Annotated in this window: 50 protein-coding genes, 6 tRNA genes, 3 pseudogenes and 1 riboswitch (2 of these 60 cut by a window edge); of the genes and pseudogenes, 24 read left to right on the forward strand and 35 right to left on the reverse strand. The window is 37.0% G+C overall.

Annotated features, from left to right (window positions below; translation table 11 throughout):
* Positions 1-398, forward strand: partial view of a DUF2786 domain-containing protein gene (locus AAFX60_008300; protein ID XDF76773.1) — the 3' portion only. Its footprint begins 292 nt before the window's first position; only the last 398 of its 690 coding nucleotides appear in the window; its start codon lies beyond the left edge, outside the window; its stop codon occupies positions 396-398.
* A gap of 113 nt (positions 399-511) precedes the next feature.
* Complete coding sequence (locus AAFX60_008305; protein ID XDF76774.1) at positions 512-694, forward strand: hypothetical protein; 183 nt, start codon at positions 512-514, stop codon at positions 692-694.
* On the opposite strand, the gene AAFX60_008310 is transcribed toward AAFX60_008305, so the two are convergent.
* Both AAFX60_008310 and AAFX60_008315 read right to left on the reverse strand, forming a co-directional pair.
* Positions 678-1,373 (reverse strand): GntR family transcriptional regulator, encoded by a 696-nt coding sequence (locus AAFX60_008310; GenBank protein XDF76775.1) that lies wholly within the window; start codon positions 1,371-1,373, stop codon positions 678-680. The genes AAFX60_008305 and AAFX60_008310 overlap by 17 nt on opposite strands.
* Before the next feature lie 8 nt (positions 1,374-1,381).
* Positions 1,382-2,323, reverse strand: a complete 942-nt coding sequence (locus AAFX60_008315; GenBank protein XDF76776.1) for an NAD(P)-dependent oxidoreductase — start codon at positions 2,321-2,323, stop codon at positions 1,382-1,384.
* A 389-nt stretch (positions 2,324-2,712) separates the two neighbouring features.
* Here AAFX60_008315 and AAFX60_008320 point away from each other — a divergent pair, with 389 nt between their 5' ends.
* The 5 genes from AAFX60_008320 to AAFX60_008340 all read left to right on the forward strand — a co-directional run bounded on the left by AAFX60_008320 (position 2,713) and on the right by AAFX60_008340 (position 7,756).
* A complete protein-coding gene (locus tag AAFX60_008320; GenBank protein XDF76777.1) occupies positions 2,713-3,741 on the forward strand; it encodes an amino acid ABC transporter substrate-binding protein in 1,029 nt (342 codons plus the stop codon).
* Between the two features lie 90 nt (positions 3,742-3,831).
* Positions 3,832-4,998 (forward strand): amino acid ABC transporter permease, encoded by a 1,167-nt coding sequence (locus AAFX60_008325; GenBank protein ID XDF76778.1) that lies wholly within the window; start codon positions 3,832-3,834, stop codon positions 4,996-4,998.
* Positions 4,999-5,000: 2 nt separating this feature from the next.
* Positions 5,001-6,098 (forward strand): amino acid ABC transporter permease, encoded by a 1,098-nt coding sequence (locus AAFX60_008330; GenBank protein XDF76779.1) that lies wholly within the window; start codon positions 5,001-5,003, stop codon positions 6,096-6,098.
* 27 nt (positions 6,099-6,125) lie between these two features.
* Positions 6,126-6,875, forward strand: a complete 750-nt coding sequence (locus AAFX60_008335) for an amino acid ABC transporter ATP-binding protein (GenBank protein XDF76780.1) — start codon at positions 6,126-6,128, stop codon at positions 6,873-6,875.
* A 218-nt stretch (positions 6,876-7,093) separates the two neighbouring features.
* Positions 7,094-7,756 (forward strand): Bax inhibitor-1/YccA family protein, encoded by a 663-nt coding sequence (locus AAFX60_008340; GenBank protein ID XDF76781.1) that lies wholly within the window; start codon positions 7,094-7,096, stop codon positions 7,754-7,756.
* A gap of 92 nt (positions 7,757-7,848) precedes the next feature.
* Here the strand turns inward: AAFX60_008340 and AAFX60_008345 are convergent, their stop codons facing one another.
* Positions 7,849-8,874 carry a tetratricopeptide repeat protein gene (locus AAFX60_008345; protein XDF76782.1) on the reverse strand — a complete coding sequence of 342 codons (1,026 nt, stop codon included), beginning with the start codon at positions 8,872-8,874 and terminating at the stop codon, positions 7,849-7,851.
* Between the two features lie 238 nt (positions 8,875-9,112).
* On the opposite strand from AAFX60_008345, the gene AAFX60_008350 reads away from it, so the two are divergent.
* The 3 genes from AAFX60_008350 to AAFX60_008360 all read left to right on the forward strand — a co-directional run bounded on the left by AAFX60_008350 (position 9,113) and on the right by AAFX60_008360 (position 13,178).
* The gene (locus AAFX60_008350; protein XDF76783.1) at positions 9,113-11,467 is read left to right on the forward strand and encodes an ATP-binding protein; all 2,355 of its coding nucleotides are present in this window, start codon (positions 9,113-9,115) and stop codon (positions 11,465-11,467) included.
* Position 11,468: 1 nt separating this feature from the next.
* Positions 11,469-12,344: a mechanosensitive ion channel domain-containing protein gene (locus AAFX60_008355; protein ID XDF76784.1), complete on the forward strand. Its 876-nt coding sequence runs from the start codon at positions 11,469-11,471 to the stop codon at positions 12,342-12,344.
* 138 nt (positions 12,345-12,482) lie between these two features.
* Positions 12,483-13,178 carry a tetratricopeptide repeat protein gene (locus AAFX60_008360; GenBank protein ID XDF76785.1) on the forward strand — a complete coding sequence of 232 codons (696 nt, stop codon included), beginning with the start codon at positions 12,483-12,485 and terminating at the stop codon, positions 13,176-13,178.
* Between the two features lie 66 nt (positions 13,179-13,244).
* Here the strand turns inward: AAFX60_008360 and AAFX60_008365 are convergent, their stop codons facing one another.
* From AAFX60_008365 to AAFX60_008375, 3 genes are all read right to left on the reverse strand, one after another.
* A complete protein-coding gene (locus AAFX60_008365) occupies positions 13,245-14,717 on the reverse strand; it encodes a phosphatase PAP2 family protein (protein ID XDF76786.1) in 1,473 nt (490 codons plus the stop codon).
* 7 nt (positions 14,718-14,724) lie between these two features.
* Positions 14,725-15,201, reverse strand: coding sequence for a GNAT family N-acetyltransferase (locus AAFX60_008370; GenBank protein XDF76787.1), 477 nt, complete (start codon positions 15,199-15,201; stop codon positions 14,725-14,727).
* A 115-nt stretch (positions 15,202-15,316) separates the two neighbouring features.
* Entirely contained in the window at positions 15,317-16,642 is a 1,326-nt protein-coding gene (locus tag AAFX60_008375; protein XDF76788.1) for an outer membrane protein transport protein, read from the reverse strand.
* 400 nt (positions 16,643-17,042) lie between these two features.
* Here AAFX60_008375 and AAFX60_008380 point away from each other — a divergent pair.
* A pseudogene (locus tag AAFX60_008380) lies at positions 17,043-17,716 on the forward strand (phosphatase PAP2 family protein).
* On the opposite strand, the gene AAFX60_008385 reads toward AAFX60_008380, so the two are convergent.
* Entirely contained in the window at positions 17,713-18,594 is an 882-nt protein-coding gene (locus AAFX60_008385) for a LysR substrate-binding domain-containing protein (GenBank protein XDF76789.1), read from the reverse strand. The pseudogene AAFX60_008380 and the gene AAFX60_008385 overlap by 4 nt on opposite strands.
* A 304-nt stretch (positions 18,595-18,898) precedes the next feature.
* Here AAFX60_008385 and AAFX60_008390 point away from each other — a divergent pair, with 304 nt between their 5' ends.
* Complete coding sequence (locus AAFX60_008390; GenBank protein XDF76790.1) at positions 18,899-19,609, forward strand: amino acid racemase; 711 nt, start codon at positions 18,899-18,901, stop codon at positions 19,607-19,609.
* On the opposite strand, the gene nrfF is transcribed toward AAFX60_008390, so the two are convergent.
* The 6 genes from nrfF to nrfB all read right to left on the reverse strand — a co-directional run bounded on the left by nrfF (position 19,606) and on the right by nrfB (position 24,779).
* On the reverse strand, positions 19,606-20,055 hold the full coding sequence (nrfF, locus tag AAFX60_008395; protein ID XDF76791.1) for a heme lyase NrfEFG subunit NrfF: 450 nt from the start codon (positions 20,053-20,055) through the stop codon (positions 19,606-19,608). The two genes, AAFX60_008390 and nrfF, sit on opposite strands and share 4 nt — an antisense overlap.
* A complete protein-coding gene (locus AAFX60_008400; GenBank protein XDF76792.1) occupies positions 20,055-20,582 on the reverse strand; it encodes a DsbE family thiol:disulfide interchange protein in 528 nt (175 codons plus the stop codon). The genes nrfF and AAFX60_008400 overlap by 1 nt, the downstream gene beginning before the upstream one ends.
* On the reverse strand, positions 20,579-22,465 hold the full coding sequence (locus tag AAFX60_008405) for a heme lyase CcmF/NrfE family subunit (protein XDF76793.1): 1,887 nt from the start codon (positions 22,463-22,465) through the stop codon (positions 20,579-20,581). The genes AAFX60_008400 and AAFX60_008405 overlap by 4 nt, the downstream gene beginning before the upstream one ends.
* Positions 22,466-22,539: 74 nt before the next feature.
* Positions 22,540-23,496, reverse strand: coding sequence for a cytochrome c nitrite reductase subunit NrfD (gene nrfD / locus AAFX60_008410; protein XDF76794.1), 957 nt, complete (start codon positions 23,494-23,496; stop codon positions 22,540-22,542).
* Between the two features lies 1 nt (position 23,497).
* Positions 23,498-24,184, reverse strand: a complete 687-nt coding sequence (gene nrfC, locus AAFX60_008415) for a cytochrome c nitrite reductase Fe-S protein (protein XDF76795.1) — start codon at positions 24,182-24,184, stop codon at positions 23,498-23,500.
* 1 nt (position 24,185) lies between these two features.
* Positions 24,186-24,779, reverse strand: coding sequence for a cytochrome c nitrite reductase pentaheme subunit (nrfB, locus tag AAFX60_008420; protein ID XDF76796.1), 594 nt, complete (start codon positions 24,777-24,779; stop codon positions 24,186-24,188).
* A 469-nt stretch (positions 24,780-25,248) separates the two neighbouring features.
* On the opposite strand from nrfB, the gene nrfA reads away from it, so the two are divergent.
* Positions 25,249-26,685, forward strand: coding sequence for an ammonia-forming nitrite reductase cytochrome c552 subunit (nrfA, locus tag AAFX60_008425; GenBank protein ID XDF76797.1), 1,437 nt, complete (start codon positions 25,249-25,251; stop codon positions 26,683-26,685).
* Between the two features lie 94 nt (positions 26,686-26,779).
* Here nrfA and AAFX60_008430 read toward each other — a convergent pair whose 3' ends face one another.
* From AAFX60_008430 to AAFX60_008440, 3 genes are all read right to left on the reverse strand, one after another.
* Complete coding sequence (locus AAFX60_008430; GenBank protein ID XDF76798.1) at positions 26,780-27,427, reverse strand: heme lyase; 648 nt, start codon at positions 27,425-27,427, stop codon at positions 26,780-26,782.
* A 149-nt stretch (positions 27,428-27,576) separates the two neighbouring features.
* Positions 27,577-28,350 carry a phospholipase A gene (locus AAFX60_008435; GenBank protein ID XDF76799.1) on the reverse strand — a complete coding sequence of 258 codons (774 nt, stop codon included), beginning with the start codon at positions 28,348-28,350 and terminating at the stop codon, positions 27,577-27,579.
* 95 nt (positions 28,351-28,445) lie between these two features.
* Positions 28,446-30,788, reverse strand: a complete 2,343-nt coding sequence (locus AAFX60_008440; GenBank protein XDF76800.1) for a helicase-related protein — start codon at positions 30,786-30,788, stop codon at positions 28,446-28,448.
* 154 nt (positions 30,789-30,942) lie between these two features.
* On the opposite strand from AAFX60_008440, the gene AAFX60_008445 reads away from it, so the two are divergent.
* From AAFX60_008445 to AAFX60_008455, 3 genes are all read left to right on the forward strand, one after another.
* Positions 30,943-32,631 carry an NAD-dependent malic enzyme gene (locus AAFX60_008445; protein XDF76801.1) on the forward strand — a complete coding sequence of 563 codons (1,689 nt, stop codon included), beginning with the start codon at positions 30,943-30,945 and terminating at the stop codon, positions 32,629-32,631.
* Positions 32,632-32,741: 110 nt separating this feature from the next.
* Positions 32,742-33,074: a DUF3392 domain-containing protein gene (locus AAFX60_008450; protein ID XDF76802.1), complete on the forward strand. Its 333-nt coding sequence runs from the start codon at positions 32,742-32,744 to the stop codon at positions 33,072-33,074.
* A 26-nt stretch (positions 33,075-33,100) separates the two neighbouring features.
* Positions 33,101-33,778 carry an ElyC/SanA/YdcF family protein gene (locus tag AAFX60_008455; protein ID XDF76803.1) on the forward strand — a complete coding sequence of 226 codons (678 nt, stop codon included), beginning with the start codon at positions 33,101-33,103 and terminating at the stop codon, positions 33,776-33,778.
* 56 nt (positions 33,779-33,834) lie between these two features.
* Here the strand turns inward: AAFX60_008455 and AAFX60_008460 are convergent.
* Positions 33,835-35,165: pseudogene (locus AAFX60_008460) on the reverse strand (GGDEF domain-containing protein).
* Between the two features lie 299 nt (positions 35,166-35,464).
* Complete coding sequence (locus AAFX60_008465; GenBank protein XDF78907.1) at positions 35,465-36,745, reverse strand: MipA/OmpV family protein; 1,281 nt, start codon at positions 36,743-36,745, stop codon at positions 35,465-35,467.
* A 199-nt stretch (positions 36,746-36,944) separates the two neighbouring features.
* Between AAFX60_008465 and AAFX60_008470 the strand changes: the two genes are divergently transcribed.
* Positions 36,945-37,082 carry a hypothetical protein gene (locus AAFX60_008470; protein ID XDF76804.1) on the forward strand — a complete coding sequence of 46 codons (138 nt, stop codon included), beginning with the start codon at positions 36,945-36,947 and terminating at the stop codon, positions 37,080-37,082.
* A 260-nt stretch (positions 37,083-37,342) separates the two neighbouring features.
* Here the strand turns inward: AAFX60_008470 and AAFX60_008475 are convergent, their stop codons facing one another.
* The 12 genes from AAFX60_008475 to torR all read right to left on the reverse strand — a co-directional run bounded on the left by AAFX60_008475 (position 37,343) and on the right by torR (position 44,968).
* Positions 37,343-38,185, reverse strand: a complete 843-nt coding sequence (locus AAFX60_008475; GenBank protein ID XDF76805.1) for an energy-coupling factor transporter transmembrane component T — start codon at positions 38,183-38,185, stop codon at positions 37,343-37,345.
* Positions 38,175-39,884: an ABC transporter ATP-binding protein gene (locus tag AAFX60_008480; GenBank protein ID XDF76806.1), complete on the reverse strand. Its 1,710-nt coding sequence runs from the start codon at positions 39,882-39,884 to the stop codon at positions 38,175-38,177. The genes AAFX60_008475 and AAFX60_008480 overlap by 11 nt, the downstream gene beginning before the upstream one ends.
* Before the next feature lie 3 nt (positions 39,885-39,887).
* Positions 39,888-40,439 (reverse strand): ECF-type riboflavin transporter substrate-binding protein, encoded by a 552-nt coding sequence (locus AAFX60_008485; protein XDF76807.1) that lies wholly within the window; start codon positions 40,437-40,439, stop codon positions 39,888-39,890.
* A 324-nt stretch (positions 40,440-40,763) separates the two neighbouring features.
* A tRNA-Leu gene (locus tag AAFX60_008490) sits at positions 40,764-40,850 on the reverse strand.
* 77 nt (positions 40,851-40,927) lie between these two features.
* A tRNA-Gly gene (locus AAFX60_008495) sits at positions 40,928-41,003 on the reverse strand.
* 14 nt (positions 41,004-41,017) lie between these two features.
* Positions 41,018-41,091: transfer RNA gene (locus AAFX60_008500), tRNA-Cys, on the reverse strand.
* 40 nt (positions 41,092-41,131) lie between these two features.
* Positions 41,132-41,218, reverse strand: a tRNA-Leu gene (locus tag AAFX60_008505).
* 77 nt (positions 41,219-41,295) lie between these two features.
* Positions 41,296-41,371 (reverse strand) — tRNA-Gly (locus AAFX60_008510).
* Positions 41,372-41,385: 14 nt separating this feature from the next.
* A tRNA-Cys gene (locus AAFX60_008515) sits at positions 41,386-41,459 on the reverse strand.
* A 127-nt stretch (positions 41,460-41,586) separates the two neighbouring features.
* Complete coding sequence (gene rluF, locus AAFX60_008520) at positions 41,587-42,531, reverse strand: 23S rRNA pseudouridine(2604) synthase RluF (GenBank protein XDF76808.1); 945 nt, start codon at positions 42,529-42,531, stop codon at positions 41,587-41,589.
* A 112-nt stretch (positions 42,532-42,643) separates the two neighbouring features.
* Complete coding sequence (locus AAFX60_008525) at positions 42,644-44,089, reverse strand: hypothetical protein (protein XDF76809.1); 1,446 nt, start codon at positions 44,087-44,089, stop codon at positions 42,644-42,646.
* A 180-nt stretch (positions 44,090-44,269) separates the two neighbouring features.
* Complete coding sequence (gene torR, locus AAFX60_008530) at positions 44,270-44,968, reverse strand: two-component system response regulator TorR (protein XDF76810.1); 699 nt, start codon at positions 44,966-44,968, stop codon at positions 44,270-44,272.
* 237 nt (positions 44,969-45,205) lie between these two features.
* Between torR and torD the strand changes: the two genes are divergently transcribed.
* From torD to tfoY, 3 genes are all read left to right on the forward strand, one after another.
* Positions 45,206-45,853, forward strand: coding sequence for a molecular chaperone TorD (gene torD / locus AAFX60_008535; GenBank protein ID XDF76811.1), 648 nt, complete (start codon positions 45,206-45,208; stop codon positions 45,851-45,853).
* A 280-nt stretch (positions 45,854-46,133) separates the two neighbouring features.
* Positions 46,134-47,147: an HTH-type transcriptional repressor PurR gene (gene purR, locus AAFX60_008540; GenBank protein XDF76812.1), complete on the forward strand. Its 1,014-nt coding sequence runs from the start codon at positions 46,134-46,136 to the stop codon at positions 47,145-47,147.
* A 279-nt stretch (positions 47,148-47,426) separates the two neighbouring features.
* A riboswitch (cyclic di-GMP riboswitch) is annotated at positions 47,427-47,509 on the forward strand.
* Positions 47,510-47,636: 127 nt separating this feature from the next.
* Positions 47,637-48,224 (forward strand): DNA transformation protein TfoY, encoded by a 588-nt coding sequence (gene tfoY / locus AAFX60_008545; GenBank protein XDF76813.1) that lies wholly within the window; start codon positions 47,637-47,639, stop codon positions 48,222-48,224.
* A gap of 78 nt (positions 48,225-48,302) precedes the next feature.
* Here the strand turns inward: tfoY and AAFX60_008550 are convergent, their stop codons facing one another.
* Positions 48,303-49,040 (reverse strand): hypothetical protein, encoded by a 738-nt coding sequence (locus tag AAFX60_008550; protein XDF76814.1) that lies wholly within the window; start codon positions 49,038-49,040, stop codon positions 48,303-48,305.
* Between the two features lie 107 nt (positions 49,041-49,147).
* On the opposite strand from AAFX60_008550, the pseudogene AAFX60_008555 reads away from it, so the two are divergent.
* A pseudogene (locus AAFX60_008555) lies at positions 49,148-49,448 on the forward strand (MGMT family protein).
* A 69-nt stretch (positions 49,449-49,517) separates the two neighbouring features.
* Here AAFX60_008555 and AAFX60_008560 read toward each other — a convergent pair.
* Positions 49,518-50,021, reverse strand: coding sequence for a YbaY family lipoprotein (locus AAFX60_008560; GenBank protein XDF76815.1), 504 nt, complete (start codon positions 50,019-50,021; stop codon positions 49,518-49,520).
* Positions 50,022-50,253: 232 nt separating this feature from the next.
* Between AAFX60_008560 and tesB the strand changes: the two genes are divergently transcribed.
* Complete coding sequence (gene tesB / locus AAFX60_008565) at positions 50,254-51,117, forward strand: acyl-CoA thioesterase II (GenBank protein XDF76816.1); 864 nt, start codon at positions 50,254-50,256, stop codon at positions 51,115-51,117.
* Positions 51,118-51,179: 62 nt separating this feature from the next.
* On the opposite strand, the gene AAFX60_008570 is transcribed toward tesB, so the two are convergent.
* Entirely contained in the window at positions 51,180-51,647 is a 468-nt protein-coding gene (locus AAFX60_008570; GenBank protein XDF76817.1) for an Lrp/AsnC family transcriptional regulator, read from the reverse strand.
* A 119-nt stretch (positions 51,648-51,766) separates the two neighbouring features.
* Here AAFX60_008570 and AAFX60_008575 point away from each other — a divergent pair, with 119 nt between their 5' ends.
* Positions 51,767-52,831: a PLP-dependent cysteine synthase family protein gene (locus AAFX60_008575; GenBank protein ID XDF76818.1), complete on the forward strand. Its 1,065-nt coding sequence runs from the start codon at positions 51,767-51,769 to the stop codon at positions 52,829-52,831.
* A gap of 129 nt (positions 52,832-52,960) precedes the next feature.
* On the forward strand, positions 52,961-53,644 hold the full coding sequence (gene queC, locus AAFX60_008580; protein ID XDF76819.1) for a 7-cyano-7-deazaguanine synthase QueC: 684 nt from the start codon (positions 52,961-52,963) through the stop codon (positions 53,642-53,644).
* A 79-nt stretch (positions 53,645-53,723) separates the two neighbouring features.
* Here the strand turns inward: queC and vexH are convergent, their stop codons facing one another.
* Positions 53,724-56,834, reverse strand: a complete 3,111-nt coding sequence (vexH, locus tag AAFX60_008585) for a vibriobactin export RND transporter permease subunit VexH (GenBank protein ID XDF76820.1) — start codon at positions 56,832-56,834, stop codon at positions 53,724-53,726.
* Positions 56,835-56,836: 2 nt separating this feature from the next.
* A protein-coding gene (locus AAFX60_008590; protein XDF76821.1) for an efflux RND transporter periplasmic adaptor subunit crosses the window boundary here: on the reverse strand, positions 56,837-57,671 show its 3' portion. Its footprint extends 212 nt past the window's final position; only the last 835 of its 1,047 coding nucleotides appear in the window; its start codon lies beyond the right edge, outside the window — the gene reads right to left on this strand; its stop codon occupies positions 56,837-56,839.

Consider the following 57,671-nt stretch of genomic DNA (forward strand, 5'->3'; position numbering starts at 1 on the left):
TCATCGGCTCGGCAGATCGTGCTATTTTTGCAGCTTTCGCATTTGACATCGTTTATCGTGAAATGAATGAACAAACGGGACAATTTAAAAACAGCTTTGCAGGAACGGGCACAGGACAGTTAGAAGTCACCAAACGTGTAAATTCATTTTTAGCAGGCTGGATTGAGGGCGCATTAGAAAAATTACCTGTGATCGCCCCTGATGAAGACTCAGCAAACAAAATTAATGACTACATTGATAAAGAATTCAAAAATATAGACCGCGAAACGTTTAAACAGCAATTAAAAGAGGCGATGGCTAATATTACTGCTGATTACGAAAAAGGTTTAAAGAAAGGTCGAACTATTTCAGTTAACCGCCCTGTCGCAGGTGCGCAAGCTCCAAAACTTCTGAAGTAATACTTTGGTAGCAAATTTGTTAAAAAATTGATGGTACTTTGATTTAAATCAAACGAATGCTCTAGATTGCACGATACCTTTAAGTTGTTAAGCAAATGTTGCAAGGAGCAATTATGACATTACTAAGAAACCCAAAATGCTATACGGATGTGTGTATTGATGGAAAGTGGTACCACTATGATCACTGTGGTACCCAAGTTTATATGCTAAAAGGCGGAGCTGAAGCGTTTTTTGAATTAGATTCAGAGCCCGTAACTGAAAATGAATTAATTGAACAAATTAAGCAGTTTGGCTAATTTTCAGTTTCACCGCATCATGGCAACAACGAATTGTCTGTAATAGAAAAGGAGTCTGACTTTTGTTACAGGCAACTTGATTGATCGATAACAACATACTTCCAGAACTTAAATTCAATGCATCAGATTCAAGCTGAGATGCAGGAATAATCCCTACCTCTATCTCATGTTTTTCCGAATCATATTCAAAGCTATTCAATAATTGAGTTAGTACGTCCGTTTGTTCGTCATGACTTAATAATATCGTCATTTCCTCTGGAATATATCGGTACTGAACCGCTACCCTTCTTCCATCAATATGGATAAGAGAAACTTGTTGTTTGACGTAAGAAAATGGAGACAACTTTAAAACGGTCAGCATTTCTTTTGTTGCTAACAATCGATGAGAAGAAAGCGCCTCAATTCGGCAATTTCTTTTCTGCTCCTTACACGTTTCCGCAATATCAATACATTGCATAGGATTAAACATTAACTTAGCCGTTGATACAAACCAGCCTCTACGCTCTTCTTTGTATATTTTACCTGATAAGGCTAAATGATTAAGAGCTTCACGTAGTGTAATGCGTGTTGTAGAAAATGTTTCAGCTAGCGTTCTTTCTGAAGGCAACTTTTGTCCAGCCTCAAACATGCCAGTATCAATTTGCTCTTCTATTGCATCTTTAATCGTTAAATACTGCATTAATAAACCTATAATGTAGGAACATATACATCATTTGCTAAATAATGCTGAATATTTGAATCACTGAATAATTGGCCTTTTTTCACTAAAATGGTCACTCGGATGTTTTCAGCGTTTGCTTTATCCAAATAATCCGCCATCTCTTTTTCAGAGCGAATATAAATACGCTCCGCATCACGACGGCAAAGCTCAATGAATTCAGCAGGACAACTTTCAAAAGCAATAACCCATTCTGCTTGCTGCATTAATCGCAGTGCTTTTAGAGTCAGCATTTCAGTATCCGAATTATACTCAATCCAATTCCGTTCAGACTTAATTTGAACATCAACCGTTAATGCTTGTTGAAATAATGCTTCTAATTCATTTCGAGTATTTATCTTCTCGATTTCGGGCAATCGCAAAAAGGTTTCCCAAAATTTTCTTCTCTCATCAACAGTTTTAAAATGCTGTTTAATAAGATTTCGCTTATCAGCACCAAAGTCCGCTAACATGGCAACTTTTGTTGATAACTGAGTTTCAAGCTGTTCTCTAATAATTCGGATTAATACCGGAGATGCTCCACCACTTGAAATAGCGACCTGAACACGACCTCGATTGACCATTGATGGCGTTATAAAATCACAATATTCCGTATCATCAACAACATTTACTGGAACGCCAACGTCATGTGCATCAGCATGTACTTGGTGATTTAAATCTGAATTGTCTGTTGTTGCCCATACTTGTACGTAATCATTACTTAATAAGTTTTTATGATAAAAACCCTTTATATATTCAAGCTTCCCTTCTTCTACGTATTTCATTAAATAAGCTTTAATTGATGGTGCGACAACGGTAATACTTGCCTCAGCTTGCAGCAACATATCTATCTTACGACAGGCTACTTCACCACCACCAACAACCAATACTGGTCGCTTTTTAATATCCATAAACATGGGAAAATATCTCATTACAATCCGCTTCCTTAATATCTCTTTGAATATACAGCTTTAATATACCTTGATTTTAAAAAATAAGGTATGCATTCAGTAAACCATGATTGTTTAGTTAACACATTCAAAATTTATAACAATTAACAACTTTACAACAAATACACTCATTAGACCTGATCACTATGACCACATAAAATCAAAAAAGCAGTGTTTATCACCAGTAAATATGAAAATAAACCGATAGTTCAACTGGTTTTTACATTATCCTGAATTTCACAAATTGTTAACCTTTAGTTATCTTTAAATACAGTTGCTTAAAAATAAAGCAATCATTCTATCTAACGGCTAACTCAACGCAATAGATTGAGATAAGCCAGCTAAATTACGCACAACAAGGAAGAACACAGATGAAATTTAAAACAACTACACTGTTTGCTGCTATTGCTACTTCTGCGGCACTTTTATCAGCTCCAGCACTCGCTGCAAGTGGAACATTAGAAAAAGTTCAAAAAAATGGATATTTACAATGTGGTGTGAGTACTGGTTTACCTGGTTTTTCAAACCCTAACTCAAAAGGTGAATGGGAAGGTATCGACGTTGAATTCTGTCAAGCCGTCGCAGCTGCCGTACTAGGTGATAAATCTAAAGTAAAATACGTACCTTTAACAGCCAAAGAGCGATTTACAGCTCTACAGTCAGGTGAGATTGATGTGCTTTCTCGTAACACTACATGGACTTTACACCGAGACACTTCTTTAGGCCTAAATTTTGTCGGTGTAAATTACTATGATGGTCAAGGCTTCATGGTTAAGAAAGAGCTTGGATTAACGAGTGCAAAAGAACTTGATGGTGCATCGGTTTGTGTTCAATCAGGTACAACTACCGAGTTAAACCTTGCTGACTACTTCCGTAATAATAATATGGAATACAAACCAGTGGTTTTTGATACTGCAGCACAAACATCTAAAGGTTTTGATGCCGGCCGTTGTGATGTTCTTACCACCGACCAATCTGGTTTGTATGCTCTACGCCTTAATTTAAAAAACCCTAAAACCGCTCAAGTTTTACCAGAAATAATATCAAAAGAACCCTTAGGTCCGGTAGTTCGCCAAGGGGATGATCAATGGTTCAACATTAATAAATGGGTTTTAAATACCATGATCAATGCTGAGGAATACGGTATCAGTTCTAAAAATGCTGACCAAATGCTGAAATCGAAAGATCCAAACATTAAACGTATTCTTGGTGTTGATGGGCCAAAAGGCAAAGGATTGGGAATTCGTGATGATTGGGGCTACCAAGTGGTGAAACAAGTCGGTAACTATGGCGAAAGTTTTGAACGTACCGTAGGTGAAGGTTCTCCATTACAAATCTCTCGTGGCGTCAATGCACTTTGGAATGCTGGTGGCTTTATGTATGCAGCACCCATTCGTTAATCAACTCATAGTCTAATTATAAATATAAAAACACAATTTATGGGGTGAATCTTCACCCCTTTTAATAAATGGATTTAAGGTTGTAGTTGTATGTCATCTAAAAATAAAAACATCTTATATAATCCAACATTTCGTGCGATTTTATTTCAAGTGATAGCCGTTGCTGCACTTGTCTTTTTTTTCTACACCATAGTTAACAATGCATTATCCAATTTAGAATCTCGTGGTATCGCAACTGGCCTTGGCTTTTTAGATCAAGAAGCCGGCTTTGGTATCGGCCTTTCTTTAGTGGAGTACGATGAAACATACAGTTATGGTCGCACGTTTGTTGTCGGATTATTAAACACCGCTCTTGTGTCTGTCCTTGGTATCTTATTTGCTACCGTTTTGGGCTTTACTATTGGTATCGCACGACTCTCAAGTAACTGGCTAGTTAGTCGATGTGCCGCAGTTTATATTGAGACTTTCCGAAATATCCCTCTTTTATTACAAATTTTCTTTTGGTATTTCGCCGTCTTACAAGCACTTCCCTCTCCTAGACAAAGTTTAAGTTTAGGTGAAAGTGTTTTTTTAAATGTTCGTGGATTATTTTTTCCAAGTCCTATTTTTGAAGAAGGTTCGAACTTAATTGGTATCGCTTTTATTACCGCGATTGTATTTATTTTATTTTTATCTAAATGGGCAAAAAACAAACAGCGCATTACAGGGCAGCAAACACCCGTATTACGTTACTCTCTTCTTGCTCTGTTTGGTTTACCCACTTTAGCCTATTTTATTTCTGGAATGCCAATATCTATTGAATATCCAGAATTAAAAGGATTCAACTTTCGTGGTGGTATTAGCATCATTCCTGAATTAGCTGCATTGGTCGTTGCTCTTAGTGTATATACCGCCTCTTTTATTGCTGAGATAGTTCGTTCGGGTATCAATGCCGTGAGCCATGGTCAAACAGAAGCAGCGATGGCACTTGGTTTACCAAGAAAACGAACCCTTAAATTGGTCGTTATTCCGCAAGCGATGCGAATCATCATTCCCCCTCTCACTAGCCAATATTTAAATTTAACTAAAAACTCATCCTTAGCAATGGCAATTGGTTACCCTGACTTAGTTTCGGTGTTTGCAGGAACAACACTAAACCAAACAGGTCAAGCTATTGAGATCATCACAATGACCATGGCGGTGTACCTAACACTAAGCCTATTAACCTCATTTTTGATGAACATTTACAACAGCAAAGTTGCATTGGTTGAGAGGTAATTATGAATACACATCAATTTCAGCCAGATTTACCACCACCAGCTAATACCGTTGGTGCAGTAACTTGGCTTAAAAAACATTTGTTTAATGGCCCAATTAACTCCATTCTAACTCTTATTATCGCTTACCTTGCAATCATCGGGTTATGGAATGTGATTTCTTGGGGCTTAATTAACGCTGATTGGATTGGCACAACCCGTGATGCCTGTTCTAGTGAAGGCGCTTGTTGGGTGATGATAAGCGTTCGCTGGGACCAATTCATGTATGGTTTTTATCCTAGTGATGAATTGTGGCGTCCACAGCTATTTTATGGGTTATTAGCGATTTTCGTTGCACTACTAGCTTATGAACACACACCAAAGAAATTTGCGATTTGGTTAGTTTTTGTAAATATTTTTCCTATCTTCGCAGCCTTTCTTCTTTATGGCGGTGTTTTTAGCTTACCGGTTGTAGACACTCACTTATGGGGCGGATTACTAATAACTCTCGTAATTGCCATTGTAGGTATTGTCGTTTCTCTTCCTATTGGTGTTGCACTGGCACTTGGTCGACGTTCAGAAATGCCTATCATTCGAAGTATGTGTACGGTGTATATCGAAATCTGGCGTGGTGTACCACTCATTACCGTGCTTTTCATGGCTTCCGTTATGCTTCCGTTGTTTTTATCAGAGGGAATGGAGCTAGATAAACTCTTTAGAGCATTAATTGGTGTTGTTCTATTTAGTGCCGCTTACATGGCAGAAGTTGTCAGAGGGGGCTTACAAGCGATTCCTAAAGGTCAATACGAGGCTGCAGACGCACTTGGTTTAGGGTACTGGAAAAAGATGCGCTTAATCATTTTGCCGCAAGCATTGAAAATTACGATCCCTTCTATTGTTAATACCTTTATCGGTTTATTCAAAGACACCAGTCTGGTTCTTATTATCGGGATGTTTGATGTGCTAGGTATTGGTCAAGCCGCAAATACCGACCCTGAATGGCTTGGGTTTTCAACAGAAAGTTATGTCTTCGTCGCTTTGGTTTTCTGGGTGTTCTGTTTCTCTATGTCAAGATACTCCATCTACTTAGAAAATAAACTTCATACAGGTCATAAGCGATAATTAACAGAATTCAAGGAAGTAGCAATTATGGAAAATCAACAAGATTATATGATTCAACTAGAAGACATGAACAAATGGTATGGTCAATTTCATGTTTTAAAAAACATTAACTTAAAGGTTAAAAAAGGCGAAAAGATCGTTATTTGTGGGCCTTCTGGTTCTGGAAAATCAACAATGATCCGCTGTATTAACCGATTAGAAGAGCACCAAAGAGGACACATCTTTGTTTCTGGTACAGAATTAACAGAAGATCTAAAAAACATCGAAGCGGTAAGAAAAGAAGTTGGAATGTGTTTTCAGCACTTTAATCTCTTCCCTCATCTAACAGTGCTAGAAAACTGTACTCTCGCTCCTATTTGGGTGAAGAAAATGCCTAAAGCTGAGGCTGAAGCTCTAGCAATGCAATATCTTGAACGTGTAAAGATCCCAGATCAAGCAGATAAATATCCCGGGCAACTCTCTGGTGGACAACAACAGCGTGTTGCTATCGCCCGATCATTATGTATGAATCCACAAGTGATGCTATTTGATGAACCAACTTCAGCACTTGACCCTGAAATGGTTCGAGAAGTATTAGATGTAATGGTTGAACTGGCAAGTGAAGGCATGACAATGCTGTGTGTTACACACGAGATGGGCTTTGCTAAAGAAGTGGCAGATAGAGTGATATTTATGGATGCTGGTGAGATCATAGAAGAAAACAACCCTGTCGATTTCTTTGAGAACCCACAATCGGATCGAACTCAATTGTTCTTAAGTCAGATCTTGCATCATTAACTTTTAAATACTAAATCCTCAAGTTAAAGCAGTGATCGTTTAATTACTGCTTTTTGTTACAGATGCTTACAAACTACATCTGCTAAGTTAATGTACTGATGTAAAATGGTTTCCAGCTCAATTAATTCAAACCGAAAGTCAATTCTATCTTGATTTTTGGAACTATAAGCGCCATAACTGTCTATATAATTATGTCAGTACATTCCAAGGGGAATACGATGAATAATCAAATGTTCAGCCAAACTCATACGCAAGAGTCGGCTCTACAAACTAACAAAGTATTACGTAATACTTATTTCTTATTATCAATGACACTACTTTGGTCTGCGGTAGTTGCTGGTGTTTCAATGGCAATGAACCTACCTCGTCCAGGTATCATCATCATGCTTGTTGGCTTCTACGGCCTACTTTTCTTGACGGAAAAGAACCGTAACAACAACATGGGTCTTGTATTTACGTTCCTATTTACAGGCTTCTTAGGCTACACCATTGGTCCAATCCTTAACATGTACATTGGTGCCGGTATGGGTGATGTGATCTTAACTGCACTTGGCGGTACTGCGCTTTCTTTCATGGCAGCATCTGCTTATGCACTAACAACTAAGCGTGACCTATCGTTCCTTAACGGTGTATTACTAGCTGGTTTTGTTGTTCTATTAATTGGTATGGTAGCGAACATCTTCCTACAAATGCCGTTATTACACCTAGCAATGAGTGGTATGTTTATTCTGTTCTCAACAGGTGCAATCTTGCTAACAACACAATCAATCATTCGTGGCGGTGAGACAAACTACATCTCAGCAACGATTACGCTGTATGTTTCTATCTACAATATCTTCATCAGCCTACTAAGCATTCTTGGTATCATGCGTGATGATTAATCGATAATATCGAATAAAAAAAATGCCAGTCAATCGACTGGCATTTTTGTATCTATGGTTTCTATTATTGTACCAATCACAGTGACTAGGTATTAATTCACATACATAGCACATTCATCATCAATATCTTCTGGTGGAAAATAGTTTTCTCTCACGTAGAATTTATTTAATAACTTAATCACTGAATGTTTCTTTACTGGTTTTTCTTCCATCAAACCATGTAGCTTTCTCGCTACATTTTGAATGCTTAACAAGTTCTCTAAAGGCAATATTGCTTCTAGCTCATTCTTTAAATCATGCGCATCTTCGTTATGGTTCGCTACCGCTAAATAAGCCCAAATATAAGCTACTGCATTATGAGATGAAGATACCTTTTGATTATATTGAGCAGCTCTGTATTGTGATTCAGGCGCTTTAAGTTCACCACCACGTTCTGCCCAATAGATAGCCTTATAAACGTTTTTCTGCGTCCCTATTCCATGGTAATAACAAGAGCTTACTGTTGTCATTGCTTTAGGATCATCTTGATAAGCCGCTTTTAGCATCCAATAAAATCCTTCAGGATGTCCATCTTGTTGCTTTTGATACCATTGCGCTAAAAACAATTGAGATTCTAAATGGTTCTGTAATGCCAATTTAGTAATGGTTTTCGTTCCTAACTCTATGTCTTTTTCACAACCAGTACCTGTGAGATACAATTTACCTAGAGTTAAAGAAGCACTGATATCACCTTGGCTATCACCAAGTCTAGCCGCCCAGTAATCCGACTTTTCTGTTGCTTCAGGATCGTCGTAATTATCATCATATAAACGCACTAGAGCGTAAAAGGCTTGTTGGCTATTTTGTTCAGCCGCTTTTAAGTACCATTTAATCGCACCATTTTGGTCAACCAATTCAAGATCAGCCCCTAAAGCTAATTGGGCTGTTATATTTCCATTTTTTGCTCGTTGAATTTTGTCCTTTTTATCCGCTTCATCATCAAACGGAACCACTGGAGACTTATGACTACTTTGTTGATTTTGTCGAATCGTTAACTTTTTTTTCTTTTCTGTAGTTTGAAAGTGTAGAACCATCAAAATAAGGCACACAACACTACAAAAAAATAAGAACCAATACATATCTATATCATCGAAAAGGAATACGTTTTTTTGAGGCCTTATTCTAATGATTTTTATTCAGAATGAGAACGAATACATGATAGCAAAACAGTAATTAGGGCTATTTTTTATAAAAAAATGCGACAAAAATAAATAAAAAAAACATATTCAGTTTTTATTCAATATTCCTAGCTTTGTGACTGGTTTTTTTCAATAAGTTAGCTAAGGTATAATTAAAATTATTATTTATTTGGTTAGTATGAAAAAACTCTATCGTTACGTTTTATTTACTTTTTTGTTGATATTCTCTCAGCTCAGTTTTGCCAATTGGGATCTCACTGACAATCAACCAATAGAGATTAGCGCTCAAGCGAAAAATATTGAGGCGGATATTCGTGCACTTCCTGAACAGCATTTCTTTTCAAATAACGATTATGCTCAAGTAAAACGATTACTTTCTACTACTATTTTACAGCAAAAAGAGCATGCAACCGCTCTTAAAGAGGCATTAGCCACTTACAGAGAAGACAGTAGCAACCAAAACTGGATTGCAGTAGAAACAGTTCATCAATCACTGACTTCACTAAACCTAAGTAAAGAGCAACTGCTTAAGCTAACGAATAGTACAACACGAGAACAATTAACTGGTTTTGGTCCTTATGGTGTTACCCAATTTTATTCTGAGTTATCCATTACCAAACTCAATATCGAATATTATCTACATTACCAAATTCGTAGTTTTAAAAACCTACTAAAAGACTTAACCATTTCACCAGTTCCAATTATTAGTGTTATTTTTAAAGTGCTTTGTGTATTCTTTATTTTTAGTTGGTGGATGAAAAACAGCACTCGACTTATCAACGACTTTAAAACATCAAAATTAGAAAACGGCTCTAAACCGAATTTCTTTATTAGAAGTATTTGGTATTTAACCCGTGCTCATAAAGCAATAGCGTGGTTATTATTAATCACGGTCACATTACGAATCGTATCCACATTACCAAGCCTACAACACTTAATATTCTTAGAAATCTTCACTTGGTGGATTTTAGGTGGTTCTATTGCTGTTAGCTTTATTCTTGAATTTATTTATCGCAATAGTAAACATAACAAAAAAGAAATTATCGCTCTTCGTTTATCGACGGTTCGCCATTATGTTTGGGGGATAATTGTTGCAGGCGTAATTTTACAAATATCCTCTCGTACATTAGGACAAGGTACTATCTATGCGTGGATAAACTCTCTAATGTATTTATTTTTTGTGCTCCTTACTATTCATACATTAAGAAAGTGGAAACCAACGGTTTTTGAAAGAATCGAACGTGTTGACCCTCTACCTCTATCTATTCAATGGGCGAAAAGAAATCAAAAGACTTTCCTTATTTCAATCGCTGCTACCGCTTGTGGCGCCGCTTGGTTATCTTGGCGAGCACTTCAACACTCGATTATTGCACTGTTATCGCAATACGCTGCATTTAGTCACGCATTGGCTTACTTATTCAGAATTGAAGTAGCTAAACAAACTGAAGTTGCACGTGAGCAATCCAATCTCGTTCGTGTTAAAGGTACGGCAGCATTTGATTACATTGCTCCTGGTTCTGAAGATTCAGAGCTTATTGAAGATTATGCTAAAGATGAAATGTCCGCCCTTTCACGTTACTTATTAACCGAAAGTCCTGCGGTATGTGTGCTATCTGGTGAACGTGGTGTAGGTACAACTACCCTTCTTAATCGTATTTTAAATAAAGTAAAAAACGCGACACCAATTTATATTAATTGCCCATACGATGGTTATTCTGCTTTGCTTCCTGAGCTGGCAAAACAATTAGGGTTAGATGAAGAATCAAGTGAGCGTGATATTCTTCAATACCTGCGTAACAGCGATACTTGTTATCTACTTGCGTTTGATAGTGCGCAACGGTTAGTAAAACCCAAAGTGAATGGCTTAGCCGATTTAATGAAACTGACTAATTTATTACGTCGAGCTCGTAAAAGTCATCGAGTGGTACTGGCTATTGAGAAATCGTGCTGGCGCTTTATTGACCGTGCTCGTGGTGAACGATTACTATTTGATTTAGTTACGTTTATGCCTAAATGGGATGAAAAGCAAATTGGTCAATTATTAGAGTCGAGAATTACCCTATCTGAAGGTCAACCTACAATTTCATTTGATGGCTTAGTGCTACCAAGACAGTGGGATGAAGAAAACCTAACAGAGGAAGAACGAGCGAGAAATGGATTCTATCGCATTCTTTGGGATTACTCTGATGGTAACCCTACAGTTGCACTTCGTTTCTTTAGATTATCACTTCACCGTGATAAAGACACTGATGCAATTTTGGTTCGTTTATTTAGAGCGCCGCACTCTGATGACTTAGAAACCATGCCAAAACCTATGTTGGCAGTACTTAGATCAATTGTACAGTTGGAGGTCGCCTCTCCTGCTGATGTATGTGACTGTAGCCGCTTAAGCATGGCTGAAGTTATCAGTACGCTTCGTTATTTCCAAAGTCGTGGCTACATTGAATGGAGTGATGATAAAGCAAGGATCTCTGATCACTGGTTCCGCCACATTACTAATGTTCTTCATCGTCAACATTTATTGGTGAAATAATATGCTTCGTATTTTTATATTTTTTATAACGCTCGGATTTGGTTCGCTCGCATTTGCTGAAGAAGCACAATCCATCGACAACTTACAGCAGTTCGCTAGTCTAATTCGTTGGAGCGGTGTTGCTTTCTCATTTGTTATCGTATTTGTTGCTTGGTTACTGTTACGCTTTACCCAATCAATTGTAGATGGAATAAGTAGTCAATTTGCTCAGCGTCGAATGTTGATGCAAAAACTGCAATCTTTCTTTCAATTCTTCATTTATATGTCAACGGGTATGGCTGTTTTCATGCTTAGCTTCCGTGTTGATGAGCGTGTGTTAGCACTAATCGGTGGTACGATTGCTGTCTCTGTTGGCTTTGCACTGAAAGACTTAACTGCATCATTCATTGCTGGATTAACAGTAATGATCGATCGCCCTTTCCAAGTCGGTGATCGCGTAACGTTTGAAGGTAATTATGGGGACATTATCGCTATTGGTTTACGTTCTGTTCGAATGCAAACTCTAAACGATGATATTATTACTATCCCTAATAACAAATTCTTAAATGAAGTTGCTGTAAGTGGAAACTATGGTGCATTAGATATGCAAGTTGTTATTCCATTTTATATTGGTATGGACCAAGACATTAATACCGCAAGAGATATTATTCAAGAAGCGGCATCTTCTAGTCGTTATATCCACTTACCTAAGCCTGTAGTTGTACTAGTGAAGCAAACCATTACAGATAATTATTTAGCCATTCAATTAACTTGTAAAGCTTACGTAGTAGATATTAAGTTTGAAAAGCTGTTCGAGACAGATATCACCTTACGTGTTATGCAAGAATTCAGAAAATCAGACATATTCCCGCCAGCTATTGCTGTTCAAAACAAATAGTTCTTCTATCAAAGGTAGCATGATAAATCATGCTACCTCTCTCTTTTCTCTCTTGAGTAATTAACTTATCGCTCGCCGTACTGTGCTTTTATTGCTAACATACAAACAATAATATTTTGTTAACTCGTTGGTTATGTAATGAAAATACTTTTAAAATCGTTAGTTATATCTGCTTCATTATGCTCACCTTTTGTTCTAGCTAACAGTGAAGCTCATAGTGATTATCTAAAAGGCACGGCTTATTTAAATCAAGATAACTATAAAGAAGCAATTACTTGGTTAACCAGTGCTGCTAATAATGGTTCTATTGAAGCACAAAACAAAATTGGAACTATTTATGCGAAAGGGATCGGTACTGAAGCAAACACACAACTTGCTACCCAGTATTTTTTGAAAGCCGCAGCAAACCAAAGTTCTATGGCTTACTATAACCTTGGTAAAATCTACGAATCAGAAGAAAAGTATTCAACATCTATTGATTGGTATAACAAAGCAATTGAAGAAAATAACAGTAATGCAATGAATAACCTTGCAGACTTATATCTTCATGGAAAAGGGCTTGTTCAAAATACTCATCAAGCAGAATTACTTTATATTCAAGCTGCTGAATTAGGTAATGCAACAGCGATGCGTAATCTTGGTTTCTTATACACTAACAATAAGGAAGTTAAACAAGACATGAGCAAAGCGTATTTTTGGTTTAACCTTGCTGCTGAAAAAGACTTCCCAGATGCAGATAAATACCGTGATTATACAGGTAAAAAGCTAAGTAAAAATAAACGCATTAAAGTTCAAAATGAAGCACTTGAATGGTTAGAACAGCATAATAGTTAATTTATAACCATAAGATAAGCAAACAAACAAGGCCGCATCAGTAATTCACTGATGCGGCCTTTTTAATTATCGTTTAGCGAACTTATTTTCTATTACTTTAGGTAGCCATGCGGCATAAACAAAAAGACCAAAAATAACAGTAAAATTACCGATCGTTCTGATTACCAACACATTCAGACTACTCGCTTCAACTTGTGTTAGTAAATAACTCACACCATATCTAGCAAGCATTACACTTAATACAATCGTTATAAGGGCGATTAGTTTTACTTTTGCATCCGTAATAACTTTAGGCTTAGAACACATAATCGCAGCGACAACACCCCAGCATATTGCTGCTGCGTATAGGTAATTTATATATGCCATAACAAACGCAATACCACTAATAACCGTACTTAGCAGTAACCAAAAATGTAAGCCCCCTATCACTTTGTATAATAAATCACCATGTTTTTTCTGCATATTTGAGAAATGATAGAAGACCATTCCTCCCAAACACAAACCAACAATGGCATCAGATACAAAATGAACACCGAGCCAAACTCGCGCTATTGACTGCCCTATAACAAGAATAATGAAAATGCATGCGTACCGTTTTAAGGTTTTTTCTGGTAAAGATAATCTTTTTAAAATTAAATAAAAGGTTCCGTAAATTACAACAGATAACATACTGTGCATGCTTGGCATACCAAAACCAACGGCTTCCGTTAATTGCAGTTGTGGTATATAAACAAAAGGACGTGGTAATCCTAAACCTTGCTTAGCTAATCCGGTTAAAACTATCGATAAAATAATGCCAAACAATAAGGTTAAAGCCGAATTTCGACCAAAATAAACCAAAGCAATAATAACGAAAAAGTAAAAGAAGCCTTCTTTACCAGTTTCGTTAATTAGAGTGAATATCGTTTTAACACTCAATGTAACAACTTGCGGTAATTGATCTATTTTCGCACGAAGTGACGAAAGTAACTCTAATTCAAACTGATGAATTTTAGGAGCCTGATCAACAAGGTTAGTTACCCATAATATTTTATTCTCTGCGCTCGTAGTATCTAAAGACCATTGCTGTAATAACGTCAATTGCTCAGGGTAACGATATTTATTTTCAGGGATCTTATACACTTCACTTAAATAAACCGCCTCGGTTTCTATACCGTAATGAGGAGCAAACCACGAAGGTATACGAAATAAGCCATTAATGGTTTCTAGATCAAACGCAACAATATCGGATTCACTTACACAACGAAATATTGCTGCTGTTTCATCTTCGATAAGCAACTCTTTAGCTGTAACAACTAATCCAGTTTCTTCCCATACCTCTCTTTCTGCTGCCTCTTGAGGTGTCTCTCCTCTTTCTTTATCAATGGTTCCACCTGGCAGTGATAATTTTCCAGTAATTAATTCTTCAACTAAAACGACATGACTGCCATCACCAATAACGCATACTGCACCTTTTGGTTGAACAATATTGGCTGATGCACTGTGCATTGAAAATAGAGATAAAATAAATACAAATATGTTAAATAGTGGCATTTTCATTCTTAAATTACCTATTCAATGGCTTGCGTAAATAATGAATATGCTCATTCAATCCTTGTTTATTATAAAATTCCAATGCCCCTTTATTAAAATTCCACACTTCGACAAAAATCTCTTTTACACCATAATCTTTTAATTCTTGCTCGATTCGCATCATTAATTGCTCAGCGATACCTTCGCGTCGATATTCTTTTTCAATATATAGTTCATCTATGGTTGCCATCATTACTGGTTTACTCACCGTTGAAATTAATTCGCAAAAATGACCAGTAATAAACCCAATAATAACGTCATCCATTTCCGCCACATACACCATACATTCAGGATCATCTAAATATCGAGCGATACTTTTCTCTTCTTCAATTTCAGAAGCTGTTTTGAATAAATCTGGACATTGTTGGTGATGTTCATCGTGTAATTTATACATCAGTGAATTTAAACAATAGAGATCAATCTCTTTTGCTCGACGGATAACTGGAGCCATGTAAATACCAAATAAGAAATGAGGCGTAATTAGAGCATGTTTGCTAAACAAAAAAAAGGCTCGGAATAATCAGAGCCTTGAATCATTGAGGTGCATAGCAATTTTATGAGTTATTTTAGAAACTATGGCTCAATTGAATAGCTGCTAACACAGCATTAGCGTGTGTGGTTGCTGTAACCGCTGGTGCAGGAAGTGATTCTTCAATGAACTCATGGACTTCAACATCCTCACCAATTAGATAAGTAAAGCCAAAATCAATGGCTGTATTTGAGCTCCAATTATATGTAAAACCAGCAGAAAACCACTGACGATCTGAATCAGGAATAGAAATCGACGTTAACTCATCAACAGGAGTTTGGTCGTACATATAACCCGTACGTAAAATCCATTTGCTATTTAGGTAATGAGTAGCGCCGATAGAATAGTGGTAAGAGTCTTTCCAGTTATATTCTTTAACGGTTGCACTTTCTGTTTCAATAGTATCGAATGCCGACCATCCCACCCATTGAATGCTGTAGTGAATCGCCGTTTTATCCGTAATCATATGAAAGCCTGAAAACTCAGCAATATCTGGTAATGGTAAATATACAGCATCATAACTTTGCTTCATAAAAGATACATCGCCTTCAGCCTCTATCTCTGGGCTATATTTATAGCTTAAACCAAAACGGTTACCTTCATTAACTTCGTATACCATACCAATATTAGCGCCAAGCCCAACACCTGTTGCTTGAATATCGACGGCTGTTGTTTTGACACCTTTATTTATCAAATCAACATCACCAAGTGGTGTATGCATTTTTACATTAACATTTCCATCAACGTCACGGTACAGGTCTCCCATACCATAAATAACATCAATGCCACCACCAAAACTTAAATGTTCATTAACGCGATACGCTAAACTTAACCCTAAGTTCATACTTTGAACTTTAGTGGTGCCACCAAAAATAGGGGCTGCATAATCTGACTCAAATTCAGTTCCTGTACCAAAATTTGAATATGCAGCGACACCAACTGCAAACTTCTCATTAACAGGGTGTATATAATAAAAGTTTGGAACGACTGCTGTGGGTGCGATACCATCTACATCATCAAGAGATACAACTTCAGAAGTTAAAGAGGCAGAACCAGGGATATAGTTCATTCCCGTATCCACAGATAAACTTCCACTTGGTTTATAATAAGTACCGTTTTTTACCGACACATCAGGCTTTACAACTGTCATACCGACAGAGATTGCATCTTTATCAAACATCATCATTGCTGCCGCATTTCGGCTTAACACTGATGCGTTATCAGCAATAACAGCCTCACCAGCAAATGCTCGGCCTAACCCAGTAGCTGAATGTTCATTAACTTGAAATCCTGCTGCCATAGATGTCGCACTAATAAATAAAGTACTTGTTGCAAGCAGCGTACGCGAAAATGTTGTATTCATAATTGTGTTATATCCACTTTGGACAAATCAAACCGAACTTTATTTAAAAGAAAATGTCTGAGATTTGCTGTGTTATTTTTTAGGAAAAAAAGTGTAACAGCATGTGTATCGTCAGAAATCTGACCAGTGTTTTTTTGACGGTTATTTTAAAATACCCTGACAATAGTTAATGTTTTTTAAACCATTTGTAACTAATACAAGGTGTTTAAATTATCGACTTTGTTATCAGATAGAGTGAATACTCTATTAAATTGCCTTTTTATTACTTTAGCTTGACTTGCCTATGCCACTGGCAGTTACACTACCCCTAATTCATTTACTATTTGATTTCATTATGACTTTTTCATTTTCACCTAAAAACAGAATTTACGAGCTCATTGCGCTAGGTTTCTTTTCACTAATGATGGTTTGCACTCTATTGTTAACCCCAAAACCTGACCTATTTACTCCATTATCAAATAATGTAAATGAACTACTCAATTTGTTAAGTAACTCTGCAGGAAATCCATTTTTTCTTGTCACCACTTTTGTTCTTTGCCTTATTCCTGTAATTAAACGCCTACCAAGAAAAAAATTGGCGTCGCTATATATGCAATTTGCTTTGTTGCTGGTGTTAAGTTTCGCTCTTAAAACAGGATTAAAATCAGTAACAGAAGTGCCTCGCCCATACAGCTATGCTCTCGCTGAAGTTGGACTAGTTGATAATGCTGCTAGCTTCTATCAATTAGAACCTGCGCTTAAAGATGAATTAATAGAACGTATCGCTTCAAAAGTGAGCCCTGCCAGAATCGAACAATGGCACGGCGAAACAAACTATGCGTTTCCATCTGGCCACACAATCTTCGTTGCTATCTGTATTTTATTTTGGGGGGATTCTTACTTAGACATAACCACTATATAACTGCAGGTTTATTACTTACTTGGGGGGTTGGTGTAGGATTCAGTCGTATTTGGCTTGGAATGCATTGGCCGACAGATTTAATGGGCTCAACAATTTTAGCTTCATTATTAATCTTTTGTGTACCAAAAATTAATTTTGAAAAGAATCATCAAGCAAATAATGCCGTAAGCTAAGTATCTAAATTACATAGAATACTCCATACCTTTTCACCGGCTGGATGTAACCTTGCTTGATAACGATACGCATAATATTCAATAGGAAGTCGCAGTGATTGGTCACCAATTATTGCGACTTTTTTCTGTGCTAACTCTTCTTGAATACTGTAAGCAGGCAACCAAGCGATACCTTGTTTATTTAGTACCAACACCTTCAGCATATCAGTCATAGATGAAGAAAAAATAGGCATTAAGTTCACTTGGTCTCTTACGATCTCGACCTGTCTTCCCATGTAAGATGTTGAACTATATGTTAACCAAGGCACAGCGCCTTGAGATATAAAATCATAAATAGGTTTTCCCATTTCATCACATGCACTCACAGGTAACAGCTCTGTTTTAGCAATAAGCTGAGACTGATAAGGTGGCAAACGTAAAATATCATCATCAAACGCTAATAATATGTCACATGCCCCCTCTCTTAACTCTTTTGTTGCTTCGTCTACGTCAATGGCTTCAACACTTAAAATCGGTTTATAGTCTCCCTCATTAAACGCTCGTTGTATCTTAGGTATTAAACTTGTAGCCAAAGAGTGTGCCGCTGCAATTTGAACTACATTCCCACCTAATTGAGATAAATCTGATATTTGGCTTATTCCAGCTTCAATCTGATTGACCAAGGTTCTTGCGGTTATTCGGAATAATTTACCACTTGGGGTTAACTCTATCGGTTTACTCTTTCTATCGACTAATTCAGCACCTACAGTATCTTCTAATAAACGAATTCTTCGACTGAATGCGGGCTGAGTGACATTTCTTAATTCCGCAGCTTGTGAGAAATTTTTCACTTTTGCTAACACTAAAAAATCTTCTAGCCATTTACTTTCTACATTCATTTCAACCTCATACAACCATTCTATTTGAGATAGTTATCACTATTCCGAAACTGCATTATCACCATTCTTTAAAAAATTTTATGTCGGCTAAGCCAAAATATTCGCTTAAATTATCAAGTTATTTCGCTTTTATGTTTAAAAAACATCAAGAAAGATATTTACCGAGAGAAACATCAAATTTCCAACCATTGCACTATGCCGATTTGGCATGATGAAACAATTCTTAGCATTTAACAAAAACCATACCGACTGACATTATTTATTTAGCTTATCCATCGCAAGATGAATTAAAGGAGTAAATATTATGAACAAGAAATTAGGTATTTTAGGCGGTATGGGACCTTTAGCAACGGTTGAGTTTATGTTGAAGATCATTAGTCAAACCCCTGCACATAATGACCAAGAACATATTCCGATGGTAGTAAGTAGCGTTCCACAAATCCCTGACAGAACCGCTTTTATTATGGGACATGGACAAGATCCTTACCCTGAATTAAAACACAGCTTTGAGCAACTTGAGCAATCTGGTGCTGAATGTATTGTTATCCCTTGTAATACCGCTCATTACTGGTATCCACAACTGAGTGCGACTAGCCATGTGCATACCATCAGTATCATCGATAGTGTTGTTCAAGAAGCGCAAACTCGTCGATATAAAACCGTTGGCTTATTAGCTACCACGGCAACAATGAAAGCAAGAATGTACCAACAAAAACTTAACCAATATCATATTGAGATCATTGAAACTGATGACACTCAACAACGTGATGTCATGCAGGGAATTTACGAAGTAAAAGCTGGAAATATAGAAAAAGGAAAAGCATTAATGCTACCAGTATTCGAGTCAATGCTCGCTCAAGGTGCAGAGGCTGTCATTTTAGGTTGCACTGAAATTCCAGTTGCTCTGGCAGAACAAAACCTCAAGCAACCACAACAATGTTTAGATTCACTGGAAATCTTAGCTAAGTGTTGCGTTGATTGGTCTTATGAAGAACAAACCGCTTTAGCAAGTTAACGATTTCTTCTTACTGAATTCACCGCCATGATGCAAAAAACGACAAGTAACAATAATGGTAATAACCAAAGTACGTATGTTTTAGCATTTAATGGCGGTTCATATAATACAAAATCACCAAATCGATGCGTCATAAAAGCAATCACTTCTTCTTCACTCTTTCCTGCTTTAATCTGTTGATACACAGTTAATCGTAAATCTTTAGCAATAGGTGAGTTGGACTCTATTAAGTTTTGATTTTGACATTGTGGACATCGCAAGCGTTTAGCCAGTTCAATCGCTTGCTTTTGTTGCTCTTGGGAGGTGAACTCAAATAATTCAACGCTCTCAATAACGTCTTTATCTGCAGAAACAAATAAGCCATTACTGCTATCTAATGCAGCGTTGACTGAAAACACACTCAATAAACAGAATAAATACAGTAATGATTTAAAAGAATGCTTCATTACTTTTCCTCAAAAAAATCAGCAAATTCACGTTGCCACTTTTCTTCATTCAACGCGCCAGTAAATCGATGTAATATCTTGCCATGTTGATCAATAACAAAGGTTGTCGGCGTTCCATAAACCCCTAAATCCATGGCTAAAATCCCTTGAGGATCATAAATAACAGCTTGATATGGATTACCAGTTTGCTCTAATACCTGTTTTGCTGCACTTCTATTATCACGGTAATCTAGACCAATAATTGGTATCCCTTGCTCTTTAAGTTGATGTAAAAATTGATGCTCTGTTTTGCATATTCCACACCATGCCGCCCACACATTAAGCAAGGTAAGTGAATCATTATGAAAAATAGATTCCGTTAAATACGTAGAGGCGTCGGTGACATCTGATAATTTAAAAGCAGGAACCATTTCCCCCACCATTGCTGTAGAACCTGAGGATTCCTTGGTTTCTAACCCACTTAATAACACAAAAAAAACTGCAATACACAAAATGATAGCAGTGAGAACCTTAGCTATTTGCTTCATGCTGTTTTTCTCTTTCTTTTAACCATAGCGAATACCCCTCCAACACACATTAACAATGAGCCAAACCAAATCCATCTCACGTACGCTTTATATTGCAATCGTAACGCAAAACTTCCATCTTTTAATTTTTCGCCCAGTGTAACGTATATATCGCCGTGCCAAAACCAGAGCATTGCCGGCTCACTCATGTTCATCACTCGTACTTGATAATGTCGACGTTGAGGGTGAACATTCGCTATTTCTTTCCCATTTTCATAAATACGTAAATTCGCTTGCTCTGCTGTATAATTAGCACCAACTAATAGCTCAGTCTCTTTATAATGGATATCATAATTCGCAAGTTTCGCACTCATTCCAGGCTCCATTTTTGCACTGGTTTCAAATGAATGATAACTGTTCATCGCAGCGCCAATCATAACCACAGCCACCCCAATATGCGCGATTGCCATGCTTATATTTTTACCTTTAGATCGTTTTATTTCCCACACCGTTCCAATAATAACGGCAATAGATAAGATCCACACAATAAGAGGAATAACGTAAATACGATCATATTGAAGTGTATAAATCAGTATTCCACTAATAACTGAACTGCCAATGAATATGGCTGTATTTTTTATTGTTGCTATCTCTGCTTTCTTATTCCATTGCACAAAAATAGATAACGCCATCATACCGAGTGCAATAAGCGCCATTGGAACAAAAAGTAAATTAAAATAAGGTGCCCCTACCGAAATATTCCCTAACCCTAATATCTGAAAAATCATAGGATAAAACGTACCAAGTAATACCGTCATCGTTGCAATTGCGAATAAGCCACACAACACTAAAAATAGAAAATCACGACTGATAAAACGTTGGATAGGTTCACTGTTAATTTGTCTGCTTTTTACTGTATAAAGGCTAAAAGAGAACAACATTACAATAAACAAAATCAGTAATAATATGATGCCCCTTGTTGGATCTACTGCAAACGCATGAACCGACGTTAATACCCCTGAGCGAACCACAAAAGTCCCTAAGATACTCAAACAAAAAGTCATTAATGCCAAAATAATCGATGCTTTTAGTAATAGCTTTCTCTTATGACTAGCAATTAATGTGTGTAGTAATGCGGTGGATGTTAACCAAGGCAACAAAGAAGCGTTTTCTACAGGGTCCCAAAACCACCATCCACCCCAACCTAACTCATAATAGGCCCACCATGAGCCAAGACTGATCCCAGCAGTAAGCAGTGACCAAGCAAGCAATGTCCAGTTTCTCGCATAGCCGACCCATTTAGATGGCACTCTTTTCATCATTAATGCAGCAAGTGCAAATGAAAAGGTAGCAGCAAAACCAACATAACCGAGATATAGCAATGGGGGATGAAATATCAATCCAATATCTTGTAACATTGGATTCAAATCTCGTCCTTCTAAAGGCGTATTGGCATAAATAATAAAAGGATTAGATGCAAATAAAGTAAAGGCTGAAAAGATAACAATTAATCCATTTAATATTAAAAGAACTCTTACTAAATAAGATTGCTCAATGCTTTTTCTTTTTAATGTAATTAAGCCAACCCATAAGGTGAGTGTTAATACCCAAAATAGTAATGAACCTTCATGCCCACCCCAAATCGCAGCAATTTTAAAAAATACAGGTAATGCAGAGTTAGAGTGTTCGGCTATATATCGAATAGAAAAATCATCAATATAAAACCCATAACCTAAAGCAGATATGGATAAAATACAGAAAAGAGCCGTTAACAATGAAAGTGGGAAAATAGATACTGCCCAATTGTCTTCATTTCTAAAAATACCGTAACTTGCTGTCACACAAGCAACAGCAGACAACACCATAGTGGTTATTAACCAAAACTGTCCAATTTCAGCAATCATATTGCTCCATACATTTTTCACATAAAAGCCATGCTTATGCTCATAATTATTGGCATAAGCATGGCATTACCACATTATACGACCGTCATTTGTCCTGCATACAACACAAACGTACGAAGCATTAATACACCAATTAAACTTAATGATGTCACAACAAAAATAAACCCTTTACCGTGAGCCAATTCCTTTGGAGCAAACGCATTCAAGGTTAAAGGAGCGATCATACCTAAACCAATAACGCCAACCCAGAACCATGTGCCCCAAAAACCACCACCAATAGCAGCCCAAGCAGCAGCTTCACCTTGCCCTCCACTAAAGATTAAACCAGTAAAGAAGGTAACAAGTACGAACAACTCAAACAGTACAACAGGTCGTTCAAAGCTATGGATCCACTTCACCGAATGGCTATGGCTTGGTTCTTTAAAACCTAAAATACCAAACAGTAAACACGCCGCTGCACCAGACGATAAACTTGAGAACAAGAATAAAATCGGCAATACTGGGTTATTTAACATTGGATACGTTTGTAATGCTGATAATAAGAAACCGGTATAAGCCGCAAGCATAATAGCAAGCACAGCTAAAAATATTTCTAACGCATTTTCAAACTGTTCAATCTTAAGCAACATAGTATCGATAAAGCCAAACTTTCCTTTTAGAAAGCTCATGATATCCTTTCTAAACATTACGCCAAGCCAAGCAAATAGCACAGCCATATACACTTGGAATAGAATAACCCCCATCGACATCACGGATGTTGGGTTAAAGAAAATCATAATTTTCCAAAAAGAGAGTGGTTTGGTTAAGTGGAAAATCAAAATGGTTAAACCTGCAATAATGCCAAATGGCGCTAAAATTGCGGTTGCTTTGATAATGCCGTTATCTGCAGGGTTACCTTCAATCACTTTACGTTTTAAGTAAATCGATATCATAACCGCACCAGCAGACATACCGGCTAAGAAAAGGTAGATCGCAATGATCCAATCCCATACTAAAGAGTCGAAATTAAACGCTGCTTCCCATGCACTCATCTTAAATCTCCCCTTTTAAATATGGAATCTTATACAATTTAGGCTTGGTACCTAGATCCACTTTGTCACGGTATACCGGATTCGTATTTAATACGGCATTTATCTCGCTATTTTTGTCATTGAGATCACCAAAAGTCAGTGCTTTTGTCGGACAAGATTCAACACAAGCCGGTTGCTTACCTTCTGCTAAGTTTGTTTCACGGCAAAAATCACACTTATCTGCCGATTTAGTCACAGGATTAAAGAAACGGACTTGGTACGGACAAGCAGCCAAACAATAGCCACAGCCAACACATTTTTCGTTATGAACATCAACAATGCCTGTTGTTTCATCTTTATATGCCGCACCGGTAGGACACACCATTACACAAGGAGCATTTTCACAATGTTGACATGACTTACGAGTAAAACGGTATTCAACATCAGGAAACTCACCTTTGGGCTCACTACGGATGATTTCTAAACGTGTTACCCCTTCAGGAACACGGTTTACTTCTCTACATGCTTCCGTACATGCTGTGCAGCCGATACACACATTTTCATCATGAACCATACCATAACGCTTTGAACCATCTTCCATGGAATACGCTAAGGTTTTTTTACTGTTTATTAATGATGTTGTCGCTACACCTGTTGTAAAAATAACCGCACCTGAACCAGCTAAAAAATTTCGTCTAGAACAACTCATACTATTCTCCTAGCTTATTTTCTTTCTGATTAAAATCAGCGTGGCAATCAACACACATCTTAATCTTCGCTGAATGGTCAAAAGAAAGCACAGCTTCTTTCTCTCCATGAACGATATGACAAGATGAGCAGGTTAGGTTTTTAGCGTGAACGTCGTGTGTCCAACTATCTTCACGTAATCGATCTGGCGTATGACAATCAGTACATTGGCTATTAGCTTGTAAAATTTCATCAAACGAGAGGGTCACTTTTTCCGTGCCGACTTTTGATTGTGCTGCCGAATATTTTATAACTTGCGGTGCGCCTTCTCGGTGATCAGGCCCAATTGATTTATGACACTCTACACAATTCACATCACGTTTAAGAATCGCAAATGACTCTTCCCCGTGTGATCCTTTAAGTGTCTCTTTTTCGTCTTTATGACATTGTGTACACGCATAATCGCGATCACGAATTAATGTCACTTCATGTCGATTGGATGAGTTGGCCTCTACTTGGGGCGATTCATCCGCAGCAACATTCAGAGACAAACCATATAGACAAAATGCGAAGGTAAGCTTCAACATTGTGGCTATGGCTAATTTGACTTTGCCCATTTTATATCCTTCCCTTTCCATTCTATTTATCAAATTCATAAATAGTTGGATGAGTAATTGTTGTTAAAGAGCTAGTGCTCTTCTTTGGTATCAATTCTCATTGGATAGTTAGCCACAACGCTTAACAAAAACATTTTATAATTAAATGTGTCTAAATAATACAACTTATGTCTTTATTGTTACACTTATCTACTCCTTTTGTGATATAGACCCAGATACTTATATCTCTCTGTTATTTAAAGAAAATAAGAATCATTCTTAATAAAGACAATCACAAATAACACTTAAGAGGTATACCTCTTTAATGGTGATATTGATCACTTATGTAACTTGATGTAAATCAACTCCTATATTGATGTAAAAATTAATACCTCTTAATTAGTATATAATTTACCTGTTTCCAATTCTGATTGATGGTCGCTTTCACAACGCTTGGCTAATTAATTAAAAGAATATTGGAGATACAATAGTGAAAAAGCAATGGACCCGTCGTTCAGCCGCTGCAATAGCAATGGTGACTACTTTATTATTAAGTAGCCACAGCTTCGCTGCCTCTGAAAACAATGAACGAGTTGACCCTCGTAATGAAGCCTACGCAAAAGATCATGCCGATCAATATGATTCATGGCGATCTACCTCTGATAGTGTACAAATCGAAGATGCATTAGCTGAAGATCCTAATATGGTGATCTTATGGGCTGGCTACGGTTTTGCAAAAGACTACAACAAAGCTCGTGGACACTTTTATGCTGTCGATGATGTAAGACAAACCCTTCGTACTGGTGGCCCAACCGATGAAAATTCAGGTCCGATGCCAATGGCATGTTGGAGCTGTAAAAGCCCAGATGTTGGTCGAGTTATCGAAGAACAAGGCGAAGATGGTTATTTCTCAGGAAAATGGGCTCGCTTAGGCAGTGAAATCCAAAACCCTATCGGCTGTGCAGATTGCCATGATACTCGTAGTGAAGAGTTTAAAAATGGTGGCCCTGCTCTTGCCTTAACTAAACCTCACGTTGAGCGTGCAATGGATGCCATTGGTAAACCTTTTGGTGATCAATCTCGTCTTGATCAACAAGCTGCGGTGTGTGGTCAGTGTCACGTAGAATACTACTTCACAGGTAAAACTAAAGCCGTAAAATTCCCTTGGGACAAAGGCACTACCGTTGACGAAATGGAAGAATACTATGATGAGATCGACTTTAAAGACTGGACTCACAAAGTATCTAAAGCGCCTATGTTAAAAGCGCAGCATCCTGGTTATGAAACATGGCGTGATGGCATTCATGGCAAAAACAAAGTGACTTGTGTTGACTGTCATATGCCTAAAGTAACCAAAGAAGATGGCACGGTGTACACAGACCATAAAGTAGGCAACCCATTTGATCGTTTCGAAGATACCTGTGCAAATTGTCACACTCAATCTAAAGAAATGCTTCAAAGTGTTGTTGCAACCCGTAAAGCACAAGTACTTAAAATGAAACTGACTGCGGAGCGTCAAATTGTTGCAGCTCACTTTGAAGCTGGTGCGGCATGGAATGCAGGTGCTACTGAAAAAGAAATGACACCAATCCTACAAGACATTCGCCACGCACAATGGCGTTGGGATTATGCGATTGCTTCGCATGGTGTTCATATGCACGCACCAGAAGTTGCTCTAGAAGTGTTAGGTACCGCTGTCGATAAAGCAGCAGACGCTCGAACTAAACTTGTGCGCTTACTTGCGAAAAAAGGCATTACAGAGCCAGTAGCTATTCCTGATATTTCAACGAAAGCTGCAGCACAAAAAGCATTAGGAATGGACATGGAAGCGATGAAAGCTGAGAAGAAACACTTCTTAGAAACCGTTGTTCCAGAGTGGGAAGAACAAGCAAAAGAACGTGAAGCCCGAGATTACGAACCAATGTAATTACGACTAGCTTAAACAGGTAGTAATAAATAAAAAGCCGACAGTTAAGTCGGCTTTTTTTATGTTTCTTATTTATTAGTACAACTTATAAAGTTTAATTACGGCGTGCGTGCATTAACTGCTTGGCTTCATTAATTGAGTTAATAATTGTCACTCGATCAACATCAACTCGCTCAGAATCTAAAATTTTCTGCCACGCATTAATGGCCTTCTGGTAACGGAAAGTAACAAAATGATCAGAAGCAATTAATGTTAAAGCGGCTTGATTATATTCATCAAGAACTAACGCTTTCTTAAGTAACTCTTCTACTTCATCGCTCATAATCTGAGAATGTAAATAATACTGAGTCGTCGCTTTTGCTGCATATTGATTGGCTGTTGGCTCTTCTGTTAAACGAATTGCGTATCCAAAGCAGATATTCGCATTGTTTAATTCACCATTCAGTAGATAACCCTGCCCTATTTCAAACCACAATTCAGCGTCATTTGGGCTCTGTTTCAGTTGGTCCTCTAAATAGCGCATCTTATCTTCATAAGAGAGAGGACCTAGTGGCTCTGTAATTAACTCATTCTGTACTGCGTATTTTTCTGGTCTTAACCCTGAAGAAAAGACAACAATCACACTGACTACAACAACAAATATCATCCATACAGGATTCAAAGAAGCAGCATTTCCACGGCTATAAAACCACCATAATACTGCACCAATAAGAACAAAGCTTAGCAACATCGTTATAATCATACTGAGTACCCAAATAAAAAATCGGCCAGATCGTAATTGAAATCATCATTTTTCGCAATGATCGCCATCATAGATGGCCTTTCTCCAAACATAAAAAAAGCTTCTTGATCACAGAAGCTTTAATTATTACGTAATAAATAGCACTGGCATTAATTTGGCGGCATTAGTTTAATACCAAGACCAATTCGGGTTTGATCATGATTATAATCAATCAAAGTTTCTCCATACCCTTTCCATGCTTGAACGTATAAACCAACAAATTTATTGACGTTTAATGTGTAACCAAGCTCAGCACCACCTTTATCGGTTTCGAAATTATAATGGAAACGAGTACTGAGTGTTCCAATATCATTACCGACAGAAGCCCAAACATCATAATTACCTAAATAATCCGTAATATCTTCGTTATTTTCTTCATCAGCAATGACATACCAAGCTCTAACGCCATATTGTACAGGGCCATCAATTCGTTCTAATGCGCCATAAATGCGATCCCAACTACGAGATAAACTCGCTGTTTGACCATTAGATTCATGCATATAACCAAATTCAGCATTATTAAAAATCAACATATTTGACTGATGCATCAAGAAAAATTGTGGCTTATAGTTAGTTTCTCTAAAAGGGGATGAAATATCGCTGTTACCCAACTGCCATAATGACTTTTGTGTATAAGCAAACATGATTGAGGAACTTTGACTAACTGGGAACAAAGGTACTGCAAATGAAAATTTGAATTTCACTTCAACATCATGAAGGCCGTCAGCATCTTCAAAACCACCATCAATATAGGTTTGTTTGTTCAAATCACTAATATAAGAACCTAAAATATAGCTATCTTCATAGGCATGTATACGATTTAACTCTTTTGCGAACGATAAAGAGGGTATTGCCAATGCAATTAATAGCATCCATTTTTTCATAGTCGACCTTTTGTCATTAGTTTGCTTTTTTATTGTTAATGCAAAAAGCATACCTAATAACTAAGATTTTTATTCATACATTCATAATGTTAATACTATTTGATATCAACTGTTCGACTTGCTTTCTTATACTGCAATTTCCAACCTGACCAACTTGGTAACTCCCAACGTTTAACATCACCTTTACGTTGTCCTTTGTGGTAATGCAGCAAAATTCGCTTACTTAATGGAAAGTACTCAACTAATAATACAAGTTCAGGTAATACCAACTGTTGAGGATAAGAATCTAGAAAGTCTTGAAGCTCCCACTCAGGGATACCATGAAAAACAAAATCTGTTTCATCAAATAATTCCATCTCATCAATTGAGCTCACACCAAGAGCTTCTAATTGCTCTTTAAACCAACGCTCAAATGTGACAGAAGAGACTTCTTTATTATTTAGCTGGCAATACAGTTTCCAAGCGGCAATCTCCTTCTCTCTTGCTTCTTTTAATTGAGGCATAAGTAAACCGCTATCAACTTGATTGAGGATCACTGCGATATTATCGGTATTATCAGGGGCGACAAATTCCGTTTTCAACTTCCGATTTGCATAAAAGAATTCATGTATTATTTTAAATTCACCATCCTGATTTATTACCTCTCCACTTCGACACTCAGCTAATCCAGAATTTAAAACTAACGATAAATCAATCGGTGCCAGTGCCGTCGCAATGGTTAATGTCTGCTTAGAGCCTCTTCCTGGTAAAGAAAACTGATCAAAAACCAGTGCAGCTTCATACGATGATGGAAAACAACTGTTGCGGTCGAGTAAAACTTCTTGCTTCCCATTACCAAATGCTTCTTTTCGCTTTTCTCTTCTAACAAAAACTAATTCTGGTAATTTTTCTACGAGTTGCAGTAATACTTCTTCACGCTTTATGCGACTACTGACTTCTAAATCAGGTAAACCAAGTTCATATCGGATCTGTATTGATAATTTACGAGCTTCAGATTGCAGCTCTTTATCAACAATAACGCCTTCACATGAATGACCGCGAACGATAGAAATTAACGTAATAAGATCACAACCTTTAGGATTCCAACGAGTAAATTCCTCTAATGCATCTTGTTTTTTAGATATTGAATAGAGTTTGTTTGATACCGATAAAGCAGAAACTAAATCAACAATGGTTTCTTTCTCAGCCTTTCCAATAATCACCGAAAGCATATGTGAAAATAGCGTATCAATCGGTAAAGGAAAAAGTCGGCGCCCGTAATCAGTTATCTCACCCTGTTCATTCAATGCTTTCATCGCTTGAAGCTTTAATTCAGCATTACTCAGAGATGCCATTGGTAGCACTTCTAGAAATGGCATATTACGTAAAACAAAGTCACAACTTGCTGCTGCTAGCATAGGCTCCACTAGCTCTTCCCGTTGCAACTCTGGTGGTGTTGTTTTTTCTAATGACGCAAATTCACCATACATATGAATAGCCGTACCCGCCTGTGTTCTCCCTGCTCGACCAGACCGTTGAAAGGCACTTGCTTTAGAAATCGCTTGTAATGATAACGTTGTTCGCCCATTTCGTTGATGAGTTCTTCGCTCTAAGCCTGAATCAATAACAACCGTAATATTCGGGATAGTTAAAGAGGTCTCTGCAACGTTCGTTGAAAATACAAATCGTTGCTGATCAGATTGGGTCAATACTTGTTGACGAATATCATCACTCACCCCAGCATATAAAGGAAGAATAAGAACGTCTTGGAATTTACTTCGTACAACTTGGATACATTGTTGAATTTCTTTTTTACCCGGTAAGAAAATTAATACATCGCCATGTTCATTTTGAGCACTTAAATTCATTAATATACTCAATATACGTATATCTAAATCCTTATTTGAAGGCATATATTGGGAATGAGCTGCAATATAACAATGCGTTACTGGATACTGCCTACCTTCTGATTGTAATACATCAGCATCAATATACTGAGCCAATGAAGTACTATCCATTGTAGCGGATGTTAAGATAAGACGATGCTGCTGGTGTAGCTTTAATAAGGAGAGTAATACATCACTATCCCAACGACGTTCATGAAATTCATCAATAATAACGATATTGAAATCGACTAATCGATCTTCCATAAACCATTTTAATGCGATCCCAGGAGTTACAAATACCACTTTACTTTTAACTGTGTATTGAGCATCTAGCTTAATCGCGTACCCAATATCATCACCTACTGTTTGCTCGTGTTGAGTTGATAGGTAATCCGCTAAAGCAGTACAAGCTATACGACGAGGCTCAACAACTAATACCCTTCCATGTTCAGCTGCCCACACAGGTAAATGAGTGGATTTTCCTGAACCTGTTTCAGATTCAACCACTAAATTTTTATGGTTAACTAAAGATGAAAACTCATCGTATAAGGCATTAATTGGTAATAAAGACATATAAACCGAAAGATAATAGAATATTTCACTACTTTAACGGATTTGATTGATAAAAACATGACTCTATTCGCACTTTATTTTCAATCACGCTTTGATATTTGCTTAAAGTAGGCATAGGATCTGTGGTTCATTCTCGATTTGAAGAAGCCTAACGATGAATAACAACAAACGTCCCCTATATATCCCTTATGCAGGTCCTGCACTTCTAAGTACTCCTCTACTCAATAAAGGTAGCGCATTCAGTACTACAGAGCGTAAATATTTTAACTTAGAAGGTTTGCTTCCTGAGGCGATTGAGAGTATCGAAGAACAAACAGGTCGTGCTTACAAGCAATATCAGAATTTTGAAAATGATATGGATAAGCATATTTACCTACGTAATATTCAAGATACAAACGAAACTCTTTTCTACCGTTTAGTACAAAACCACATAAGTGAAATGATGCCAATCATTTATACACCTACGGTAGGTGCAGCTTGTGAGAACTTCTCAAATATATACCGACGTGGCCGTGGTTTGTTTATCTCTTATGAAAACAAAAACCGCATTGATGATTTATTGAATAATGCCGCTAACCAAAACGTTAAAGTAATTGTAGTTACTGATGGTGAACGAATTCTTGGTCTTGGTGATCAGGGGATCGGCGGTATGGGTATTCCTATCGGGAAACTGGCATTATATACCGCATGTGGTGGTATCAGCCCTGCTCATACATTACCTATCGTACTTGATGTAGGTACAAATAACCCTCAACGTCTTGCTGATCCTATGTATATGGGCTGGCGTCACCCTCGTGTTACTGGCGACGAATACGCTGATTTTGTTGAAGATTTCATTCAAGCTGTACAACGTCGTTGGCCTGAAGCCCTAGTTCAATTTGAAGATTTTGCACAAAAAAATGCAATGCCTTTACTTGAGCGTTACAAAAACCGAATTTGTTGTTTTAATGACGATATTCAAGGTACTGCAGCAGTTACTGTTGGTTCATTACTTGCCGCTTGTAAAGCTGCTGGCAGTTCTTTATCAGAACAACGAGTTACTTTCCTAGGCGCAGGCTCTGCTGGTTGTGGTATTGCTGAAGCAATCATTGCACAAATGGTATCAGAAGGAATTTCTGATGCACAAGCACGCTCACAAGTATATATGGTTGACCGTTGGGGTCTATTACAAGAAGGTATGCCGAATCTATTAGATTTCCAACAACGTCTTGTACAAAAAGCTGAAAACACAAAAGATTGGGTTTCTGAGGAACCTAACTTCTCACTTGTTGATGTTATGCGTAATGCAAAACCAACCGTATTAATTGGTGTATCTGGTGCTCCTGGCTTATTTAGTAAAGAAGTAATCCAAGAGATGCACAAACATTGTGAACGACCAATTGTTTTCCCTCTCTCAAACCCAACAAGCCGTGTAGAGGCTACACCAAACGATATCATTCGTTGGACTGATGGTCAGGCACTAGTAGCAACAGGAAGCCCGTTTGATCCTGTCGCACACAATGGTCAAACTTATCCAATTGCTCAGTGTAATAATAGTTTTATCTTCCCAGGTATTGGCTTAGGTGTATTAGCTATTAAAGCAACTCGTGTAACGGATGAAATGCTGATGGAATCAAGTCGAGCACTATCTGAATGCTCTCCACTGGCTATTCACGGTACTGGTGCACTTCTTCCACCATTAGAAGAGATTCATAGTGTATCGAAGCGAATTGCGTTTGCCGTAGCTAAAAAAGCGATTGAACAGGGCCATGCTCTTGAAATCACAGATGAAGCGCTTCAGCAAAAAATTGAAAGCTACTTTTGGAAACCGGTATACCGTCGTTACAAACGAACAGCATTCTAATAAGTACATGATTTAACTATAAACCAGAGTAACTATTGCTCTGGTTTTTTTTCAACTTTTGCTAAGCCTGGCCGATATATTTAATATGAATAAATAATCGTATACACCTTATGAACCAAATACTTTCTTTTTTTAATACCTTGGGCAGTTATTTAACTCCCTATTTATCTGATATCTCAGTAGCGATGATTGCTTGTGCACTTGTCATGCTAGGTGGTGATATTAACCGTGCATTAAGAGCTTTCTTAGCTGGAAAACACTTTTTAATTCGTACCTGTGCTTTTATTGGTATTAACGCTTTTGGGTATGGATTGTTGATTGTAAAAGCATCACCATTTCTCACATCTGCTTTGCGTTCTATACAACCTGCTTTTATGCTTGCTATTGTTTTTTCGACCTTTATTATTATCGGTATATGGGCACAAAAAAATCGTCAAGTATGATCATGATGCATTAAAGTTGAGGGATAATGGCAGTTTCAAAAATAGAGACATTTAAAAAGTGGATAAAAATAGTTTTGATCGTAGCTATCGCTGCTACATCGGCTATTTTGGCTCCCGATGTCTATATGTCGCTATCAACACAGTCACAACTTTATAAACAGGTTGAAGCTCTTCCAGAGCAAGAAACGGCTCTGGTTCTTGGCACGAGCAAGTATATTCGTCGTACATTAAACCCTTACTACCAATATCGCATTGATGCTGCAATTGAATTATTCAAGCAAAATAAAGTTTCGCATTTTTTACTCAGTGGAGATAATGCTCATCGTTCATATAACGAACCATGGACAATGAAGCGAGACTTATTAAAAGCAGGAATACCAGAAGATAGAATAACATTAGACTATGCAGGGTTTCGTACTCTAGATTCCGTTCAGCGAGCAAAAGAAATTTTTGATGCAAATAGCTTAACGATCGTTTCACAACAGTTTCATTGCCAACGAGCTGTTTTCATTGCGAATCATTTCGATATGGATACGGTTTGTTTAGTTGTTCCATCCCCTTCTGGCTGGGCGAATACAAAAATTAGATTTAGAGAAGTATTAGCAAGAACCAAAGCAGTATTAGATTTATATATTTTTAATGTACAGCCTAAATTCCTCGGGCCTAAAGAACCCATTGATCACAGAACACTTCCTAAAGAATAACTCACAAAAAGCCATTAGATATAAAAAACCCTAGCCTCAGTAGCTAGGGTTTGAACTTAATTCATATAATGTATATTTGAACTTGAGTTAACAATATTAGAACTGGCTTTTACATTATTTCGCCCAGCATTCTTAGCTTTAAATAAAGCATCATCAGCACGAGCAATCACTTCAGTAATCCGTTCATCCTTCATCTCAGCAACACCAAGGCTGCATGTTAAGCGTTCATTATGACACCATAAGTGATGCTCTACAGTACGACGTATATACTCTGCTTTTTCTTCTGCCTGTTGAAGATCGTTATTTGGAGAAAATACGATAAATTCTTCCCCTCCCAACGAACCAAAAAATCAGTACTTTTAATTGCTCCAGTAATCACTAAAACAAACTCTCGTAAAATATCATCACCTGTTTGATGTCCTAAGTCATCATTCACTTTTTTAAAGAAATCAATATCTATATAAATCACGGAAAAGGTTTGCTTGCCCCAGCGAACTTGCTGCGACATACGTTCTAGCCAATCACGAACAGCATTACGGTTACGAGCACCCGTTAAGGAATCTCGATGAGCTAATTCTGCAAACTCTACATTTTTCTCTTTTAATGTATCATTTAATTTACGTAAACGACTTTCACGATAAGTACTGGCTTTTAATCGCTTATTCAATGCACGCTGTTCATATAAAACATAGGCAATAATAACAACAAGCCATGCACCTAGAATCGTTTTTAATAAGGTTGTTTCTTTAATCCAAACGCCTCGTAATTCAACACTGTTTATGGTCATTTCGAAGTGGCCTTCACGCACTCCTGAAGCGGTAGCTATTTCAATGATAGAAACATTCGAAAACTCAGGTGACGCATGTTCTACCGCAACTTTGTAATCCGCTATCCACCAAGTAAGTACCTGGAAATCAGATAAGCTAATCTCTTTAGGACCAGTATTAAAACCAGGTTCATATTCAATCCCATTAAATTTCAACGATGCAGCGTCATTACGCTTAGTATATGCAGGATTACTATTACGTAAATAAACACGTAAACGTCCATTAGGATCCGAGTTTTTATAATCAATATCTAATACAAGCTTTGAATAATCTGAAAGATCAACTCCCTCAAAAATACTATCTGATAAATGAATTGCAGCTTCACAGTATGGCCAAGCATATTTACCTTGCTTTAGGTCACACTTAATTGTTGGCTTATCATTAGTTTGAACTAAAACCGAATCACTAATACCACCAACTTTGCGATCATCCGTTGCATAATATTGATATTTTTCGGGGCTGATAGTTAATGTTTTTGAGTCACCATCAAAGTGATACCAAACAAGAATACCAGTCGACAGTATTAACATCACCACTGCAATTTTTTGAAAAATGCTCATAGTAATCCTTTACACAAACCCTTAATTATTTTGATCTTCATTCCAAAAAATAATACCCCACTTATTTTTCATCGCAAAGAAATAAAAATACGATATATCGCAAAAAGAAGAACTTACATTCTATTTTATGATATAGCTCAAAAAACAATACATACATTCATATAGCAAAGTTAACTCATTGATTTAGATGTCATTAAACTGTCTATCCGCCATATTTTCGTCACAAACTATAAAAAGTGTAATTAATAAAAAAGCGCCTATTTAGGCGCTTATATTAAAGATGAGGATGAAAATTAAATTTATAAATCAAATTGTAAATAAACTGAATTATAATTACTTCCGCCTTTAATTCTTCCATATTGCGATGAATTTTCAAAAATAGCGGAGCGATGATGAATGCTATATCCTAACCAGACACTGTCCCATTCTCTTTTATTGAAAAGATCGCCCAAATTAATATCAAAAGAAAAATCTAAATAATTTAATAGTTTACTTTCTCTATACCCTTTTCTATCCATCTCTGTTTGTTCTATATATGATACGTGATTGATATATGATAGCCCTTCAGCCACACCAAAACGCCATTTCGTTGGCCAAGGGATTGTCGCATAAGCTTTTATGGCCACAACAAATTCTGAACTAAGATTCTGAACATCTGATTTCCAGTGTTGGACATAACCAGGCGTTAAATATAGATCAAGAGGAAGTGAAAACAACTCATCAGTCAGAGGTAAACCATAAAATACCGAAGTCATTTGGTTATTATGCGGATCTTTTTCTGAATCTAAACGAATAATATCACCAATATTAGATGGCGTTGCCCATCCATGAGCAACTCTCAAATAAGGTTTATTACCAATATTTTTTCTTGTTGGTTTACCTTCTTCAGCAAAGAAACCGACACCAAGAAAATATTCATACTCCCAACGATTATCAATATATTGACTATCGTATGCATTATCATCTAATCGAGACACATAAGTTCCGCCAAGAAGGTAAAGATTTGAAATTACGTGGTAGCGAGACATAAAGCCCGCTTTAAAATCAATTCCCGAACCAATACTTTGGTTAGAATCCTCACTCAGGCCGTAATAATAATTGTTAAACTCAGCTTCTTTAAATCGAGTTTCGATTGTTGGATTAAACCACCAATCACCAGAACTAATTTCAGCCCCTAACTTAAAATTTAAATAGGAACGAAACTCAGGGTCTACCATCACTTCTGAGTCAAAAAACCATTCATCATTTATTTGATAACGCACTTGAAGGCCAGTATCAACAACATCTCCACCCGCTTTATTCTGCACTTCTTTTGGCAAATCAAAATAACGTAGCCTCATTAAAGCACTAAATTGCCAATCGCTCGCTTCATAAAGATAAACGCCACCTTCCATGCCGTTTATAAACACGTATTCATTTTCAAAAAACATCATTGGAATGAAAGTTGAAACTGTTTCTGATTCAGTCTCATAAGGAATGCTTGCTGTTCTAATTACCCCGGCAATACCCCAGTTTTTTTCAGTTTCTAATGATTCTTCATTTGTATTTTTGGTCTCTTCCGCAATCGAGAAAAAACTTATAAATAAAAATGAAAATATCCAGTTCAATGATTTTTTTTGAAAATAAAAAAGATTAGACAAAATAGCTCTCTAAATGAATAAATTTTGATATATGTGATGAACAGATAAGCAATTGAAGTAAAAAACAATTCAATCAACTTTATAATTTGAGTATAGTGTCGTTATTAAAAAATATAAATCATCGCCTTGAGAAATTAACGTGAAAATTTCAGAATTGATTCAAAATTTACAAAGCATTCAAAAAGAACATGGCAATGATATTGAAGTCGTTACAGGTGAAGAGTGGTTCCCTGAACAACTGTTAACTTCTTCAGTTAATCATAATATGGCTTTTTAAAGTTTGATCGCTTACCTTGTGATATTCCAGCAGAGATAGATGCCCGAGGTTTTCTAGAGCACGAAGAAATTTTAATAAAACAATTAGTAAACAATGTAATTTTTAGCGAACTAGAACCAGAAATGATGGTAGATAAACTAACTGACATGCTCGTATTTAGTCATGAGAATATCAGTTGTGATGTTATCGAACATTTTAGTCAATTAGAAAATAAAAAAATAGGCGTATAACACGCCTATTTTTTATCTTAATTAATAATATTAAGATAAAGGATACCAAAACATTGATGTATCCATTATTTTTTTAGTAATAGCTAAAGAAACAACCAAAAATAGGCTCAGCATTATTAATTTATCTGTTTTAGTTATGCTTTTTTCGCTAAACCAAGTTCTGCTTTTCCCACGACCAAAACCTCGTAATACCATTGCATTCGATATTTCATCAGCACGGTCTAAGCTTGAGAAAATCAATGGACCTAAGATTTTCGCCAAATTACTAATTCGTGTAAATACAGGAACATTTTTTGATAAATCGACACCTCGAGCTTGCTGAGCATGCATGATATTAACAAAATCGCTTTTCACTTCAGGTAAATAACGAAGTGTTAAACTCACTGCATATGCAATCTTATAAGGTAACCCAATTCGATTTAGACTTGCTGCAAACTCTGTTGGGTGCGTTGTAAAAACAAACACTAATGCGATTGGAAACATACTAAAATATTTTAGTGTTACCGTTATCAAATAAAAAAGCGTTTCTTGTGTAACTACATAATGACCAAAAATAGGAAACAATTCTGTCGTTGTACCTATCAATTCATTTCCTTGATTTGGTGCAAGTAAGAACATAAAAACAGCATTCATACTTAAAACCGATAATGTACCAATAAGTAACGGTTTATAAGCTATGTATGGTACTTTTGTTTCTTTTAATAAAAATAAACCAAATAAAATTAATGGAATAATAATTCGTAAATCAAACGTTGTTAGTACTACTGTTATCCAAGAGATAAAAAGAAGAAACTTAGTTACGCCATTTAAACGATGTAACCATGTATCAATATCTACATAGTTAATTCCAAAGTTTTGCTTCTTAGTGGACATTTTTCGTACTCTCACACTCTTCAGTAATAAACTGCGTTATAAAACCATTAATATTTTCAACATCCGCTTTCTGAGCTAACTCAAATAAGCTTGTTACTGTTAAATTTGCTTTATTTAGCAACTCTGGTTGACTAAATACCTGCGAAACAGGCTCATCAGCTATACAATGGCTATCTGCAATAACAATTGCTCTTGTCGTATGCTCAAGAACCAAATGCATATCATGTGAAATAATAATAACGGTTAATCCAAGATCTCTATTCAACTGATTAATAAAACCAAGCATGGACGTATAATTACGATAATCTTGTCCTGCTGTTGGCTCATCAAGGATTAATAACTCAGGCTCTAATACCAAAATTGAAGCGATTGTGACTCGTTTTTTCTGACCATAACTTAAAGCATCAATTGGCCAATGACGAAAACGGCTTAAACCACACAGTTCTAAAGCATTCAGGACTTTTTTCTCAATATCACTTTCAGATAATCCACTATTAACTAAGCCGAAAGCAACTTCATCATAAATCATATGATGTGAGATCATGTGATTTGGGTTTTGTAGTACAACACCCACTTTCTGAGAACGCTCATAAATAGACAACTCAGATAAATCAGAGCCACTTAATAGGATACTTCCTTGATCAGGTTGCAAAACTCCCATGATCAGTTTAGTGATTGTTGATTTCCCCGAACCATTTTTACCAAGAATAGAAACGAACTCGCCTTTATTCACGGTAAAACTGACATTTTCAAGTGCATTAACTTCACCATCATAAGAATACGTTAGATCCTTAATGGTTAATAACGCTTGATCTGTATCCACTAACGCTTCATTGAAAGATTCTTCTTTAAACCAGTGAGTCACTTCTTTATGAAATTGAACTGGGTTTACTTCACTTAATGGCGTAATCGGCTTTAAAGCGTCCAAAGCAACATTTGCTCGCTTTAATAACGAGATGTATAACGGCTCACGGATACCATGCTTCTCTAATAAAGGAGATTTCAATAACGCATCAGGCGTCATATCTGCAATAATTTCTCCCTGATCCATTAAAATAATACGGTCAACCGATCTATGCAGAACATCTTCTAATCGATGCTCAATAATAACAACGGTCTTACCGCTATTTTTATGCAGGTCATCGATAATCTCTATTGTCGCTTTACCTGTTTTTGGATCTAAACTCGCTAAAGGTTCATCAAACAATAAAAGATCAACATCATCGACAAGAATACCACCTAGTGATACTCGTTGTTTTTGGCCACCACTAAGATCATAAGGAGATTTTTTCAATAATGTCTCTAAATCCACCATCTTTGCGGTATCACGAACTATCGGATACATTTTTGCTCTTGAAACCATCTGATTTTCAAGTGCAAAAGCGATATCTTCGCCCACAGTTAACCCTACAAACTGGCTGTCTGTATCTTGTAAAACCGTACCTACGTTTTCGGTATACTGCTCAATCTTCCATTCAGATACATTCGTATCATTAATCGTCAATTGACCTTGTGATTCACCTTTAATGGTGTGCGGAATTAGGCCATTTAGACACTGACCTAATGTTGATTTGCCGCTTCCACTTGGTCCTATAATTAGGATCTTTTCACCTTGCTCTATCCTTAGATTAATATTTTTCAGCGTCGGTTTATCCTGTGACGCATATCGAAAAGAGAAATTAGAAAAGGTTACGCTCATTAATTATGGCGCCTCTGTTAAATTAGTACTTTGTTTTTTACGCTTCGCTAAATTGTTTAAAATAAAATAGCCAACAATTGCGATTAAGAACGTATTACCAGCTGCGATAATACACAGTTGCATAAATACTTTTGTAAATGGTTCTGCATATAAAATAGTATCTAAAAATGCAGAAGTACCATAACCGAACACATTGCCGAAAAAAGCTAATACAACAAAAATTAAAAAGTCTTTTTTATCAAATAAACCAGATTCAATTCGGTTCTTAGTAATGATTGGAAATAAACCAATAATCATACCAACAATACCCGAGCCTAATACCCATGTAAACCAGACGCCCCAACCTGCAAATAGATCAGTCACCCAGTGACCGATAAAACCAACCAGAAAGCCTACGATTGGACCATATAGCACAGAGAATAGTGCCAGCACAGCCATAGCGGGTTTTAATGTTGTGTTTGCGAAGACTGGAATACCAAACATTGGTAAACCACCAATACCATATAGCGCAGCGCCTATAGCAATGACAACAACAGTTTTAGCAGAAAGGTTCATAGTGTTCGCCTTGAAGCAAAAATGATATAATAGGAAATAAAGACGCGCATTATACAGTAACTCACTCGGTTTGGAAATGTTTACATCTAGACGGCTATATGTTTTTTTTATAAAAAAGCTCACTACACTAGTGAGCTTTAAATTATAATTTTTTCTTATCGTTCATACACATACATTTCATAAACTTCACCATTTAAGTTAAAAAACAAATAACACTTAAACGAATAATAAATAGGTATGAAGATAGCTGTATGGATTATTGTGGAATAACGTTTTTGCAGGAATAAAAAAGGCTCATCATTTCTGATGAGCCTTCTTAAAAGATGGTGCCCCGGGCCGGACTTGAACCGGCACAGCGCGAACGCCGAGGGATTTTAAATCCCTTGTGTCTACCAATTCCACCACCAGGGCACGCAATTTCTTGCGATGCCGATTACTGAAAAGTAAAACACCATCTGTAATTACCGCTATTGCAGTAATTTTTAATTTGGAGCGACACACGAGGTTCGAACTCGTGACCTCAACCTTGGCAAGGTTGCGCTCTACCAGCTGAGCTAGTGTCGCATAGCATAAAGAAATGGAGGCGCCTCCCGGAATCGAACCGAGGTCCACGGATTTGCAATCCGCTGCATAGCCACTCTGCCAAGGCGCCATTCTTTATATTAAGTTGCTTATCCAAGTAAGCTAATAGATGGTGCCCCGGGCCGGACTTGAACCGGCACAGCGCGAACGCCGAGGGATTTTAAATCCCTTGTGTCTACCAATTCCACCACCAGGGCACGCAATTTCTTGCGATGCCGATTACCGAAAAGTAAAACACCATCTGTAATTATCGCTATTGCAATAATTTTTAATTTGGAGCGACACACGAGGTTCGAACTCGTGACCTCAACCTTGGCAAGGTTGCGCTCTACCAGCTGAGCTAGTGTCGCATTGCATAAAGAAATGGAGGCGCCTCCCGGAATCGAACCGAGGTCCACGGATTTGCAATCCGCTGCATAGCCACTCTGCCAAGGCGCCATCTCTTTACGGGGCTTAATGTAACTGATTTAAAAAAAGAGTCAAATAAAAATTAGTATTTAACTCTCCGTTTGTAGACTTTATCGCCAAAATGCTGACAAATCAGCTAACATGTTGAAAAAACGGTCTATTTTGGTCGCCACACTTTTATTTCAGATTGTGGCTTGCCTTGCTCTTTGCGATCATTTTTACGCTTAGGTGCCGATTTGCTAAAACGCCCTTCTTTGGCTTTTTCACGACGATTTTCTTTAAACGTATTATTTGAATGATGATTTCTTCCTGAACTCGCTTTTTTCAATACGCGAACTTTACCATCAATCTCTTTTACTTTGCGAGACGCTTCTTCAGTCTTACTTGATGTTCCAATCATTCCGTTTAGCTGGTCCATCTCAGCTTGACTTAAATAACGCCATTCTCCAGAAGCAAGCTTACCTAGATCAATATTCATAATACGAACACGTTTTAATTTGAATACTTCATAATCTAAGTACTCACACATTCTACGAATTTGGCGATTCAATCCTTGAGTCAAAGTGATACGAAATACAAATCGAGATTCTTGCTTAATCTTACATGGCAAAGTTACCGTATCTAGGATCGGTACACCCGCGGCCATTTTTTGTAAAAACTCATCAGTAATGGGCTTATCAACACGAACCACATATTCTTTTTCATGAGCATTACCCGCTCGCAGGATCTTATTTACAATATCGCCATCATTGGTTAAGAATATTAAACCATCCGACGGTTTATCCAATCGACCAATAGGAAAAATACGTTGCTCATGATTAATGTAATCAACAATATTTCCTTCAACATGTCGTTCTGTCGTACAAGTAATTCCAACAGGCTTATTAAAAGCAATATAAATACGATCTTGTTTCTCTTTTAACGGCTTCCCATCAACCAAAACTTCATCGCCATCAGCTACTTTCGTTCCCATCTCAGGGATCTTGCCATTAATCGTAATACGTTGTTGATCGATAAGTTTATCGGCTTCTCTTCGTGAGCAATATCCCGTATCACTAATAAATTTATTCAGACGGGTTAATTTAGGTTCTGGTGATGTCATGATGTACCTCAAAAAAGTGAACAGCCGCAGTGTATCAGAAACGAATAAATATCCAATAAAAAAGCACCCTAAACCAATGCTTAGGGTGCTTTACTACAACGTAAATAAATAATTATTTCGTTTCAATATCAGTGTCAGTTGTCTTTACCTGCTCACTAGTCTCATTTACTGTTGTCTCTATTGCAGCAGGCTCAACTTTAGTCTCAGTGCTTTCTACTGGCACCACTTCAGTATTATCAGTGGTAGTTGTTGTCCCTTCTTCTTTCACCGCTTCTTGAGCCTGAACTGTTTCAAGCGCTGGAGACGTCTGCTTTTCAACATCAGATGGGGCTTCATTAGCTTCTTTATTCACTGTTGCCTTTTCTGCGTCTTCTTTTGCTTTATATGTTGCAATTACGCTGTTCAAGTTATTTATTAAATTATCATTTCGTTCTAATTGTTGCGTTAATACTAGAACTTGTTTTTGAACATTTGCTCTTGCATCTGTTTGCTTCTCAATCGTACCGTTTAATGTTTCGATTTCTGAATTTAACTCTTTAATCTTCTTCTCTAAATCAGCGGTATTATTTATAGCATGCATTTGTTGTACAGCAGATAAGATCTCTGTTGTTTGCATACGTAATGGCTGATCACGGTAATCATCACCATTTATTGCTTGTGAAATCGATAACAGTTTATTTTCAAATTCTAAAACCGATTGCTCAAATTGACCATTCTTTACTGCTTTTAATAGCTTAACTTCAGCAGCCATATTTTTTAAGTGATCTAATTGAAAACGAGTTTTAGCAACTACATCAGCAATTAAATCTTGATCTCTATTATTTGCTTGAACCGCTTTTTTCGTTTTATCCAGTTCTGCTTTTGTTTGTCCATAACTAATAGGTGCAATGGCTTTAAAACCTTTTTGCGTCAATTGAGAAAATTCTTTTTCTAATGGCTTAACATGAATTGTTAATGATGTATCAATCTCAATCACTTTTGCTTTTGTTAGATACTCAGCTTGTTCAGTTTGAGCTTCAGCAATGTCTTCTTCAATTACAGTTACAAACAAAGCTTTATATTGATTGTATAGGCTAGAGAAGTCTTGCGGATAATATTTTGCAACATCTATAGATTGCATATAGTTCATTTGCGCAATGGCATCAGACAAAACTGTATCAGCTTTATTCTTATACGTTTTTAATTTATCTAACTGTAAATTAGCACTCTTAATTAATGCGATATATTTTGCGGAGTAAGAACCAGAAGAGAACATCGAATACTCTTCATTTATTAATGCAGGCTCTTGCTCTACTTCAAGATAAATTTCTTTTGCTTCATTCCATTCATCCATCATTAGGCTATATGAATCTTCTGAGTAAATTTCAAACTCAGCGGCTGAATCAAATACCGTTTTATCAAGATTATATTGTTCCTGTAGCGCCTCAAATGTTGAAACTACAGGCGTATTTATTTCTGATGTTTGTTCTACTGCTGTTGTCTCTTCGTTTGTACTTTGACAACCAACCACACTCATCAATGCTGAAGCAACCACTGCTATTTTGAAATATTGTTTCATCCTAAATCCACATCTTTATTATTAGACACTTGTCTTATTTGTTGGAAGAGCGATATTACTATAACATTTCAATTTAATCAGCATTACGTATGTAAAAAAACAAAACATAAAATTCAAGCATAAAAAAGCCGCTCATAGCATGAGCGGCCAAATCAAAAAAATTAACTATATTAAGTAAAATTAGTCACCTGCGAACATGTAACCTTCACCATGAACAGTAACAAAGATTTGTGGGTTTTTAGGATCCACTTCCATCTTTGCTCTCATGCGTCTAATTAATACGTCAATTGTTCTATCGTTTGGTGCATCAACACGGTGGCTGATCATATTTAAAATACGTTCACGAGATAAAACCGTATTAGGGTAAGAAGACAACGCAACTAACAATTCATATTCGGCTTTAGTTAATTTAACTGGTTCACCGTTATTTGATAATGCTCTACGTTGAATATCAAATGTCCATTCACCAAAACGAACAACGTTAGACTCATCTAACTCAACTGGCTCGTTTGCAAGTGACATACGCCAAAATAGATTTTTAACGCGTACAAGTAATTCACGTAACTCAACTGGTTTCGTTACGTAATCGTCAGCACCCATCTCTAGGCCAACGATTCGATCAATACTATCTGTACGTCCTGTTACTAAAATAATACCAATATTGGATTGGCTACGTAATTCACGCGCCAACAATAAACCGTCCTCTCCTGGTAGGTTTATATCAAGCATAATTAAATCAACTTTTTGTTCAGCTAAAATAGAACGCATTTCTGCACCTGTTTCAGCCTCGCTCACTTGATATCCCTCGGCTTCAAAGTAGCCTACAAGTTTAGAGCGAGTTACCACTTCGTCTTCAACAACTAAAATGTGATAGCTCATAATCTTCTCTTTATTTTTGGTTATTTGGATAGTTCTTATCTTATTCTATTCATAATCTGTAATAATGCCAATTCTCAATTGATATTTCTGTATTTTATTTGATTCAAAACAATTATTAATAAAAATTGAGCTTTAACCTTTACAAACATCTTTATACACCCTGTTAATGATAGGTGCTATTCCTTTTCATACTTATCCAGTACAATTTAGGAATAATTTTTTTGGAGCATAAGATAAATGAACGAACTTACTGCGTTTAATGAGCAACGCGCTGAAATATACTGGTGGCTATCTAGCCTACTATCAGCAGAATTAACGACAGAACAACTTGAGCAATATGGCAGTTTTGAAGTACGTACTTTTCTATCTAATTTAGCTGAAACACCAGAACTGAGTGATTCAGTTAATGCATTAATTGAAAAATTAAATGCCGTGCAAGGTCGTGAAGATGCACAACTTGAACTTTCTGCTGACTTTTGTGATGCCTTTTTAGGCTCAGATAAAAGTAGTGCACTACCGTACGCTTCTATGTATATTGATAAATCAGGTCTACTAAACGCAAAACCTGCGCAAGATATGCGTGAATGGCTTACAAAATATAATATTGCACAAAAAGCTGAATTTAATGAGCCAGCTGACCACATTGCCATTGAATTAGATTTTTTAGGTAATTTAATTGTGATGACAAATCAGCAAGCTTCTGAAGATGAATTTGAAGCTTATATGAGTGCTCAACTAACCTTTATTAATGAGCAACTGTTAAGTTGGACACCTCGATTTAATGAAATTTGCATCGAAAGAGATAAATTTGGTTTCTATGCTGCAGTAACAGGCTTACTTGTTACATTCCTAAAGCTAGATGTGAAATTTCTTGCTGGCGAATAATATAAGATAATTGCTTTTATTATTTATGTTAAAAAATATGTGATATAAATCAAAAGCAATATCAAAATTTATTAAATCAGTAATTGTTTGCACTATGCTTTAAAGATAAAATGTGATCGCAAACGATAAAATTTGTATTGAAATGAAAACCGCATTTTACGCGGTTTTTTTCATTTTTAACCAGGGCCTATTTATCTTCCATCAGTTCTTCTAGTTTAGAGCGACACCTTTTTTTGTTGGAAAATAAATAGCCCCTTATTACCTATTATAAGGTTTATATATGGCTACTATTAAAGATGTGGCGAAGCTGGCAGCAGTTTCAACAACCACCGTTTCTCACGTGATAAATAAAACACGATTTGTTGCTGAAGCAACACAAAAACGTGTTTGGGAAGCAGTTGAAGAATTAAACTATGCTCCAAGTGCGGTAGCACGTAGCTTAAAGTGTAATACGACACGTACTATTGGTATGTTAGTAACACAATCATTTAACCCATTTTTTGCAGAAGTAATGCATGGTGTTGAAAACTATTGTTACAAGCAAGGCTACACGCTATTCATGTGTAATACTGAAGGCGACCTAGAAAAACAAAAACACTATTTGAGAATGTTGGCGGAAAAACGAGTAGATGGCCTACTTGTAATGTGTTCAGATCTAAATGAACAATTACTGACCTTGCTTGAAAAGAACACCGAGCTACCAATGGTTATTATGGACTGGGGTCCTGATAGCCCGCGTACAGACAAGATCATTGATAATTCAGAAGAAGGCGGTTATTTAGCGACGAAGCATCTTATTGAAAATGGTCACACTCATATTGCGTGCATTACAGGTCAAGCTGATAAAGTGACTTGTAAAGAACGTGTTCGTGGTTTTGAAAGAGCTCATAACGATGCAAATTTAACCTTTAATCCTGAATGGATTTTAGAGGGCGATTTTGAATGTGCTTCTGCATCTAGAGCCGTTGATAAGATTCTCGCTATTGAAGAAGATAAACGCCCTACAGCTTTATTCTGTTTTAACGATATTATGGCATTAGCTGCCATTAGCAAGATTCAACAATCTGGTTTACGTGTACCTGAAGATATTTCAGTTATCGGTTATGACAACATTGAATTGTCTGCGTATTTCTCACCACCATTAACAACAATCCATCAACCTAAACGCCGTGTAGGTAAAACAGCAGTTGAGATTTTGTTAGAGCGAATTAAAGATAAAGATCATGAAAGACGCGTATTTGAAATGCAACCAGAGGTTGTTACACGTAGTAGTGTTTCAAACCGCCTTAAATAATCAATCTAACGCATAATTTGAGATTCAAAAAAAAGCCATACTATTAAAGTGTGGCTTCTTTTATTATTAAATATTGTTTACCTAATTCTCAATAATAAAAAATACATAAACACAGATTATTGATCTCTGAATTTTTATAAATATCAACATTTAAATTATTAATTTTGAGAAAAGTTGAACCGACTTAACAAATTTATGTAAGTATTTTCTGGATCAATATCACACTTTTGTGTTTTTCCGTTCAAACTTTTGTTATTGATTGCTATATCATCAATCTTGTCACGAACATGGCAAACTACATGAAAATGTAGGACGCAAAGCTTCCGGCCTAAGTATTTATATAAGGTAGCGGGGTTGCCGACGGCAAGTGGTCGATTCTATCCCTTGTTAATTTTTACGTTAAAATAACAATACTTAGTTTTCAACTTGCTACTATTTCTCGGGCTCAGTTGTTTAGTGACATAGACTTACTAACCGAGAATTATTGCAATGGATAAACCAGTATTAAAAGACTCACTTCGTCTACTATCTTCACTAGGAAAGATCACTTCTCGCTCTATGTTTGGGGGATTTGGAATCTTCATTGACGACACCATGTTTGCTCTTGTAGTTCAAGATAAGCTTCATTTAAGAGCAAGTGACGAAACAATTAACTTATTTAAAGAACAAGGCTTTGAACCATACGTTTATAAAAAACGTGGATTCCCAGTTGTGACAAAATATTTTGCTATATCTCCTGAATGTTGGGATGAACCAGATTCAATTTTGATTCAAGCAGTTGTTGCTTTAGATGTAGCGAAAAAAGATAAAGAAAAACAAAAATCAGCAGGTCCTTCTCGTATTAAAGATTTACCTAATTTACGACTTGCAACAGAAAGAATGCTGAAAAAAGCCGGAATTACAACAGTTGAAGAACTGAAAAATACTGGCTCTGTAAATGCTTATAAAGCTATACAGCAAACGCATTCAAGTTCAGTAAGTGATGAATTATTATGGTCTTTAGAAGGGGCTATAAAAGGAATGCACTGGTCTGTAATTTCTGCCGAAACACGTAATGAATTAAGAAAACAACTATAATTAATATTGTTTTAGATTCATTTTTATTATGTTGTATTCTATAGTGCATAGAATACAACATAATCACTACTATCAGCCTTAATCTACAGGCTCTTCATCTACCTGCATCATAAAATCAGTAATCCAACCAATTAATAATATCATTAGCCAAGAAACCATAATTGAATTTGGTACTTCAAACTTTGGCGAAATAATTAATGTAGAAAAACCAATAACAGGTAAAAGCCAAGATAGCATAGGTAACCAATTTCTATACTTTGAACGTCCTACACTTTGTAAACAAACGATTAAGCCTGTAATTGATAAAGCCACCAAAGCGGCATGTTGTAATCCCCCTATCCATAAAGGAATAACAAGGATCAACGGCCACCAAGCATTTCTATTCACTGGTTTCCAACTTCTTGCTGCTATCCATACTAAAGTTACACAAACAATTTGAGCTAATGTCGCCCAAGCACTCCCTCCGAGTTTTTCTTCATATTGTAAAGCCATGATCCCAGCTTGCATCGCAATAACAACAGCAGCAATAAATACGATTAAGTGTATGCTTTTACGGTGTGAAAAGATCACCATTAATAATGGAAACAAAGTCCAAACAGAAATAGATAATGGCATTGGTTGGTATTGGAGCGTAAAACCAAATAATGATAAGCCAATTAACAATACCCAAGTAGCAACCCCTCCTTGAGGGATTAACCATAAAATTGGTATCGCTAAAGCTAATAATGGAAGGTCTCCACCACTTACTCCAAATGCTAAAACACCAACAATAACTAAAACAAAACTCAAAATAATTGATAACACCGCTAGAAACATCGCTTTCCCTCCATGGTTCAGAGTTGTTCACTTTGTTACTATTTCAGTGTAGCGTTATTCATCATCTTTATCACTGACCCACTTCACTTTTTATTAAGGCCACCTTTATGAATGAATTTACACAAAGCATTTATATGAACTTAGCGCAAATACCTAAAGGCCGAATCATCAGTTATGGACAATTAGCAAAACTTGCTGGTTACCCTAACCATTCAAGACACGTTGGAAAAATTAGCAAAGCTACCAAAAGACACAACTCTGCCATGGCATCGGGTTGTCAATTCTCAGGGGAAGATTTCGTTATCTGGTGACAGTTTCTATAAACAAAAAGAAAGATTAGAAAAGGAAGGAATTGCTATTTGTGAGAATGGAAAAATAATGAATTTTAAGCAAGTAATAATGCAATAAGTCACATTACTACTTGCTCTACCTATTCAAATAAGTAATCACTTACTCGAATTAGGAATAACCATTAAATTACTGACGAACGCCCTTCAGTAATAGATCTTGATTCAGCGTTGTTGCTTCATCAGTAATTACTGCATAGTTCGTGTCTGTAGTAAAACGTAATTTACCATCAACTTTAATTGTTGCACGTACCGCATAACGGTGATTAGCTTGAATATCTGCAGTATTGAACTCTAAAGAGTAAGCGAATGGAGATGAATTTTCACCTACTTCAAACGTTTGCTCTGTGATAGTTTTCGATGGTGCATCAGCTAAAGAAATATCCTCTAAAGTAACAGTTACAACCGCATTTGCAGGTAATGCAATACGCTCACGGTAACCTACTGTACCCGTTACTGATTGCGTTGCAGCTGCTTCTACTGGTGCTACTTCTGACTCAACAAGTTCCACTTGCTCAACCACTTCTTGTTGTGGTGCAGCTGTTGTTTCTTTTTCTGATTTATCAGATGAATTGCAACCGACCATTGTTAATCCTGTAACGACTGATAAAGCTACTAGTAATGACTTTTTCATTTTATTCTCTCTAATTTAATTGCCATTCAAAACCACGCTGAATATAGACTGATTATTTATATCTGTCTCTCTATTCTCGATATCTTTGACACAAAACTGACTCAATAAGCTTATTATTACAGTGATTTGATATAAACTTATCTTTAATTAACATTATATTTAACTTATTGAACTCAATCTGAATATCTTTAAAATAGAGTTATTATTTGAGAGTGATCATACAGGCCAAAAAATGAACCAACCACTTAACGAATTACTTAACTTGCTACAGCTAGAGCAATTAGAGCAGGGTCTTTTCCGAGGACAAAGCGAACATTTAGGTCTACCACAAGTTTATGGTGGTCAAGTTATTGGACAAGCACTTTCAGCAGCTCGCTATACGGTTGATAATGATAGAACTGTTCATTCATTTCATAGCTACTTTCTTTACCCTGGTGACCCTGAAAAAGCCATTATCTATGATGTTGAAAACTTACGAGATGGCCGAAGTTTCAGTACTCGTCGTGTAAAAGCCATTCAAAATGGTCGCCCTATTTTCTATCTAACGGCTTCTTATCATGGAGATGAGCCTGGGTTTGAGCATCAATCTCACATGCCTGAAATCGCAGGTCCTGAAAACTTTGCATCAGAAACTCAATTAGCTGAGGCGATCAAACACGTTTTACCACCAGCGGTACAAAAAATATTCTGTGGTGAAAAACCAATCGAAGTTCGTCCAGTCAACATTGTGAATCCACTTGCTCCGAAAAAAGCGGCACCAACTCAGCATCTCTGGATTAAAGCAAACGGTGAATTACCTGATAACCAATTAATTCATCAATACTTATTAGCTTATGCATCTGATTGGGGCTTTTTACCAACGGCTCTTCACCCACATGAAGTGAGTTTATTAACTCCTAACTTCCAAGTGGCTACGATTGATCACTCAATGTGGTTCCACCGTCCATTCAAAATGGATGAATGGCTGCTTTATTCAATTGAAAGCACTAATGCAAGTGGCTCTCGTGGACTGGTAAGAGGGGAAATATTCAATCAGAAAGGTCAACTTGTTGCTTCTGCTATGCAAGAAGGCGTAATGAGAATGAAGAAAAAATAGGCATTCCCATCTTTTCTATTGGTCAGGCTATCGTTGCCTGACCTGCTTATTTGAATATCAGATTATAACGGTAATTCAGTCGTGTATTTCAACGGCTCCATAGCAAATGTGCTGGTTACATTTGATATGCCATCAATACTATTAACCAACTTCTTATAAAACCCATCAAAAGCTTTCATGTCTTCCGCAAGAACTTTCATCATATAATCGTACTCTCCTGCCATTCGATAAAATTCCATAACTTCAGGGAAATCTGACACAGTATCAACAAATCGGTTATACCATTCTTGTGAATGATTCGACGTTTTAATCAAAACAAACGCATTAAAGCTCAAGCCTAACTTTTCAGGGTTAAGTAACGCTACTTTCTTTTCAATAATGCCTTCTTCTTCAAGTCTCTTTAATCGTTTCCAACACGGTGTTGTGGTCAAATTAACGGCATCAGCTAACTCTTGTAATGAGACCGTGCAATCCTTTTGCAATAATGAAAGTAAAGTTGTATCTACCTTATCTAGCTCATGCTTCCCCATAAAAACCTCACTATAGAAAATTTTTCTATTTTATTGCCAATATGAAGTAAATATAGCAAAGTTTTTCTCATCGAACAGCGGTAAATTATTCACATAGTCACTTTTAAAGGAAAATCATTATGTGTACCGATCATAATTGGATAAATAACGCTATTCGTAAAATTGAAGCAGATTACCAACGCTCTGCTGATACGCATCTTATTAAACTTGATTTGCCTATGCTTGAAGGTATCGATGTATACCTAAAAGATGAAAGTACACATCCAACAGGTTCTCTTAAACACCGTTTAGCACGCTCTCTATTTCTTTATGCTATTTCTAACGGTTGGATTGGTCCAAACACACCAATTATCGAATCATCATCTGGCAGCACAGCCGTATCAGAAGCGTATTTTGCGCGTTTATTAGGTTTGCCATTCATTGCCGTTGTACCTCGTAAAACGGCAACGAAAAAAATTGAAATGATTAAATTTTATGGCGGCCAAGCGCACTTTGTAGAACGTTCTGATGAAATCTACGCTGAATCTCGCCGTCTAGCAGAAGAATTGAATGGCCACTACATGGACCAATTTACTTATGCTGAACGTGCCACTGACTGGCGTGGTAACAACAACATTGCGGATAGTATTTTCCGTCAAATGAAATTAGAAGACCATCCAGAACCAACATGGGTTGTAATGAACCCTGGCACAGGTGGTACTTCAGCAACAATCGGTCGCTTTATCCGTTATCAAAAATACAATACAAAACTGTGCGTTGTTGACCCTGAAAATTCCGTTTTCCATGATTTCTATAAAACAGGCAATAAAGAGCTAACATTAGATGCTGGAAGTAAGATTGAAGGAATTGGTCGCCCTCGCGTAGAACCAAGTTTTATTCCTGGTGTTATTGATGAAATGCGCACTATCTCGGATGTTGCTAGTGTCGCTACTGCCCGTTGGTTAGAAGGCATTCTTGGTCGTAAGGCCGGTGCTTCTACAGGTACTAACCTATTTGGTGCATTACAACTCGCTTGTGAAATGCAACAACGTGGAGAGAAAGGTTCTATTGTCACTCTATTATGTGATAGTGGTGAGCGATACCTTGATACCTATTATAACGATAAGTGGGTTACGAATAATATTGGCGATTTAACACCAACTTTAGCCCTATTGGCTAATTTTGAGAAAACAGGTCAACTGTAAAGCAAAGTTATAATAATATCGTCAGTTTGGCTTAACACCATTTATTGGTATTAACCGCAAAGCCATCGATTATCGATGGCTTTTTTATTACAATATCAATAAATAACTCTACTGAGATTTCCTATTATTATGTCGACTGCAATCGTTGTATTTAGTGGCGGACAAGATTCCACCACCTGTTTAATTCAAGCATTAACTCAATATGATCATGTTCATTGTATTACTTTTGATTATGGCCAACGTCATAATCAAGAGATTGAAGTAGCTAAAAAAGTCGCTATTGAACTTGGTGCAGCTTCTCATAAAGTCATGGATGTCGGCTTATTAAATGAATTAGCCGTTAGTTCACTTACTCGTGACAACATTCCTGTTTCTCATGAACTTCAAGAAAATGGCCTACCAAACTCTTTCGTTCCCGGTCGTAATATTCTCTTCTTAACGCTTGCGGGCATCTATGCGTATCAATTAGGCGCTGAAGCCGTCATTACAGGTGTCTGTGAGACGGATTTCTCAGGTTACCCAGATTGTCGTGATGAGTTCGTAAAATCCATTAACCAATCACTTGTTCTTGGTATGGATCGCCAGCTAGAAATTAAAACACCACTAATGTGGTTAAATAAAGCCGAAACATGGGCCCTTGCTGATAAATATGGCAAATTAGACTATGTTCGAAATAATACTCTAACCTGTTATAACGGTGTGATTGGTGACGGTTGTGGCGATTGCCCATCGTGTGATTTGCGAAAAAATGGCTTAGATTCTTACCTAGAAAATAAAGAATCTGTAATGGCTGATTTAGAATCTAAACTCTAAAAAAAACATTATCTCTATTTAGAAAAAATAAGGCCACCACGATTAAGTGATGGCCTTTTTATTTACTTAAAAACCAATATTAATGGGAAATTCGCCCTTTAATATCATGATCTAATTCTTTATTTAATAGATCCTCAACATAACCTGGAGAATGGGTTCCCCCCGAAATTAAGCGATACATTGCAGGAATAACAAACAAGGTTACCAAGGTCGCAAATGCCATACCAAAGAAAATGACCGTACCAACCGCTACTCGGCTTTCATAGCCAGCACCCGTTGATACAATCAATGGAATTGCACCAGCAAGTGTTGTAAATGCGGTCATTAGAATAGGTCGTAAACGTCGAGCAGAGGCATCTACAATCGCCTGTTCAAGTTCAACGCCTTTATCTCGTAGTTGGTTGGCAAATTCCACGATTAAAATACCGTTTTTAGTCACCATACCAATTAGCATGATCATGCCGATCTGACTATAAATATTCAGGCCTTGATTCATTAACAGCAAACCTAAGAAACCACCAAATACCCCCATTGGCACCGTAAACATAACAACCAACGGGTTAATAAAGCTTTCAAACTGTGCTGCCAGTACCAAATAAGCCACTAATAGAGCTAAGCCAAACACAACAAGAATACTAGATTGGTTCTCTTTAAAATCTTTAGATTCGCCTGTATAACCAACAGATATATCACTTGGTAATATCTCAATCGCCTTCGCATCCAAATAATTCAATGCGTCACCTAAGGTTGCACCATCCTTTAAATTAGCACTTAAGGTAATCGATTTTTGCTTATTAATATGTGATAAACGAATAGCCGATGCGACTTCATTAATCTTAGTGACCGTATCAAGTGTCACCAAATCCCCTGAAGACGTTCGCATATAAATCTGACTTAGATCAGCAGCATTATTAAAACTGTTTTCATCGCCGCGAAGATAAACATCATATTCTTCTCCACGCTCAACAAATGTGGTTTCACTTTTACCACCGAGCATAATTTCAAGGGTATCCGAAATATCAGAGATCTTAATACCTAACTCCGCAGCACGGTGGCGATCAACCGATACCACTAATTCAGGTGTTTTTTCTGAATAGTTAATATCAGCACCTTCCATTAATGGACTGTTATTCGCTTCTGCTTTTAATATCTCGCCCCATTTTTGTAGCTCACTGTAATCTGAACCTCCCAAGACAAATTGAACCGGTTCGCTTGAGCCACCACGGAAGCCAGGCATCATTGGAAATACACGCACATCAGGAATATCAGCAAGTGCTTTTCGGATCACACCCAATCCTTGTTGAGCAGTTAAGTCACGATCTTCCCAGTCCTCTAGGATCATAATAACAAAACCCGTTTGATCCCCTGCATTACCACCAAACGCTGGTGATTGAATACTGAATGATTTCAAAAAGCCTTTACCCAATAATGGCATTAAACGCTCTTCAACAATATCCATATTCGAACTCATGCGATTGTAACTTGTTGCATCCGCACCTCGAACAAAAGCAAATAATACGCCACGGTCTTCCTGTGGTGTTAATTGAGATGGTACGTACTGCATCAAGCCATAACTACCACCAATACACGCAAGAATAATCACAGGAGCCAACAAACGCCACGCTACGGCTTTCGATACTGCTTTACGATAACTACGTTCTAATGCTGAGAAAACTTTATCGATAAATAAGTTAAAACGATTCGGCTTCACATTTGCTTTTAAAATCTTACTACCTAAAACAGGTGTCAGTGTTAACGCGATCAATGAAGAGAACAGAACTGACATAGCAAGTAATACTGAAAATTCAGTAAACAGCAAACCAACCATTCCATCCATAAATGAAATCGGTAAGAACACCATGACAAGCACTAAGGTCGTCGCAATAACGGCAAAACCTACTTCTCTCGCTCCTTTATAAGCAGCAAGTAATGGTGACTCTCCTTTTTCTAAATGATGGAAAATATTTTCAACTACTACAATGGCGTCATCCACCACCAAACCAATGGATAAAATCAACGCCATCAAGGTGATTAAGTTAATAGAGAAACCAAAGTAATAAGCGGCAATAAATGACGATATTAATGAAACAGGAACGGTTACCGCTGGGATCAAGGTTGCACGAGCTTGGCCAATAAATATATACAGAACCAGAATAACCAGCCCACCAGTAATAAATAGTGTGCTATATACCTCTGCAATTGAACGCTCGATAAATACCGTTGAGTCATAATCAATGGCTAAGCGAGTTCCTTTTGGCAAAAATTGCTGGATCTTAGCGACTTCTTCGTGAACTAAATTCGCCACATCTAATGGGTTGGCATCTGATTGAGGAACGATCCCCATACTAACGTTTACTACGCCATCACTTTTAAATGTTGAGTTTTCATTTTCTGCACCAATAAATACATCAGCAACATCTTTTAAATAAATCGGCGTTCCATCACTGGCTGTTTTCACCACCAAGTAATTAAAGTCTTCTGCCTTATTATATAAACGTTCAGTTCTAACCGACATGACTATGGCATCATTTCGAACTTCACCGCCAGGACTTTCAATATTTTCAGAACGAAGTGCTGCTGTAATGTCTGATGCCGTTACGCCACGTCCAGCCATTAAATCTGGTTGTAGCTTCACATACATCACTTTATAAAGGCCACCAGAGACATCAACAGAACTCACGCCAGTAATTAAGCTAAAACGGTCAACCAATACACGCTCGATGTAATCTGTTAACTCGGTTCTGTCCATTACACTTGAGCTTAGATTAATATAAAGAGAGGCTTCACCACTGCCGTTATTTTTAAATACAATAGGATCATCGGCTTCATCAGGTAAGCTACGTTGTGCACGGGCAACCGCATCACGAATATCACTCACTCCAGTATTTAAATCATACCCTAGATCAAAAGTAATCATGATACGAGACATGCTATTTCGCGTAGTAGACTCGATTTCATCAATCCCACTGATACCAGAGAGCTGGTCTTCTAATACCGTTGTAATTTGGCTTTCAATAATAGTTGCAGAGGCTCCCTCATAACGAGTACTGATCGAAACAACTGGGCTTTCAATATCAGGCATTTCACGAACAGCCAATTTACTGAACGACACCGCACCAAATACACACAACAGCAAACTTAAAACAATGGCTACCACTGGTCTTTTTACTGAAACATCAGATAACCACATGATTACTGTACCTCAGTTTTATTTTGTTCAAGTTGTTTAACCGTCACACCATCACGCATGTTAACTAAACCTTGAACTACAATTTCATCACCTACATTTAAACCACTAGCGATGACAACACGGTTTTCAACACGAGCGCCTAAAGTAACTTCGGTGCGAATTGCTTTGTTATCTTCACCTACAACATACACATAACGCTTAGTACCAGAGTACTCTAAAGCTTGAACAGGAATAATAGGTGCATTAATAGCAGGGAAATCTAACGTCGCAGCCATCAGCATTCCCGGTTTCATTTTCAGATCTTTATTAGGGAATTCAATACGAACACGTAAATTCAACGTTTCTGCATTTATTCGCGAATCAACACCTATCAGTTTTCCTGAAAACACTGAGTTTTCCCACGCTTGACTCGTTGCTTCTACATTCATACCAACAGAAAGCATTGATAGGTAACGTTCCGGTACTTGTAAATCAAGCTGCATAACAGATAAATTATCTAAGGTTAGCAGCTCCGTACCGGCACTCACCATTTTGCCTCGGCTAAAATCAATAAAACCAACAGTACCAGCAAAAGGAGCAGAGATATGAAGATCAGATAAATCAGCATTAGCTGCATCTAAACGAGCTTGAGCAATATCAACGCTAGCTTTTTGCCCATCAATTTCGGTTTGAGTAATGGCATTCTTTTTCGCTAAGCGCTGAAATTCAGTTAATTTACGTTTTTCATCATTTAAATAAGCACGAGCCTCTTTAATAGCTGCAATTGCCTTATCGTCATTAAGTTGAACAACTAACTGCCCTTTTCTTACGTTTTGGTTCGCTTTAACTGCAATACGC

The sequence above is a fragment of the Aliivibrio fischeri genome (assembly GCA_038993745.2).
Classification (GTDB): domain Bacteria; phylum Pseudomonadota; class Gammaproteobacteria; order Enterobacterales; family Vibrionaceae; genus Aliivibrio; species Aliivibrio fischeri_B.

What these genes read in the sequence shown, in the direction of transcription:
- rluF (XDF76808.1), bottom strand. Translation starts at nt 42,531, where the DNA reads ATGACATCACCAGAACCTAAATTAACCCGTCTGAATAAATTTATTAGT.
- AAFX60_008550 (XDF76814.1), bottom strand. Translation starts at nt 49,040, where the DNA reads ATGTTTCTAGCGGTGTTATCAATTATTTTGAGTTTTGTTTTAGTTATT.
- AAFX60_008480 (XDF76806.1), bottom strand. Translation starts at nt 39,884, where the DNA reads ATGAGCGTAACCTTTTCTAATTTCTCTTTTCGATATGCGTCACAGGAT.
- AAFX60_008400 (XDF76792.1), bottom strand. Translation starts at nt 20,582, where the DNA reads ATGAAGCAAATAGCTAAGGTTCTCACTGCTATCATTTTGTGTATTGCA.
- AAFX60_008570 (XDF76817.1), bottom strand. Translation starts at nt 51,647, where the DNA reads ATGGGGAAGCATGAGCTAGATAAGGTAGATACAACTTTACTTTCATTA.
- AAFX60_008485 (XDF76807.1), bottom strand. Translation starts at nt 40,439, where the DNA reads ATGAACCTTTCTGCTAAAACTGTTGTTGTCATTGCTATAGGCGCTGCG.
- AAFX60_008370 (XDF76787.1), bottom strand. Translation starts at nt 15,201, where the DNA reads ATGGCTCCAGTTATCCGTCGAGCAAAAGAGATTGATCTCTATTGTTTA.
- queC (XDF76819.1), top strand. Translation starts at nt 52,961, where the DNA reads ATGTCGACTGCAATCGTTGTATTTAGTGGCGGACAAGATTCCACCACC.
- AAFX60_008390 (XDF76790.1), top strand. Translation starts at nt 18,899, where the DNA reads ATGAACAAGAAATTAGGTATTTTAGGCGGTATGGGACCTTTAGCAACG.
- AAFX60_008375 (XDF76788.1), bottom strand. Translation starts at nt 16,642, where the DNA reads ATGAATACAACATTTTCGCGTACGCTGCTTGCAACAAGTACTTTATTT.
- AAFX60_008575 (XDF76818.1), top strand. Translation starts at nt 51,767, where the DNA reads ATGTGTACCGATCATAATTGGATAAATAACGCTATTCGTAAAATTGAA.
- AAFX60_008345 (XDF76782.1), bottom strand. Translation starts at nt 8,874, where the DNA reads ATGTATTGGTTCTTATTTTTTTGTAGTGTTGTGTGCCTTATTTTGATG.
- AAFX60_008330 (XDF76779.1), top strand. Translation starts at nt 5,001, where the DNA reads ATGAATACACATCAATTTCAGCCAGATTTACCACCACCAGCTAATACC.
- AAFX60_008430 (XDF76798.1), bottom strand. Translation starts at nt 27,427, where the DNA reads ATGATTATAACGATGTTGCTAAGCTTTGTTCTTATTGGTGCAGTATTA.
- torD (XDF76811.1), top strand. Translation starts at nt 45,206, where the DNA reads ATGAACGAACTTACTGCGTTTAATGAGCAACGCGCTGAAATATACTGG.
- AAFX60_008340 (XDF76781.1), top strand. Translation starts at nt 7,094, where the DNA reads ATGAATAATCAAATGTTCAGCCAAACTCATACGCAAGAGTCGGCTCTA.
- AAFX60_008365 (XDF76786.1), bottom strand. Translation starts at nt 14,717, where the DNA reads ATGAAAATGCCACTATTTAACATATTTGTATTTATTTTATCTCTATTT.
- AAFX60_008385 (XDF76789.1), bottom strand. Translation starts at nt 18,594, where the DNA reads ATGAATGTAGAAAGTAAATGGCTAGAAGATTTTTTAGTGTTAGCAAAA.
- AAFX60_008440 (XDF76800.1), bottom strand. Translation starts at nt 30,788, where the DNA reads ATGTCTTTATTACCAATTAATGCCTTATACGATGAGTTTTCATCTTTA.
- torR (XDF76810.1), bottom strand. Translation starts at nt 44,968, where the DNA reads ATGAGCTATCACATTTTAGTTGTTGAAGACGAAGTGGTAACTCGCTCT.
- nrfB (XDF76796.1), bottom strand. Translation starts at nt 24,779, where the DNA reads ATGGGCAAAGTCAAATTAGCCATAGCCACAATGTTGAAGCTTACCTTC.
- AAFX60_008450 (XDF76802.1), top strand. Translation starts at nt 32,742, where the DNA reads ATGAACCAAATACTTTCTTTTTTTAATACCTTGGGCAGTTATTTAACT.
- AAFX60_008560 (XDF76815.1), bottom strand. Translation starts at nt 50,021, where the DNA reads ATGAAAAAGTCATTACTAGTAGCTTTATCAGTCGTTACAGGATTAACA.
- tesB (XDF76816.1), top strand. Translation starts at nt 50,254, where the DNA reads ATGAACCAACCACTTAACGAATTACTTAACTTGCTACAGCTAGAGCAA.
- AAFX60_008525 (XDF76809.1), bottom strand. Translation starts at nt 44,089, where the DNA reads ATGAAACAATATTTCAAAATAGCAGTGGTTGCTTCAGCATTGATGAGT.
- AAFX60_008455 (XDF76803.1), top strand. Translation starts at nt 33,101, where the DNA reads ATGGCAGTTTCAAAAATAGAGACATTTAAAAAGTGGATAAAAATAGTT.
- AAFX60_008305 (XDF76774.1), top strand. Translation starts at nt 512, where the DNA reads ATGACATTACTAAGAAACCCAAAATGCTATACGGATGTGTGTATTGAT.
- AAFX60_008350 (XDF76783.1), top strand. Translation starts at nt 9,113, where the DNA reads ATGAAAAAACTCTATCGTTACGTTTTATTTACTTTTTTGTTGATATTC.
- AAFX60_008355 (XDF76784.1), top strand. Translation starts at nt 11,469, where the DNA reads ATGCTTCGTATTTTTATATTTTTTATAACGCTCGGATTTGGTTCGCTC.
- AAFX60_008405 (XDF76793.1), bottom strand. Translation starts at nt 22,465, where the DNA reads ATGATTGCTGAAATTGGACAGTTTTGGTTAATAACCACTATGGTGTTG.
- AAFX60_008435 (XDF76799.1), bottom strand. Translation starts at nt 28,350, where the DNA reads ATGAAAAAATGGATGCTATTAATTGCATTGGCAATACCCTCTTTATCG.
- nrfC (XDF76795.1), bottom strand. Translation starts at nt 24,184, where the DNA reads ATGAGTTGTTCTAGACGAAATTTTTTAGCTGGTTCAGGTGCGGTTATT.
- tfoY (XDF76813.1), top strand. Translation starts at nt 47,637, where the DNA reads ATGGATAAACCAGTATTAAAAGACTCACTTCGTCTACTATCTTCACTA.
- AAFX60_008475 (XDF76805.1), bottom strand. Translation starts at nt 38,185, where the DNA reads ATGTCCACTAAGAAGCAAAACTTTGGAATTAACTATGTAGATATTGAT.
- nrfD (XDF76794.1), bottom strand. Translation starts at nt 23,496, where the DNA reads ATGAGTGCATGGGAAGCAGCGTTTAATTTCGACTCTTTAGTATGGGAT.
- AAFX60_008315 (XDF76776.1), bottom strand. Translation starts at nt 2,323, where the DNA reads ATGAGATATTTTCCCATGTTTATGGATATTAAAAAGCGACCAGTATTG.
- vexH (XDF76820.1), bottom strand. Translation starts at nt 56,834, where the DNA reads ATGTGGTTATCTGATGTTTCAGTAAAAAGACCAGTGGTAGCCATTGTT.
- AAFX60_008445 (XDF76801.1), top strand. Translation starts at nt 30,943, where the DNA reads ATGAATAACAACAAACGTCCCCTATATATCCCTTATGCAGGTCCTGCA.
- purR (XDF76812.1), top strand. Translation starts at nt 46,134, where the DNA reads ATGGCTACTATTAAAGATGTGGCGAAGCTGGCAGCAGTTTCAACAACC.
- AAFX60_008320 (XDF76777.1), top strand. Translation starts at nt 2,713, where the DNA reads ATGAAATTTAAAACAACTACACTGTTTGCTGCTATTGCTACTTCTGCG.
- nrfF (XDF76791.1), bottom strand. Translation starts at nt 20,055, where the DNA reads ATGAAGCATTCTTTTAAATCATTACTGTATTTATTCTGTTTATTGAGT.
- AAFX60_008310 (XDF76775.1), bottom strand. Translation starts at nt 1,373, where the DNA reads ATGCAGTATTTAACGATTAAAGATGCAATAGAAGAGCAAATTGATACT.
- AAFX60_008360 (XDF76785.1), top strand. Translation starts at nt 12,483, where the DNA reads ATGAAAATACTTTTAAAATCGTTAGTTATATCTGCTTCATTATGCTCA.
- AAFX60_008335 (XDF76780.1), top strand. Translation starts at nt 6,126, where the DNA reads ATGGAAAATCAACAAGATTATATGATTCAACTAGAAGACATGAACAAA.
- AAFX60_008325 (XDF76778.1), top strand. Translation starts at nt 3,832, where the DNA reads ATGTCATCTAAAAATAAAAACATCTTATATAATCCAACATTTCGTGCG.